We start from the raw sequence: 40,614 nt of genomic DNA, 5'->3' as shown, positions 1-40,614 counted from the left end.
GGCCAAAGCCTACAAAGAACTGGGCTTGATGGAATAAGCCTCCAAGACCAAGCGCCCGGGGCCCACGCCCCGGGCGTTTTTGATTTATCTATTTGAACCAGCAGACGGGCACCAAAAGCCCGCGCCGGAGGGACAAGATGACAGACCAAAAAGCCACCGTGGACCAGACCGCTGACGATCTGGTGGCCGAGGCCGATACCGGCGCGCGCAACCCCTCTGCCGCATGGCAGGCCAAGCTGATCATCGGCACCTGCATCGCATGGTCCCTGTTCCAGCTTTACATCGCCTCCAAAGTGCCGGGCATCGTGGCGCAGGCCACCGGAATGGGCATCTTCGCCAACATCGTGGCCCAAGCCCGTTTCGTCCACCTCGCCTTTGCCATCATGCTGGCAACGCTCGCTTTTCCCCTGTTCAAGACCTCCCCCAAGGACCGCATCCCGATGTACGATTGGGTACTGATCCTGCTGGGCGTCGGCTCCTGTCTCTACCTCGTGGTCTTCCGCTTCCAGATCGCGGACCGTCCGGGGCTGTGGAGTACATCTGACATCGTCATGTCCTCCATCGGCATGGTGGTCTTGCTGATCGCGGTCTACCGCTCGCTGGGCCTGCCACTGGTCATCATCGCCACCTCGTTCGTCGCCTTCGCCTTCTTCGGCGGATACTCCGAATGGGCGCGCGAAATCACGAACTACGGCGGCGCGTCCCTGTCCAAAGCCTTGGGCCACTACTGGATGCAGACCGAAGGCGTGTTCGGCGTCGCCCTGGGCGTCTCCACCTCCATGATCTTCCTGTTTGTGCTCTTCGGCGCCCTGCTCGACCGCGCAGGCGGCGGGTCGTGGTTCATCAAGGTCGCCATCGCCCTTCTGGGGGCCCTGCGCGGCGGCCCGGCCAAGGCGTCCGTCCTGTCATCCATGCTCACCGGCATGATCTCGGGCTCGTCGATCTCCAACACCGTGACCACGGGCACATTCACCATCCCCCTGATGAAGCGCATCGGCTTCCCCGCAGAAAAGGCCGGCGCGGTCGAGGTGGCGTCCTCCACCAACGGCCAGCTCACTCCGCCCGTGATGGGGGCCGCGGCCTTCCTCATGGTCGAATATGTCAACATTCCCTATATCGACGTGGTCAAACACGCCTTCCTGCCTGCCGTGATCAGCTACATCGCGCTGCTCTATATCGTGCACCTCGAAGCACTGAAAATGCAGATGCAGGGCCTGAAAAAGGCGGGCCGCCATATCGGCCCCGTCCTGATCCTGATCCTGTTCCTGTCGGGCTTCATTTTCCTCGGGGCCTGCACCTTCGTGATGATCGGCCTGCGCAGCGTACTCGACAATTTCATGACCGAAAGCGTGTATGGCGCGGTCGTGATTGTGGCACTGCTCTACCTCGTTCTGGTCTATTTCGCCTCCCGCTACCCGGATGTGGCGATGGACGACCCCGACGGCCCGCTCGAGGCGCCACGCCTCACCCCGACCCTGCTGGGCGGGGCTTATTTCGCCCTGCCGATCTTCATCCTCGTGTGGAACCTCATGGTCCGCACAGACAGCCTTGACCGACTGTCGCCGTCGCTCTCGGCCTTCTGGGCCACCATCTTCATGATCGTGGTCGCCCTCACCCATCGCCCGCTCAAGGCGATGTTCCGGGGTGAAGGCTTCGGCAGTTCCACCATCCAAGGCTGGCGCGATTTCATCGACGGTCTGATCCTTGGCGCACGCAACATGATCGGCATTGGCGTCGCCACCGGGGCCGCTGGCGTGATCGTCGGCACCATCAGCCTCACCGGCGCGCATCAGGTCATCGGTCAGGTGGTCGAGGTCATCGCAGGCGGCAACATCTGGATCCTCCTGATCCTCGTCGCGATCATGTCGCTGATCCTTGGCATGGGCCTGCCCACAACGGCCAATTACATCGTTGTGTCCTCGCTCATGGCACCGGTGATCCTGACGGTCGGCGCACAGGCGGGCTACATCTTCCCGCTGATCGCGGTGCACCTTTTTGTGTTTTACTTCGGTATCTTAGCTGATGATACGCCGCCCGTGGGGCTCGCGGCCTATGCGGCGGCGGCCATATCACGCGGTGACCCGATCAAGACCGGTGTCCAAGGCTTCGCCTACGATATCCGCACGGCCCTCCTGCCCTTCCTGTTCATCTTCAACACCGACCTGCTGTTGATCGACGTAGGCTTTGCCAAGGCGATCCTCGTCTTCTTCATCTCCCTAATTGCGATGCTCCTCTTCGCGGCCGCAACCCAAGGATATTTCATCGCCAAATCCCGCACATGGGAAACGGTCGCCTTGCTGGGCATCGCCTTCATGCTCTTCAGGCCGGACTTCCTGCTGGACCAAGTCAGCGAGAAATACCAATCCGCCTCTGGCCCCGCCGCCATCGAACTGATGGCCAGCGCAGACACCGACCGCGAATTGCGTGTGGTGATCGAAGGGCCAGACTTTGACACCGGGCGCATACGACCCACGACCATCACGCTCCCGGCGATCAGCGGCGATGCCGAAGGGGCGCTTGATGCCCAGGGGCTGACCGTGCTGCCCGACGGCGACGTTCTGGCCATGGACGAACCCTTCCCCGGCACGCCGTTCTTCGAAAGCCTCGGGAACGAATACGACTTCTACGGCGACACGCCCGTCCAGATCACGCAAGTGCAGATCGAAAACGAGCGGATGCCCAAAGAGCTTTTCTTCATCCCCGCCCTGCTGCTTCTGGGCGGGCTTGTCCTGATCCAGCGCCGCCGCGCCACGCAACCTGCATTCTAGGGAGAGATCACATGTTCAACACATTGCTTCTCGCCGTCGATGTGAACGCATCCGAAGGGGCCGTCCGCAGCGCGCAAGCCGCGATATCCATGGCACGCGCCGAAGGGGCCACGCTCCACCTGCTGAACGTGGTGCCCGACAACGGCATGGCGATTGTCAGCGCGTCGCTTGGTCCCGATCACGTCAAACAGGCGCTCGCAGCGGCAGAGGCCGCCCTGTCCGCATGGGCCAAGGCAACGATCCCGGATGATGTCACCTACAAGGCGCACATCGCCGAAGGCACCGTTTATGATCAGATCATCCGCGCCGCCAATGCGCTTGAGATCGACGCGATCATCGTCGGCGCGCACAGCCCGGAACTGAAAGACTACCTGATCGGCCCCAACGCGGCGCGCGTGGCCCGTCACGCCACACAATCCGTGTTTGTCGTTCGGTAACAGTCGCTTACAGGGTGCGTAACCGGTCAATGGCGGCGGACAAGGGCATGGCACGCAACCCGCCCTGCCCCGGCACCTCACGCTCGGCGGCATAGACCAGCAGCCGTTCGGCCACGTCCAACTCGTCCGATGCGATGTGAAAGCCCCGGCTGACCTTGGGCGACGTGGTGCGCTTGACCTCAACCGCCCACAGGCGCTGATCGGGCAATTTCAGGATCAGATCAATCTCCGCCCCGGCTGAGGACCGGTAAAAACTGGCCTCTGTCCCACGCGGGGCAGCGGCAATCAGGTTCTCGATGCAGAACCCTTCCCACGACCCGCCAACCACCGGGTGTCCCAACAGCGCCTCTTGCGTCTCAAGCCCCAAAAGCGCGTGTGTCAGACCCGCATCGCGGATGTAGACCTTGGGCGATTTCACCAGCCGCTTGCCCGCATTGGCGTGCCAGGGGGGCAGACGCCGCACCAGCATCAGATCCACCAGCACATCCAGATACCGCGCCACGCTTTGGCCCGAGACACCCAGTCCAGCGGCAATCTTGGCTGCATTGATTAGCCCGCCCTGCTCGTGCGCGAGCATCGTCCAGAACCGGCGCAACGTCTCTGCCGGAATGCGCAGGCCAAGGGCCGGAATGTCCCGCTCCAGATAGGTGCGGATGAAATCCTCGCGCCAGGTCAGGCTGTCCCGGTCCGAATTGCTCAGAAAACTGTCCGGAAATCCGCCCCGCAGCCACAGCCGCGCCAGCGCGCCCTGCCCCACCTCATCCAGCGTAAATGGCGTCAATTCATGGTAGCTGACCCGCCCGGCCAGCGACTCCGCGCTTTGTTGCAACAGCGTGTTGGACGCCGATCCCAGCAGCAGGAATTGCCCCGTCCGGTGCCCCGCCCTGCGCCGCCGGTCGATCTGTCCACGCAACGCGCCAAACAGGCCCGGCATCAGCTGCACCTCGTCAATGACGACCAGTTTGCCCACCTGTTCATCCAGATACAGGTCCGGCTCTTCGAGGATCTGCCGATCCGCCGCCCGCTCCATATCCAGATAGACAGCCTCCCGCGTCTCTGCGATGTCCTGGGCCAGCGTGGTCTTGCCCACCTGACGCGGCCCCAGCAGGACAACACCCGCTTGGCTGTCCAGCGCGCGTTCAAGTTTGGCAAGATGGGTTCGGCTAATCATACCTTGCATTTATTCCACCCCATGGAAGATTTGCAAGGTCTATGGCAGCCAATCATGCCGCCATCTCACTCAACCGACCAAAGAAACTCCGCTCCAGATGCAACTCCCCTGCCCCGGCTTTCTCGGCCATCCCGCGCAGATACCCACCCGGTGACGTCACCTCGCCGGTATGCACCTTCTCGAACACAAGCGCCAATGCCGCCGCCGCCGCGGGCCTGCCCATTTGCGCCTGCGCCAAGGCCCATGCCGGTTCCGAAACACCAATCATCGGTCTCAATTCACCCGCCACGCGCACAAAATCATGCCAATCGCGGATATACCCGCCGAGGTTCCGCCCCCAAGTGGCAAATTCGGGACAGGCCTGCAGGATCACCGGCAGATCAACACTCACTCCACCCTTGTTAGAGCCTGTTTTCGCGCCATCCACAGGCACCACCCGCTCCTGATCCGGCGCCACGGTCCCGGCTTCCTCATTTTCAGAGGAATTACAGGTTACAGAATGAAGTTGTTTTGTAATTGGTATGTGGGGGTCAGAATTGACCTCCCTGGGGGCCATATTCTCAGTCTTGATGTTCTCGATGCACATCTTTTCCACACGCGCCAGCAGTGCCCTGAACCGCAATGCCAGCGCCTCCAGCACCTCAGATCCCGTACGCGGACCCGGAAGACGGGCCAAGAGCGCCTCGAACGCATCCCAAAGCCCAGACAGCCCCCTGCCCTCCTGCACCGCCTCAAGGCGCGCACGAATGCTGCGGCGGGCAATGGTGATCTGGCGCTTCAAACGCTGACACAAGGCCCGCTCCTCGGCCAAGGCCGCAGCCAGCGCCTCGAATTCGGACACACGCGCACTCAACGGCGCCAGATCAAAGCCGTAGGCCTCCACAATCACACCGTCCGCATCCCGACGCCCCCAACGCTTGCCATTGGGACTGTCGCGAAAAGTCACCACACCCACCTCGACCAACCGCCGCGCGTGACGTTTGAGGGTCGACAGGGAAAACCCCGTCCGCTCCATCAAAAACGCATTCGACGCCCACACGATGGGCCGCCTGCCCGCCTCCCAGTCCTGCGGCTGGGTAAAGGCCACAAGCGTGTCTAACAAAAGCAAATCAGCCGCTTTCAGACCAATATGCACACCCACCCGCTTCACCGCGACACTGCACTGTGTCCGGGCACTAGAATTCTGTTCGCCGTCTCGGGCCAGCTGATCCGCGTGCCCAAGCGCCGGCGTCGGCTTGCGCCAACCGCTCTGTGTCATGCCTGTATTTCACCTCCGTGGTTATGAGAGGCAAAAGGGCTCCGTTCGCCAAAACGACGTCTTTTCGTTGACAGTGATTCGCGAGGGCGGTATCCAAAAGGTGTCTAATCTACGGATAAGCTCTCGGGCCGGATCGGCTTGGGGGCTTTTCTTTTGCCTCAGGTCATGTCGTCTATCTCTCCTTCGATCGAGACAGAAAATCCGCGTAAAGCCGGTCGAGGTTGTCGGATAGAAACTCCCCGAACGCTGCGGAATCCTTGGATGTGAGCGAGATGCTGTAGGCACGGCCAGACCGGCCCACCACACCCTTGATACGGCCCTGCCCCGCAGTCCACGTGCGCTTGGGCATCGTGCCCCGCGCCGCACTGCGCTTGGGCAATGTCCCCGCCTTCAACACCTGGCTGTGCAGCAGCTCGAACCGTGCATCGCTGTTGGCCCTGGCAAAGGCCTCGGTCTTGATCACGCGGTACGCAATGCCCTGATTGGCCTCGTCCGCCATCATCTTCTTGAACTCTTCCCACCGGTCACGGCCCACCTGCTTGGCCGGGCCAATGGCATCGATGACCAGCTCCGGCACCGTTTGCGACACCGACAGCAGCCGCGACAGCAAGGACGCATCAACGGTCAGCGCCTGCTGCACAACCTCCTTGTCCTGCCCGTGATCGACCAGGTTCTTGGCGAACTGCGCCTTTTCGATAAAGGACAGATCGGCGCGGGCGGTGTTCTCCTGCCCCTGCGCCAGCACGTGGGCCACATCGTCCATCTCCTTGACGACGGCACGGACAGGACGCCCGAGGGCATGGGCCACGCGCACCCGGCGATGCCCAAAGACAACCATATAGCGGCCCGGCTCATCCGGGTGCGGACGCAACAGCACAGGCGTGTCCTGACCACTCGCCGCAATCGACGCCTTCAACTCCTCAAACGCCTCGTCATCGCCGCTCAGACGATCACTGACAAATGACGCATCGACCAAGTTAGGGTCTAATTCGACAATGGTTTCGCCTTCCAGCAAGCGCTTGGAATTCTCGGCCAGACTGTCGATGGACACTTTCATCGACTTCGACGCACCCCGCATCGCATAGCTGGATCGCCCACTGCCCGCAGGCGTGTCCGCCGGTTGTCCGATCACGGATTTCAACAGGTCTTTTCGTGCCATGTCGCCCTCCTCTTTCTTGCGGTCAAACCCGCGCCTGCACGGCTGTCATACTCATGCGCTGTCCCGCCCCCACGCTTCGTGCACAAGGCCGGTAATCTCATCGTTCACGGCGTTCAGCGACGTGATCGCCCGGTCATAGGTGGACCGGACAAACTGGGACCGTTCCACCTCGTACAGGGTCTGTTTCGTGATCCCCGCATCCGAAATGGCGGTGGACTTCACCATCTGCGCTTCCAGCATCTGGTTCGGAAACATCGCCTGCAAGAACCCGACCATCTGCTTTTGCGGCCCGTCCGTGGGTTCAAACCGCGTCACCAGATAGCGGAACCATTGCAGCCGCATCTCGGCCCCCGCCTCGCGGATGGTTTGCAGGATGCCACCCAGCATCAACAGAAACTGGCTCATCGACATCACGTCCAGCATTTGCGGATGCACCGTGATCAGAACGGATGTGGAGGCCGTGAGCGCCGTCAACGTCAGATACCCAAGCTGCGGCGGGCAATCGATCACCACGATATCGTACTGATCCTCGACCTCTTCCAATGCCTTGGAAATCCGGGTGAAGAACGCGCGCCCTTCGGACGGGTCACTGCTGGTCAGCGCCACGGGCGTGTCATACTCGTATTCCTGCAGGTCCAGGCTTGCGGGCACGATATCGAGATTGGGAAAGTTCGTGGGCCGGATCACCGCGCTGATTGGCTGGCGCTCATCATCATAGCGCAACGTCTCGTACAGCGACAAAACAGAGTCTAACTCGGGCTGAATGCCGTGCAGCGCGGTCAGCGACGCCTGCGGGTCAAGATCCACGGCCAGCACACGATGCCCCTTGAGGGCGAGGTGCTGCGCCAGATGCGCCGCCGTCGTTGTCTTGCCCGAACCGCCCTTGAAGTTCACGACCGAGATGACATGCAGGTCCTCACCGTCCGTCCGGTGCGGCAGATACTGCCGTTTGCCCGGACGGCCATGCGCATCCAGATAGGCGCGCAGTTCCAGCATCTGTTCCGCTGAATAGGACCGGCGGCCAGAGGCAGAGGTTTCGGGCGCAGGCCCCTTCCCTTCCAGATGCAGCTTCTTGATCGTCGATTGCGTGACGCCCAGGTAATACGCAACCTCGGCCAGCGAAAATTGCCGTAGACCCTTTTGGGCATTCGGGGGATACTGTTCCTGACGCAAGATGTTGAGCCTGTCGGAAATCAGCTCTCCCTGTCGGAGAATGATCTCGTCAAAGGACATCTGCCCCGCGTCACCGCCAAACGGTGCTTCTCGCATTGTGTCGCCTCGCCTATTACCGCTTTTAACGCGGTTTCTATCTTTAAACTGTGACTACCCCGGAAGTGACTTATCCACAACGATTTTCTTTGCGGCAGGTCTCAGCATGGCATCGGTCTGCAAGACCACTAGAGGCAGCAGACTGGCCGTTTCAGGCTACAACATCTGGGAACACACCAGCATGACGGGTGAGCGTTCGTCAGCACCCAGTTTCACTGAAAATCACGCAACATACTGTAACTAAACGTTTATCCAGATTTGCACGGCTGTCAAAAACCTTTGCGACACCGTTCTGTCAAAGCGCGACACGCACAAAACCCAACCTTCCAGCCATCCCGGTCCTCGAAACTCACATAGCCCAGATCGTCGAGGGCAACGCGTATCGATGCGCCCTCGAAATACCCCCAGCAGGACGTCCGAACCACTCAGAATCACCACCGATTCTCTGAGACGGGGCAGGGCAGGGCGCACACGTCTCTCAGAACCAAAAAGGGCGCAAACAGCCCGAACCGACTGCTTGCGCCCAACCAAAAGGTCGCGGCGGTAAGGGGGAGGGGACCCTACACCTGACCCTCGGGTGAACCCATATTCGCCTCGCGCTGTTGCGGCGTGGTCGCGATGGCGCCCGTGCCGGTCCAAAGCGGTCATCTCAGCCCACATCTGCCAGCTCATACGTGACATCCCCGATGGTGGCGGGCGGCGTCTGCTCGCCAAAGAACCCTTGGGATTGCAGGAAGCTCAGGCCAACGCCCAGCAGCGGACCAAGGTCGCCGGACTCGATCGCTTCGCCGATCTTCGTGGCGTCTGCACCGCCCAGAAGCAGTTGGGTTGTGCCCTGATCGCTGACAGACGCCCCGAGCAGGAAGACCCCTTCGGCCACCTCGAAGGCAGAGCCGCTTTCGATCCCGTCGACCACCATGATCCCCGCCTCGACGGTGTTGGACAGCTTGGCAAATTCGATCGGCAACCCATCAAGGCCAAAGAGCCCTTCGGCCTGCGCGCCCGCTGCGGTCAGCACCACGTTCTGGGCGAAGTTCTCCCAGTCGCCATTGATGGCGGCAGCGCCACCCTGAAGGGCAGGGGCCACCCATTTGGGCGCAAGCGCCTGTCCGGCCCCGCCCGCGCTGCCAGCCGAGGCCACGGCGGCCCCGGTCATCAGCGCGTTGGTGAAGGACACATTGTCGTTGGCGACGTCATAGGCAAAGCGTGCTGCGGCCCCGGCAATCGCCGCCGGTGGGAACACCGCACCCACGGCCATCAGCACGGTCGAGAGCGTGCCCAGCCACGACAGTTTCACGCGCACTTCGGGCGGGATCTGTTGCAGCGCGGTGAACCCGCCCTGACCGTCCGAAGCAAAGATGCCTTCGATGTTTTCGGCGTCCCCGGTCAGGTTGATCTGCGCCAGAATGCTGCCATCGGTGTCGTAGGCGACCAGCTTGTCATCGTCGATCAATTGCCAGCCTTCGGACTGCATCCCCTCGAGCATACTGGGGTGACGCAGAACGACCGTGTCGTTCTCGAAAATCTCGTCTCCGTTCATCCACATCCACGACGAGGCGCTGTCTTCGAGGCCGAAATTGCCCCGGAATTCAGGGCCGATATCCACATAGTCATTGCCATCGCCGGTGCGGACGATGTTGCCGACATTCTGGCCGTTGAAGACAAGTGTGTCGTCATCGTCCCCTGCCCGGATAACGCTGTTGGTGACCTGCCCGTTGAAGATCAGCGTGTCGTCATCATCGCCTGCATGCAGGTGGAAACCGTCCACCAGACTGCCGGCTTGGGCGTTGAATTCCAGCTCGTTGTGGTCTTCGATATTGCCGTTGAGCAGGGCCGCACCCGCCTGCAATCCAAAGAACGTTTCGCCATCGGTTTCGGCATTGAGGTTCATCAGCGTGCCGTTGCCCACGATGATCGCGTTGATCCCTTCGTCGGTGATGATGTGGGCATTGGCGTTCTCGCCGCTGAAGGCGATGATGCTGTTCTTTTGACCCTGCACATCGACCGAGTTGCTGGACTGGTCATCCGTGTCCGTGATGGTCAGCCCGTCGGTGCCGTTCGCGGTGATGACGGAGCCGCCGGCACCGGTGGAAATGTCGGTGTTGTTGGTGTCGGACAAGGCGACCGTGGTGTCGCCGGACCGGGTCTGGACAGCGGCGCTGTCGCCGCCCACCACAATGACGTTGGTGTCGCTGATTTCCGTATCATCCACGACGCTTGCATGATCTGCATTGACCACGAATACGTCGCTGCCTGTGGTAAATTCGGGGTGCATCAGGTCCATTGCTTCGCGGAACATGGCGCCACCGTAGCCACCCGGATCCTTGCGGCTGTTGTCGTCGATATCAAAGCGGTTCATGCCACCCACATGCATGCCGCGGGCCGGGTGTTTTTCGTCCCAGCCAAAGACCCGACCCAGCACGTTGACACGGTCCTGAGCGTCGTGGTCCCTGAGCACGCGGGACATGGTTTCGAAGGTGATGGTCATGCTTTCCGACGACCGGACCTTCTTGCGACTGCGCCCTTTTCTGGACGTGTGCCCGGTGCCCTTGGCGTGGTCGCGACCGTCGCGGAAGTACTCAAGTTCGACGTATTTGTGGGCGTCGCCGTGCTTCAGCTTGGTTTCCATCCAATCAAGAAACGCGTTGCCATCGGCGTCGTCCTTGCTGCCGTCCACCTCAAAGAAAAACTCGCCCTTGCCGTCGTAGTAATCGAATTCGAGGGTCAGTTTGTCCTGGTGCTTGAGCGTCCAGTTCATCAACAGCTCGTAAAAGCCGGTGCTGTGGCCGAAGGATAGCAGATGCAGGGCCGCAAGCTGGTCGGCGGCTGGTCCGGTTTCGAGGGTGAACCCACGGGCCAGCGTGTCGACGATCTGGTCCTCGGTCTGGGCCAGAAGCTCTTCGAGGGCAAGTTTGCCCTGGCTTGAAAACTCGACCACACCGCCCCCGGCATCGACCATCTTTTGCAGGGCTGTCAGCAGCACCTCGTTGGCGGCATATTCCGCTTCTTGTTCTTCGGTGATCAGCCCGGCGACGACCCATTCGTTGAGCAGGGAAATGGCGCCTTCGGTGGCGCTGCTGACCTTTGTCACCGCTTCGCCGTTCAGGGTCACTTGGGCACCTGATGTGGTTTGGTGCGGCGTGGAGGCTGCGGCCCCCACGGTCAGGGGCCGTCCTTCGAAGCGGCCGATGTTGATGTAGTGCAGGGCAGCGGCCATCACGTCGGTCCCAAGCTCTTCCTGCAGGTCGGGATTGGCGGCCAGATACGCCTCGGCGGAGAAGGTGATGTCGCGCCCTTCGGTGTGCCCTTCGTTCTGGTAGTGCGCGTTGCCAGCCGCCACATTCCCGCCGAAGCTGTTTGCCAGGTCTTCGAAACTTGCGATGTATTCGAGCGAGTCAATCTCGCTCAGTCCGGGGTCGGGGGGGAGTGCAACATCTGTGGACATGGTCGGCCTCGCTCTCATGCAACTGGCCCTGAAGCAGGGTCAGGGCAGAGCGTGCAAGCTGGTCCTTTCGAGCACCTTACGTCCGATTTCTGCGCCGCGGTAAGTCTGGCGTAAGGCAGCGGGCCTAGTCCGGGGTCAGTACGCGGAATTTGTGTAAGGCGACCCGAGGCACATGGCAGCACATGACCCACATCGACGGCAGGGACGGACCAGCACCGCCCATGCCGTGCTGTGTCGATGTGATGCCCTGACCCGGGTCGATGCCAGTTCCGGCCCTCCTGTGTAACCCGAAGCGAAGGCCGGGACGGGATGGCGTAACTTCTCTCCATAGTTGCGCCATCCCGCGCCGTTCAGAGCTCCGTGAGCGTTTGGATGCACTGTCCAGCTTGTGGCAAGTCTTTCGCATTCGGCGGAGCTGTGCCCCAGCACAAATCCGGTATTATGTTAAATACCCATAATCATCCAAAGCGCTTCGGCAAGTTGCCGCCTGTATTTCAAATTCCTGCAAACGGCGGATTTTGGGAATGCAGGATTATCGGTCAGGTTGTGTTTTTACCGTTCCCACAAGAAGAGTGAGAGCCTTGATGACAGACCAGCTGCGTGCGCCCCAGATCAGGTTTGAAACAATCGAAGTGCATGCGCTGCCCGCACTTGCCCAAGCCGAGGCCCGTCTGCATGACGCCCTCAGGCACCGTCTGAACGACAAGATGGCCGTGCACACGATGGATGCCAGTGCGCAGCGTCTGACCCATACGCGGTTTCTGAACCTGCCCGGTCAAAAGGCCGAGCGCACCAACAAGAACGAGGCGTTGGATTACATTGCCGACGCGGAGGTGCGCCTTCGGGATGATCGCCCGGCGCGGGTCATGTGTTCTCCGGCGGCGAAGTGGCTGTCTGTGGATCATCTCTATTCCCGTCAGGACCGCGCCCAAAGCTTTATCCTGAACGAGTTCTTGCGCCCGCATATGGGATCGGACGAGTTCATGGTGTTTCGCAGTGAATTGCCCGGTGGTCGGTTGCTGGCGAATTACGTGTGCATGTCCCTGCGCGATCTGACCCCCGCCGTGCATGCGCAGATTGATAACTACCGCCGTGTCAGTGAAAGCGTGACCCTGCGCGAGGCCTTTGGGCTGACGCCGGGCGTTGTAAATGGTTGGCAGGACGATTCTGTGTATCTGAATGAAAATGTGGGCGTTGTGGCCTTTGACGACTGCGGAGCCGTAACCGAGATGAACGCAACCGCGTCGGCCATAGTCGCTGATACCCAGACCCTTGTGATCCGGTCGGGCCAGTTATGTGCCCGCGATCCGATCAGCGACCGTCACCTGCAGGCCGTTCTGGCGCTTTTGCATCGTGACGAGGGCATCGCCACCCCCAAAAGTGTTATTCTGCGGGACGCCTTTGGCCGGGAGCGTGTGCGCGTGGCCCTGGTGCAACTGACCTTTGAGACCGACGATCTGCGCCCGCAGCGGATGCCCGTGCTGTTGCTGCGTGATCTGGCCGATGTGGGCACCGCCGATGTCGATGCCTTGTCGCGGATGTTTGGTCTGACCGGGGCCGAGGTTCGCTTGGCGGGTCTGTTGGCCGGTGGTCTGACGATCCCCGAGATCATGCTGCGCACCGGCCTGAGTGCATCCACCTTGCGCGCGCATCAGCGTGCATTGGGCGAAAAGCTGTCGGTGCAGGCGCAGGCCGATTTGCCCCGCCTGTTGCGCGCGTTCTCGCGTTAGGTCGGGATGACCGGACACGGAAACGGGCGCATCGCCGACGCATCGGCCTTTCTGCTTGAAGTGTGGAACGGGTTTCGCACCTGGCCGGATGTGTCCAGCGTGCTGTTGCTGCGGTGGTTTCATGACAATCAGGTCAGCGACACGCAGGTGTTTGGCCGCATGTCCCCTGCCTTTGCGACGGAGGCGGCCGCCGTGCCCGGTCTTGAGGACGGGCGCAGTGTGCATGCGGGCGTGTTGCGCCAGCGTCAGTCCATCGCGCCCCCCATGGGCGGCGGTGTCGGGATCGTGGCGCAGGTGCGCGCGGGCCGCATCGACGCGGTCGAGGAGCGGTTTGGCACGTTGCTGGACGAGGTGCTGTTGTCCCTTGCCCAATCCCAGGAACGCCAGCTTGATATTGCCCTGAGCCAGTTTGACGGCACCTTTGCCATCTTTCCCGACAAGGCCCGGTTTCTGGCCACTGGTCCCGGTGTTGTCCTGTCCATCAATGACGAGGCCGAGGATGCGCTGCACCGTCTGGGCATAGAGATCGACGCGCAGAACCGGTTGCAGGCGGCGACCCCGCAGGCGCGGGATCTGGTGCGTGCCTGTGATCTGGCACGCGGGGCAGGGGGCCTTGATGTGGTGCGCGATGAGGATGCGCAGATCGTCGCCACCTACACGGTCAAGTCCGTGACGGGCCGTTGTGCGGTGTCGGGCGCACCCTTGCCGCTGGCCGTGCAGGTCGAGTTGCGGCTGATCTGAGCCCGGTCGTCAGGTTCCCGAAAGGTCGCCCCCGAACACTGGTTCCTGTCGCGGCCCCATTCCCGGTGTCCGCATTGGCAAGGACACAGCATCATGTCGTCAGACATTCCTGCAAGCATTCGGCCCGCCGACGCCGTTCAGAACGAGCGGCAGGACCCGGCCTTTGATCTGTCAGAGCTGGAGGACGGGCGCCGCCCCGCCGAGATCGCCCGCCAGAAGCGTTTGAAGCTGCAGGCCCGGCAGGCCCGCCGACGCAAGGCCGAAGCCGCGAAACAGAAGGGGCCCAGAGATGGGTCCTGATCTGCGGGCCGCGGTGGCTGCATTGTTGTTGAGCGCGGGCACGGCTCAGGCCGAGGACATCTGGGTCGCGATCTATGATCAACCCATCAAAGGTGTGCTGGCCAATGTCAGCGCTGCTTACGGCATTCCGGTTATGTATGATGACACGCTGAAGGGCAGGGTGCGCAATGTCACTGGCCGCTTCAGCGCCAAGGACCTGCTGACCCGCATCGCGGCGGAGGCGGGCCTTGTGTGGTTCGATGATGGCAATGGCGTGCATGTCACCAAGTCGTCCGATGTCAGATCTTTTGTCATCGACACGGCACAGGTGTCGCCCGACGCCTTGCAATCCTCGATGCAGCAATTGGGCTTTTACGATGCCCGGTTTCCCATCTTTCTGGATGTCAAGACCGGCATGGGGCTGGTGTCTGGCCCGCCCCGCTATCTGGAACTGGTGCGCAATTCCTACGCCATGCTGGCCAAGCGCACCGTGGACGTGGCCCGCCCCCAAAAGCGCCGCATCGCGGTGATGCGCGGCGGCAGCACCCAGATCTGGAACGGCATCGTGCCCAAGAAAGACCCGGCACCCGCGCCCGTTGTGGCACCCCCCATCCCCGACGAGGGCACCGCCCAGACAGAGAAACCTGTTGAGACGGACGGGGAAAATGGCTGAGCGCGCGTGTCGTCAGATAGCCGAAAGGCAAGTGGCCGACGCTGTCTGTGCAATCTCCGGAGAATCAATGCGCCGGACAGAAATACACAAGATGGAGAATGATCATGGCTGATGGACTTGAAGCAATTGATGCCGCGTTCAAAAGCATGGATGCGGCTCTGACTGCGGCGTCGGAACGGTTTGCGCCCGGCACCACACCCCAGGAGCTGGCCGATGCCGAGGTCGCGGGGCAGCTGACGGATCAGGATCAGATCAAGTCAGACCTCAATTCCGACTTCAGCGAGCTGGTGATGGAATACAACGAAGCCGGCGAAGCGCGCGGTGAGTTGCAGGAGGCCCGCGAGGAATACCAGGAAGCCCGCGATGATGTGCAGGATACACGGGGCCGGTACCGCGAGACCGTTGATGCGTACCGCAACGGCGATGCGTCCATCGATGATGTTCAGGCCGCAGCCGACATGTACCGCGACGCCCGCGAGGTCCGCAGCGATGCCCGTGAAAGCCGGGGCGAGGCGCAGGATGCGTTTGAAGAGGAGCGCGGCGAGTTTTTCGAGATGCGCGGTGAGTTCATGGGGGCGATCCGCGAGGCGGAGCGCAACGGCGTCGACACGTCCGAGCTGCGTGAACAGTTCGACCAGTTCACCCGCGACTTCGCACCTTTTGAGTTCGAGCCGATGCCCGGTGATGCCAATGGCGACTTGGTCGTCGATGGCAAGGACGCCGTGGGCGGTGTGGGCGATGCGTCGGAGCTGCCCCCCGGTGTCGAAACCGTGGCCGAGTGGATTTCGGACTTCATCGACGCCGCAAAGGAAGAGATGGCCGCCAAGGGCGATCAGTTCGACGGCAAGGAGTTCGCCGAGACTTACGACTTCTCCCAGTTCGCAGGCGAAGACCCGGTTCTGGTGCAGACCTTCCTTGATACGTTGCAATCGATGTCGGATCGCCCGCTTGATCTGCCCAGTGCGGCAGAGATCACCGGGCAGGACCCCACCGACTTTGTCCCGGCCACCACGGCTTCGACTGATACGGGCACGTCCGGCGGCAGCACGGATGGAGATAACAGCGCGTCATCGGTCGATGCGTCGACCGCAACGGATGGTGTGGACGACCCGCTGGCCGGTCTTGACCCCGACAGCCGGGCCATTGGCACCCTGCTTGAGATGCTGGTTGCCGCAGGCGGTGATCCCGCCGCGATGGACTTCAGCGCCATCCAGCAGATGATCGAAGACGGCACGCTGACCGAAGCGCAATACGAAAGCTTCCGCGGTGTGGTCGCACAGGCCAATCCCGACACCGCCGCCCAGCTGCCCTCCTTTGGCGCGATCGCCAGCGGGTCGGTCGCTGATGCCTCGACCACCGAAACACTGGAGCCGGCAGATGGATGAGATGGACGTCACCAATGACACCGAAACAACTGGCATTTCCTACGATGACCTCGACCCGGATTCCCAGAAAGCGGTCGGCATGATGGCCCTGAATCTGGGCATGACCATGCTGGGCGACATCAAGGATTTTCAACAGGAGATGGACGAATACCTCGACGAAATTGGCAGCTGAATTACCGCCGCAGACAGATGATAGGAGAGATCACATGACAGATATCGGCATCAATACGGGCGACGCGAATACCGTCGGCTGGGTCCCGGAAAGCAATCAGGACAGGCAATATATCTTTGGCAAGTCCACGGCCCAGCAGATCGGTACGCTGATCGAACAGATCGAAACAGCTGCCACTGCCGACGGAGGTGTCGTGCGCGTGGATTCGGCGGCCTACAACAAGCTCAAGGAGCTGAAGCTGCTGGTCACAGAGTTGACCATGAGTTCGACTGTCGGGTCCTCGAACCCCGGTCAGATCAATGTGAACGGCCGCAATGTCGTCGCCGAGGCACAGGAAGTTATTGGCAAGATACTGGGTGATGTGGAGGATGGCCACAACGTGTCCCTTGGCCAGATGACTGACCTGTTCGGCATTCAATGGAGCCTCGACACCGGTCTGTTTGCCAATGGCAGCCAGATCACCAACAGCAACCTCAGAATGCGCGACACCACGGGCGACACAACCGCCCCCGGCACGACGCCCGAGGTGACGACGCCCCCAACCGTCGAGATGCCGGAACAGTCACCTGTGGGCGACAGCCTGATTGACCGGGCCCAGGCCCTGTTGCGTGATGCCATTGCAGCAGACAGCTTTGACGTCAAGACCGCGCTGTTCGATCAGGCCATGGCGCTGCTTGAGCAGGACGTGGCCGTCGGTCAACCGGCGCCTGTCCCTGATCCGGTACCCGCCCCGGCCCCATCGCCTGACATTGGCACCGTGCCTGACGCGGGCATTCCGAACGCCACGTGGGACAACCTGCAGTCGCTGGAATACATCGCCAGCCATCCTGACCTGATGGATGCCTATGGCACCGATGTCGGGCAGGCCGAGGTGCACTACAACGCGACCGGCAATGACGAAGGTCGCCGCATCACATTCTCGGCTGCCGACTATCTGGCGGCGAACCCCGATCTGCAGGCCGCCTTTGGCGGTGATGTGGGTGCCGCCGCGCGACACTACATCGAGACCGGACGCAATGAAGACCGCGTTTTGTCCCCCGATGATGTGGGCGTGCCCGATCAGAACTGGACCAATGTGCAGGCCCTTGAATACATCGCCAGCCATCCGGATCTGATGGACGCCTATGGCACTGACGCGGGGCAGGCCGAAATCCACTATGGTGCCGCCGGTGAAGACGAAGGGCGTTTGATCACCTTTTCGGCCTCGGATTACCTCGCCGCGAACGCGGACCTGCAAGAGGCCTTTGGCGACGATCTGGCAGCGGCCGCGCAGCACTATATCCAGACAGGCCGCTATGAGGGTCGCGTGTTGGCGCCGGGTCAGGCCCCTGATCCAGAAACCGAAATGGTGTCCGTGGGCGAGTTCTTTAGCCGCGACAAGTTGATGGGTGCGCTGTCCACGGAAGATGACCGTGGTCTGACCATCGGCCGCGGTGAAGACACGCCCGACAACTGGGGCATCGGCTTTACCGACACGGGCGAGATCGACAACACCGCCGTTGTGACCTTCGACTCTGGCGAGAGCTATGAGAACGGTGTCGTGACGTTGGCCAATCTGGAGGCTGACAGCGACGGCGTGCAGGAAACCGCAACCGTGCGTGCCTACAAAGATGGCGTGATGGTCTGGGAGAAGGAGGTCCGTGGCGACAATGACGGCGTACAGACCTTTGCCGTGGATGCCGCGTTCGACAAGCTGACCTTCACAACCGAAAACGCGTCCGACACGTCCGACTTCTCGATCCTCGAGGTGCAGGGCTACAATTCCGAAGTGCAGCAAGTGGCCCCGGCCCCAAGCCCAGATGAGCCACCCGTGGTCGAGACGCCCGACGAGGAGCCGGACACCACGCCCCCCGACAACAGCGACGGCGACACCGATCTGGTCCTGTCCGAAGAGATGACGCGGTTCCTGGCCGAGCTTGATATCCTCGAGGACATCACGCGGCAAAGCGGGTCGTCGGGGCTGCTCAACCAGGTTCTCGATCTGGTGTCCCAGTCCATCGAGACCAGCCGCGAGACCAGCGATGGCGGGCAGGGCACCAGCTTTGCCGAGTACCAGCAACTGCGCGCATCAGTCGACGCGCTTTACGCCGACATAGTCGGCATGAGCGGCGAACTGAGCGATCCGAGTGCGGCAGTCGACGCAATCGCGCAGGCCCTTATCCAACTGACCAACCTGATGGCGGGCGACGAATAGTCGGCCGTCGTTGAACACGAAACCACCAACCTCAACGATGGAGAGAAACTATGTCAGCAACTGATGTCCCACAACTTGGCGATCAAGCCGCAGCAGACGAAGTCCCGAACACCACCGGGTCTGCCGTCGGTGACAGCGGCACGGCCGGTGTCGGATCCGGCGACTTTGATGCCGCCGTTCAGAAGATGATCGAAGCCTTCAACCTCGCGACGGAACGCAACATCTATCTGCGGACCCTCACGACCGAGTTGGGCACGATCCTCAACGCGGCCAAAAAAGACGTCAACCCGAAGTAATCGGTCTTGGCAGACGCGATGCCGGTGGGTTCCGGCATCGCGCTTTTCTGTTCTGCACAATTCGGAGGATTGGCCGTGGCCCGACATCGTCGCAAAGACAAGGACACCCATGTCACGCTACGCGTCGAAACCGGGCGTCATGCGGGGGCCGAACTGGTTCTGGACCCCGGCCGCCACAGCCTTGGCAATTCGGTCGACACGGATATTGTCCTGACCGATCCCGGCATCGCCAAATCCCATGCCCGCCTTGATCTGGGCCCCGAGGGGTTGCGGATCGTGGCCGTTGAAAGCCCCGTGACCCTTGTGGATCAGGGTGTGATCGAACCCGGCTATGGCACCGGTGTGTATGGTCAGAACGAGATACTTCTGGGCGATGTGAGGCTGCGCATTGCAGCACCTGACCGCCCACCGCCACGTATGTTTTCAGGCCGCACCCGCGCCGCTGTTCTGACCGCCTTTGTGCTGGTCCCGGCGCTGCTGCTTCTGGCCTCTCAAATCTACACCATCGAGGATGTGTGGGCTGCGACCCGCACCGGGCCTGCACCTGCGCCCGTGATCCGGGCCGAGCCTGCGCCCGTGGACCGCGTGGTGCCCAATGCCGGGGCCCGCATCGGCGTGGAGGTTCTGCGCGCGCGGCTGGACGGCGCGGGGTTCGAGGATGTGACATTGCGCGAAACCGGCGGCTCCATCGCGCTGAGCGGGCGGCTGCCCCAAAAGCGCAAGGGCGCGTGGACCCGTTTCCGCAATGAACTTGACACCGCCTTCACCGGGGCCGTGCTGAGCACCAGTGGCCTTGTGTTCTACTCCGACCGTACGGATGTGCCCAAACCCCCTGTAATAGACTCTGTTTGGGTCACCGACACGCCCTTTGTCGTCATCGCGGGGCGCAAGCATATCGCCGGATCCTCTGTCGGCAAAACGTGGCGCGTGACGGACATCGCGCCGGGCGCTGTCACATTCCTGAACGGCACTCGCAAGGTTGTCGTAAGGCTGCGCGGCTCAACTGAGCAGACACAGGGGGTTCAGGATGGTTCGGGTCAATCCAAATAGCCGCGATGCGCAACGCTTATCAACGGATCGGTCCGCCACGGATCGCCCCATCGACCGCGTCAGCGAAGCGGATTTCTTCGAGGTCGGCCGCGCGCCCATTGCCCGCGATATTGACGAGACCCCCAAGCCGAACCTGACCCCCGGTCTGACCGCGCTGCCCGGTGGCAACGCCAATCTGGCCTTGCTGGCCGCCAAGCTGATGGCCGCCGAACCGCGCGATGATGCGCAATTTGCCATTTCAGAGATGCGTGTGGCCCTTGATGGCGTCATCGCCACCATTGATGCGCTGCCCAACCCCTCGCGCGCGGACCGTTATGGCCGCTGGGTCGTGGCCGGAGAGTTGCGCAAGCTGGCGCATCTCGAATCCTTCCTGAACGGGTTTTTGAAAGGATGAGCGGCCTGAGCGAAGCACAACGCGCCCTTCTGACCCTGCTGGCCGAGGTCTATTATGATGTGGACCGCCCCAAGCGCGCCCTTGCGCTGGCCAGCCTTGCCGCCACGGGCCTTGACCCCCGCCCCGTGCGCCTGACCCGCCTGATCCTCAAGGCGCGCATGCAGATCGGGGACTACAACCACGTTCTGGACGACATCGACACGCTGCTGGAGCATGAATACGACGCGACCGAGCTGGCCTTTGCCCTGTCGGTGCAATCCACGCTGCTGCGCCGCCGGTCAGAAGCCCGCGCCGCGCGCGAGGTGTGGGCCCAGCTTTTGTCCTTGTGCAAAGTGTCCGGCCTGTCGGTCGAGGATGTGATCCAATGATGTCGCTGCTGGCCCGTTTGCCCCGCTCTGCGGATGTGTCGGTGGGGCTGCTGCTGTTTCTGGTTGTTCTGCTGATGATCCTGCCCATGCCGACCTTGCTGGTCGATGGGCTGATCGGGTTGAACTTTGGCGTGGCAATCCTGCTGCTGATGACGGGTATCTATGTGACCAGCCCGCTGTCGCTGTCCTCCTTGCCGGGGATCATCCTGATTTCAACCGTGTTCCGGCTTTCCCTGTCGGTGACGACGACGCGCCTGATCCTGGCCGAAGGCAATGCGGGTGCCATCGTCGACACTTTTGGCAGCATCGTTGTGGCGGGCAATGTGATTGTGGGTCTGGTTGTGTTCCTGATCATCACCATCGTGCAGTTCATCGTGGTATCGAAAGGTGCCGAACGGATTGCAGAAGTGGGCGCGCGCTTCACGCTGGATGCGTTGCCGGGCAAGCAGATGGCCATCGATGCCGAGCTGCGCAATGGCGACATCGACAACGATCAGGCCCGCGCAAAACGTCTGACCCTGGAACGGGAAAGCCAGTTCTACGGGTCGATGGACGGGGCCATGAAATTCGTCAAGGGCGACGCCATTGCCGGTCTGATCATCATCGTCATCAACATGGTCGGTGGCCTGATGATCGGGATGGCGCAGTTCGACCTGAGCTTTGGCGATGCGCTGTTGAAATACACCTTGTTGACGGTGGGCGACGCGCTGATCACACAGATCCCGGCGCTTTTGATGTCGATCACGGCCGCCGTCATCGTCACCCGCGTGAAGTCCGACAAGCAGCGCAATGTGGGGGCCGATATCAGCGCGCAGATCCTGTCGGACCCGCGTGCCATTTCGCTGGCCGCCTTCGCCGTCTTTGTCATGGGTGTGCTGCCCGGCTTTCCCACCACCATCCTGCTGAGCATTTCCGCCAGCTTTGTCGTGCTGGCCTATTTCGTGGCGCTGCGGCAGGGAAGGGAGGCCGAGGAAGAGGCCGCCGAGGCGGCGCTGGACTTGGCCCCGGATACGGTGGGGGCGGTCGGTGATCCCGTTGTCGATCCCGGATCGCCCATTGGCGATGCGGCCCTGTCCCATGTGGTGTTCGAGATGGCGGCGGACCTGACCAAAGCCTTTTCCCCGGACGAGCAACGGCGCATCGTGGCCGAGATTTCAGCGCGCGTGCGGCAGGAGACGGGCCTGACCTGTTGTTCCATCGCCGTGCGCGAAGACACGCGCGCCGAGCCGTCGACCTACAAGCTGGTCATTGACCATGCGACCTATCTTTGGGCGTCCGTCAATATCGGTGCGGTGTTCGTGAACCACGGCGAGGAAGCGCTGCGCATTCACGAGATCCCCTTTGACGTCACGCGTGCATCCCCCTGGAAGACCCGACTGGCCGTCGAGCGCAGCCATGAAAACGCGGTGCGCGACACCGGCCTGACCGTGCTGAGCCCGCTGGCCGTGGTGATCGAGGATCTGGGCGACGCGCTTGTGCGCAATTATGGCCGCTGTGTCGGCATTCAGGAGACCAAGGAAATCCTGACGCTGGTCGAGGAACGTTCGCCCATGCTGGTGGGCGAAGTGCTGCGCGGCATTCCCATCCAGACCGTCACCGAAGTGTTCCGCCGCCTGCTGGATGAACGCGTGTCCCTCGACAACATGCGCACCATTCTTGAGACGCTGGTGGCGTGGACCGGCAAGGAGGACAACCCGCTGGCGCTGGTCGAATATTGCCGCGTGGCCCTGCGCCAGCAGATCTGCGAACGCTTTGCCAATGCCCGCCGTGTGCTGCCCGCCATCGTGCTGGAACGCGACACCGAGGAGTCCTTGCGCGAAAATATCCGTGAGACGGCGATGGGGTCATTCCTTGTGCTGAACGAAAACATGTCGGCCAGCCTTGTCACGGCCCTGCGCAAGCAGATGGACAACCTTGAGAACTCGCGCCGGCAGCCGGTGCTGATGTCCTCCATGGATATCCGCCGGCATCTGAAGACCTTTTTGAACCGCAACGCGATGGACCTTGCAGTTATGTCGTTTCAGGAGGTGAGCGACGACTTCACGATCGTGCCCACCAACACGCTGCGCTACAACGCCCGCAAGAAATCCATTGCGCTGACCCAAAGCAGTCACGGCAAGGCCGATCCGGTCACGCCCGCCCCTGTTCCGCAGTCTGTCGTTTAATGGAGAGAATGACATGAAACCCACCCCCCTGACCCGCGCGGCATTTGGTGCCGTATTGTCCTGCCTCATAGCGGCCCCGCTGCCCTTGGGTGCCGAAAACCCCGATTTTGTCTCTATGATCGAAAGCGACGGGCAGATGATGTATATCGACTTTACCCCCACATCCGTTCTGGTCGCGAACCCGGCTGTGGCCGATGTGCAGATCGTCAGCGACAGCTCCATCTTTGTGTTCGGCAAGGCACCGGGCCGCACCAAGCTGATCATCCTGGATCAGGCGGGGCAGGTGGCGCTGAGCCGGGTGATCATCATCAACCGGTCGCTGTCACGCATGGCGGGCATCAATTCGGGCACCTGAGGCAACGCGGCCGGGACATCTTCTCATTGCACCGCCCCCGTCGCGCCAAGCGGCGTGCGCTTGTGCAGTTCGGTCAATGTCAGACGCCGGAAATACCTTGCACACAGACCCGTCTTTGTAAGCTGGTCAAAAGGTTGGGCCCTTAGACTTTTGCGTAACAGCAACAGAGGACCAAGCCATGAACGACAACGTCACAACGAACGACACGAACAATTTGCCGACGTGGGACACAACAGACCTCACGTCTGGCGAAAGCTCATCCTTTGACGCTGAGCTGGGGGCATTAGGGTTGAATGACCGGCCCGAAGGCGAGCTGGTAGCCTTCAACCCGCTTGGGTTTCTTGGCGGCAAGGAGGTCAACGCACAGACCACATCATTCTTTGACGGGCTTGTGCCCTCCGCCAACGCGACCGGCTTGTTTTACGAAGCGGGCGATCTGCCCCCCAACCCAGAAGAGCTTGACGCGGGCGTGTATGGCCTGACGGGGGTCGAAGACAATGGCGGCGCGTTCCGCCGCTTCTTTACACACCCCACATTGCAGCGCGGTGAAGAAATCATTCCGATCGCGAAAGAAGGGGACACTGTCGAAGTCGGAGACCCCCTGTACCGCGTCGTCAACGTCGGGGCAGAGAACGATCTGGTGGCTGCGAAAGATAACCTTGAGGATGCAAAGGATGCCTTGCCGTCCATCATCACGGAAGAAAAACGCCGCCTGACGGGTGACGCTGGCCGGCTGGATCGCGAGATCAGTTCGCTGGGTGTCCAGATCAACGGATTGGACAGCCGTGTCGCGGGGCTTGATCGGCGGATCCAGAACCAGAAGCAAAACGTCGAGTCCGCAAACCAACGGGTCATCGACAATCAAAAGCTGGTGGACCGCATCGACAGCACCACCGTTCTTGAGGAAGGTGGCCTGTCTCTGGATGGATATGTTGATCGCACCGATGATCTGAACACTGCCATCGAAGACCTCAAGGTCGCCGAAAACGAGCTGGTCGTGCTTGAGACCGAACGCGAAACTATCCTGGGAGAACAGGAAGGGCTGGAGAACGCACGCGATAGCCTGACAAAGGAACGTCTGCTGATCGACACGATCGAGACGCTGACACCGGAGCAGGCCATCGCCCTGGTCAAGGACAACAACGCCGCCAACCTGCCCGCATCCGTTGTCACAGCCGCCAACCGCATCATCAGCGCCGAGAACTCGGTCGCAGGCGCGGAAAAGGCGTTGGCGGGATACACCGTCAAGTCCGTGGCCGCCGGCGAGTTTTCGCAGCAGCTTCCCGAAGGCTTCGTGCTCAACACGCTTGACGGGACGGCTGCACTCAACAACTCCACTTCCGGATCTCTTGGCGAAGTGCCGGATGACCCGGAACGCATCCGCGATGGGTCGATCAATGACGGTTCAACACCTTCGGTCATCCCCGATCCGGATACACAGGCCATCATTTCGATCCAGGGTGTCAACCAGACCCAGGCCGAAAAGTTTGCCGTCGGTGAAACCGTCAAATTCCGCACGTCAGACGGGCGAACCGGCCTCGCTCAGGTCTATTTCAACAAGCACGACTCGGACAATGGCGGCTTCAAGATCAAGCTGGAGAACCCGCGCTTTCTTGACGGGACACCCCTGAAGACCGAGGAAAAGCGCCCCATCCAGGTCTATTCCGACAGCACGCCCGACATCACGCGCACAGACGGGTCAACCGAAACGGTCACCCTCGAACCGCCCACAAAATTCATCGAAGCGCCCAACGAATTGCCCGAGGTTGAACAGACCTTCAATGTCCGCGTGCCGATCTATGCCAAGCCGGAAACGGGCGGCGACGAGGTTTTGCTGGGCCATATGAACGTGACAGGCACCACCCGCAGCAACACCCGTGAAACCAACGTGATCGAGCAGAAAGCCTGGATTACGGCGGCGGATTCAAATGTGAGTGTGCCGGTGAATGTGGACGTCGCGGTATCGGAGGTGTCCAACGGGTCGAACTCGGCCGGTGGGGTACGCAAGGACAGCGGTGTGAAGCTGCAGGTGTCCGTGCCCTTTATCGGTCAGAACGGTACAATCTCGACCGACAGGACAGATGGGCAAAGCTACAACATTGATCTGAAACCGCAGGGCGGTGACGGCGACAGCACCGAAAGCAAAAAAGACGATGGTTCAGGCATTGTGCCAGATTGGGTCAAGAAAATCGCAGACAACATCCCCACAGTTTCGGGGTTTGGCCGGACCGGCACTGGATCGGATTCCTTTACAGTGACCGAATTGCCGAAAAGCCAGCAGCTTAACATGCCGATCTACATCGCCCCTTCCGGCGACGTGAACGGTAACGAAAGCATTGTCGTTCAATCGCCAGCAGCACTTCAAACAAACGTGGCCAGCGGTGATTTGCCCGATCCCAAAGACCTGAGATAATTGCAATCCGGCATCCATCCTCCCTTGGATGCGGAGAAACAGTGGGCTTGCAGGCGACCGTCCTGCAAGCCCAATTTGCATGAAGCAACTGACCGAAAGGTCGGCACGGGCCGACGCCAAAGAGGAGCGGAATGGGGAAGCGTGGCGGATTGGAAGGTGGCGTGGGGCGTCAGCCGGTGATCACGAAACCAGTGGCATCGCTTGCATTCACGGCAAGGTCCGGCGAGATGCCCGCCCGTTCAAAAATGCTCAGCCGGATCGCATTGTCCAGATCAAAGGGGATTTCACCAACTGCATCCGCGATCACACGGCCCGCGTTGGGATTGTATTCGGCATCAAGCAAGAGGGGATCGACCGTCAACACACCGCTGACGCCATTGATTGCGAATGGCGCGGCGTCGTCACTGATCGTCAGGTCAAATGTTTCGTTGTCCGTTGCGTCGCCCCGGTCATAGGCGACAGCGTCGACCCCCACCTCGAACGACTTGGAGCCTTGCTGGCTGATCGTGCCCTGGATCGACACATCACCGAACGATCCGTCCAGCACTGCCAGCGGATCATCGTCGCGGGGCAGGCTCACGTTCGAAAGCCCCGTGCCGTCCTGCACCAGCGTTTCGAATTGGGATGACGGGACAGTGGTCGCACCAAGGTCGGTGCCAAGGGTTGCCCTGACACTCACCCCGCCGGTGGTCTTGTCGTTCGGGAAGACGGGCGCTTTCTTGTCCGGCTCGACCGTGAGCCGCCCGCCAAGCGTCGCGGTGTCGTGCGAAAACTCTGCTGTGCTCATGGCATGTTCCCTCGTGTCTGCCCCCGACAATCGCGCGGCTAACTGTCCTGAGCCTTACGACCCTCGGCCCGACATTCCGTGATCGCTGTAAGGTGGTCGAAAGTCTGGGATCGCAGGATGCCTTCAACAAAAGGAGACACGACCATGTCAGGTTCAGACTTCAACACATCCTTTGACTTCAACGGAGACACGTCCAGTTTCGACTTCGCGGACAGCTCCTTCAGCATTGACGACTCGGTGTCGTTTGATACCGATGTCGACTTTTCACTGGCCTCTGACTTTTCCTTCGACACGCCAGAGTTCGACTTTGCCGATGTCACGCTGCCGACATTCGATGCAGAGACGACCTTTGATTTCGACAGTTTCGAGGATGCGACCATTTTCACGACACCGTCCAAGGCGCTTGAGGACATTTCGTTCTCATCCGAGAACACCGACCTTTTTGCCGAGGGCCTGAGCGCATTTGGCGGACTGGACACGGACGCCAAGAAACCCGTGGTCAACAACGCGCCGCTCTACGGGTCCATCGCAGTGTCAGCGATTGCCGCCGTGGCCGAACTGATCGCGGGTGATTTTGAGGCCGATGACATCGCCCGCATCGTGTCGCAGGGCGCGCAAAGCTATGCCGCGTTCAAGGCTGATCCCGACCTGTTGGGCACAACCGAAGGCCAGATCCAGGCAGCAACGCAGGTGCTTGCCAACACAAACCTGCTTGGGCCCGAGTTCAACGCGGTGTTGCTGGGCGTCAGCAAGGGGATCGAACAGGACTGGAAAGAGGTGGACGAGATCGTGCTGAACGGCGTCAACGTCTTGCGCGCCAGCGGGGTTCTCGGGACCGAGGCTGATCCGATCCTGAAAGGCATCGCGGCCGTTGCCGCAGATGGCAACACCGACACGATCGAGACCGCGATCAAAAGCCTTGTTCTGGCCGGGACCGAAGGCGGCATCTTGCCCAATCAGGTCCCCGGTCTGCTGAACCTTGCGCTCGACTCCAACGTGTTGGAACGTCTGTTCGGGGCGGATGACACACCGGACGAGACCCTTGGCATCAGCGACGGCAACGTGCAGTTCAACACGAACCAGACCTTCACGCTCGATCCGGCGGCCGGGGCGAATTTTGCATTGGATGAGGACGCAAATATCACGTTCACCAACGGTGCGGACCTTTCCGACCCAGACAAATAACAGCACAAAGGAACACTGGACGGACGGCACCCGGCGCTTCATGGTGAACGGGTGGGTGATCTTCTGTCGGCGTGTTTTCTGTCCATGGTACGTATTCCAAAACAAACCGATGGTGCCTCGTTTGGCAGGTCCTTGTCTGTCGAAGACGAGGACCCGGACGACGCATTCATCAATGCAATCAAGGACGTGCAGGCCGAGAAAGAGGCCTCTGTCGATGTTGGCGGTGCTCGGGCCGAAACCGATCTGGTGCGCGGCTCCGGCGGGGCGGACAATGCTGATCTGACGGATACGCTGGTGCAGATCTATGAAGCGTCAGGACGGGATGCCGGGGACGCACGCGATCTGGTCGAAGCCACCTTGGACGAACGCGGCAGTGCAGCCCTGGCCGATCAGATACAGATCCTTGTCCGCGATGAACGGCCCGCAGAGGTCACGGCGGAAAGCTTCCGGAATTTGGGTGTGCCGGACGGGATCGCCGAAGATGCCGTGCGCCTGTTTGGTGCGCTTGAGGAGCAGACGGACAACGCCTCGGTCGCTTGGCAGGGCGTGTGGTCCCTGATCGTGGACGGGGCCGAAGGGCAGCCCAATTCGGGGCTGGTCAACGCAGGGTTCGATGGGGTGGACGCAGCCATGGCCGCTGTGCTGGAGGCTTACGGCCTCGACCCCGCCGAATAGGCCCCGGTCACGCAAGCGGCAGGTGCAGTCGAAACACGGCCCCGCCACCTTTTCTGGACATGTAGCCAACCGTCCCATGGCTCAGATCGGCAATCCGTTTGACGAGGTAAAGGCCAAGCCCCGATCCTTCGTCATCTGCCGCGTTCCGCCCGCGCACAAATGGGTTGAACACCCGTGTCGCATCCTTGCCCGACAAACCTGTGCCGCGGTCCAGCACGTAAATGTCGCCACCCCCCATCGTCACCAGATCAATGCGGCTGTTTCTGGGCGCGTATTTGATGGCATTGCCGATCAGGTTGGCAATGGCTTCGGACACAAGGGTCGCCTTGCCCAGTGCCAGCCTGTCATGCGATGCGACGTCCCTCAATTGCAGCGATTGCCCGCGTGCCAAGGCCAGCGGGGTCAGCATCGCCGCTGCGTTGCGGGTCAGGGTGCGCAGGTTGAACGGCTCTGGCGAGGCCGCCGCATCAGAGGTACATGACCCGCTGACCTGAAGCTGATCGATCAGCCGCAACATGCGGCGCACATCCGGTGTCACGTCTTCGGTCGCGATGGTCTGTCCCGGCGTCAGCTTTTGGGTCAGCGCAGCCAAGGGCGCGCGCAGCTGATGCGCGACCAGCGCTTCCCACGTGCAGCCCGCCTCGGCCGAGATCATGGCAATTTCCGGCAGCATGATCAGGCCTGTCCCGCGCTGAGGATGTAGCCGATGCCGCGCAACGTGTGCACCTGACCGGTGCTGCCCGCCTTCTTCAACTGGCTGCGCAGCCGGTGCATCGACACGTCGATCGCATTGGCCGAGGCCGCATCATCAAAGCCATAGGCGCTTTCCTCGATATGCTGGCGGCGCACGACGCGGTTGGCAGCGCGCACCAGACATTCCAGCACGCTCAACTCGCGCGCGGCCAGCGGCAGATGCAGGCCATCGACCATGGCCTGTCGCTGGTCCAGATCAAAGGCGAGGTTCCCGATCTCGACCATGTTGGTCTGCAATTTTCGGGGCCGGCGCAGGATACATTTCAACCGCATCGACAGCTCGTCCAGCGACATCGGCTTTGACAGATAGTCGTCAGCCCCCGACCGCAAACCAAAGATCCGGTCATCGGTTTTGGGCCGCGCGGCAGACATCAAAAGCACGGGCGTCGGGTCAGCCGATTCGCGCATCTGGCGCAGCAATTCAAGGCCATCCCCGTCCGGCAAATGCCGATCCAGCAGCACCGCATCATAGGCATAAACATCCGTCGCCGCATAGGCTTCCTCGAGGTTGAAAACCTTGTCGGTCACATAGCCCTGGACGCGTAAAACCTTGTCTAATGAACTGCTTAGTGCCGCATCGTCATCGACGATCAGAACCTTCATGATGCACCCCTCCCTGTCGAACAGCGCACGCTGTTCTGGCAATTTTGGACGTGCGAATCCGGGGGAGAGAAAGAAGACCGGCGCACCCCATATCGATGCCAACGATTCGCGATTCGGGCAACAACCATGCCGTGAATGAGCGGGAATCTGTTCACCGCCTTCCCAAGCCCGGACGCCGGGTGCCTCGGTAAGGTTGTCGTAAGCTGTGACCCGGACGGTCGAGATATTCGTGATGGGTTACACGGAAGGAACACCAGATGGGTGACACCACGACAGCCGCCATTGACGCTGTTCAACCAGAGGGGCAATCGCCGTCCTTGCAAGCGCAAGAGGCCGATCTGCAAGCTCTGGAAGTCCAGCAAGCCGACTACACCGAACCATCGCCCAAAGCGGCGCTGATGGAGCGGCTGGATTCGATCACCTCCCGCCCCGTCGCAGGCACCGAAGCATTTGAGCCCGCTGCCGAGCCGGGTGTGCGCATGTTGTCACCGGAAACGGTGGGAACAGACGGCGCGGCCGTGTTGGAAAGCGAGGGAGAGACGCTTTCCAACACGGTGCGCGAGTCGGTGCGCAACCTCAGTGGCGCCTTCAGCCACGCGGTCGAGGTCGAGATCGTGGCCAAGACCGGCACATCGATGACCAGTTCGATGAACAAGCTGATGTCGGGCAATTGAGATGGCACAGCACACAATTCGAACGATCCGCAGCCGCGTGGCGCTGCCCCTTGTGCTGGCCGTTGGTCTGACCGCCTGCAAGACGGACCTCTATACCGGCCTGTCCGAACGCGACGCCAACGAAATCCTGTCCGTGCTGATCCAGTCCGGTCTGGATGCCCAACGCACCGAAGTGCAGCCCGGTCAGATCACCGTGCGGATCGAGGATGCGCAATTCGCGCAGGCCGTGGACGTGTTGCAGGCCCAGGGGCTGCCGCGTCGCGACTTCGTCAATCTGGGCGACGTGTTTCAGGGCAACGGCTTTGTCGTCTCCGAAATGGAGGAGCGCGCCCGCTTCGTCTATGCCATGAGCGAGGAACTGTCGCGCACCATCACCCAGATCGACGGTGTGATATCGGCCCGCACCCATGTCGTTCTGCCCACGACCAAACCGCTGTCGCGGGACACGACGCCATCGTCGGCTTCGGTCTTCATCCGCCATGCCGGGTGGCTGGAGCCCGCCAATCTGGTGCCACAGATCAAGTCCCTTGTCGCCAACAGCATCGAAGAGCTCGCTTATGAAAACGTGTCTGTCGTGCTGTTGCCCGTGCCCGAACACCGTCCGCTGCCGCGCCTGATACCGACGCCTGACGTCGCGACGCTGGGCTTTGCGTCGCCCCTCGTTCTGATTGCTGGCGCTTGTGTTGGTCTGGTGGTGCTTCTTGCCACGCTTCTTGGCGTCTGGCTGTTCCGTCGGCGCAAGCCCCCTGCGCAGGTCGAAACCTTTGCCATCGAACCGGCGGAGTAGGGCATGTCAGAGCTTGCAGACACCCCCGCCACCTTGTCGCTGTCCCATGATCTTTTGCAGATCGCACAGGACGTCCAACAGCGAACCTTGGGCACTATTGTGCCGCACTGGCTGGCCGACACGCTCCGGTCCGCCCCGGCGACGCAGGCCGCACTTGTCCAACGTGTCGCCGACGCGCTTGGCCTGGCACCCGACGTTTCGGCCCCCGCATCCCGCGCCTTTCTGACCTATGTGCAGGCCAGCCGGACCGGGCGTCGCCGCATGGCAACCCGCGCCGTGCTGCATTTGCTGGGGCGGGAGGTCGGCTCAGCCATCGGTGCCCGTCAGGTGCGCGACATCCAGTCCGTGCTTGGGGCCGAGAATTACGCCGCCGCCCTGCTGATGGCCGATGCCCCGGACAGCCCGTGGCGTTTGCCCGGCACGGCTGACGGGTTCGAGACGCTCGTGCAGACCTGCCACGGCCAGTGGTTGCGACGTGAAGCGGGGCAGGGGCCCGTCCTGCGGGTGTTTCTGACCGATGCCGAAGTGGCGCTGATGAACGCAGCAGAAAACGCGCAGGACCCGGACCGCCTGACAAACGCTTTTTCCTTTGTTGCACAGGGGCTTGGGTCCGATGGGTGAGGCACAGGAACGCGGATTTTCCCTGACGCAGGAAATGGCGGTGATGCCCCTGCGCCCCGGCATTTACGGCAAGGCGGCGCTGGCCGAAATTGGTGTGGCCACCGACCGCAGCGAAGCGATCCTGGCCGAGGCCGAGCGCTGGCGCGCCATTGCGCGGGCCACCTTTCGCAAGGCGCGCGAAGATGGCTTTGCCTCGGGTCTGGCGGACGGTCTGGACACCGCGCAGGGTGTCGTCGCACAGCTGCGCACCGCCGCCCAGGACGAGGCGCAGGCCCGCACCACCATGGCCCGCGACATGGCCGAAACGGTGCTGCGCCAGATCATTGACGACATGGACCCCGGCACCCGGGTGGAGGCGGCGCTGCGCCGTGTCCAGAAAAGCTTTGAGGGTGCGCAGTTCTTCAGTCTGACCGTCAATCCGGCGGAAATAGAAGCCTTGCGCGCGCTTGACGCAGGCTCGCCCGTGGCTGGGCTGACGCTGACTGCCGATCCCACGGTGCGCGCGGGCCATGCGGTCCTGAAAACCAATATGGGCCAGATCGATCTGTCCCTTGAACGGTCTCTGGAGCGGGTCATCGGCGCGCTCGACACAGCATTGGGGCAGGGCACATGACCCGCAAAGCGCTGGACAGCCTGCTCGACCTGCCCGTCTACGAGGCGGCGGGCAGCATCGTGGATGCCAACGCCGCCGTGATCCGCGCGGACCTGCAAACCGCGCGCATCGGTGACATCTGCACGGTCCGCTCGCCGGACATGGCGGTCGAGATCGAGGCCGAAGTGGTGGGCTTTCAGAACCGCAAGGCCGTGCTGATCCCGCTGGGCAGCCTGCAACATCTGCCCCTGTCCTCAGAGGTCATTTCCCGAGGGGGCGAGCGCCGGATTGATCTGTCCGAGGGGCTGCTGGGCCGCGTTGTCGATGCCGCTGCACGCCCGATTGACGGTCAGGGCCCGGTGGCCGGTCCCGCAATCTCCGTTCCCTTGCATCAGGACCCACCGGCCGCCATGCGCCGCCCGCCCGTCCGCATGATGTTCCGCACCGGACTGCGTGTCATCGATGGTTTGCTGACCTGCGGGCGGGGCCAGCGCATGGGCATCTTTGGCGAAGCGGGCGGCGGGAAATCCACCTTGCTGGCCGCCCTCGCAAACGGGTGTGAGGCCGATGTCTGCGTGATCGCGATGATTGGCGAACGTGGCCGTGAAGTGCGCGAATTTGTCGAGGACACATTGGGACCCACCGGATTGGCCAAGTCGGTTCTGGTGGTCTCCACCTCTGACCGGCCTGCCATCGAACGGGCCGAAGCAGCCTTTGCCGCGACGCGGGTGGCCGAGTATTTCCGCGATCAGGGCAAGTCGGTCCTGTTGCTGGTCGACAGCCTGACCCGCTATGCCCGCGCCCAACGCGACCTCGCGCTGGCGGCAGGCGAGTTGCCCGCGCGACGCGGCTTTCCGGTGTCCGTCTTTTCGCGCCTGCCTGCTCTGCTGGAACGGGCAGGGAATTCGGAAACAGGCTCTATCACGGCATTTTACACCGTTCTGGTCGAGGGCGATGGCGACAATGATCCCCTTGCCGAAGAGGTGCGCAGCATTGTCGACGGGCACATTCACCTGTCGCAGGCACTGGCCGCCGAACGGCACTATCCGGCGATTGATCCGCTCACCAGCAAAAGCCGCCTCATGGACAAGGTCGCCACCGAACCGCATTGCGCCGCCGCGCGGCAGGTGGCGCGGCACATCGCCAAATACAAGGAAATCTCGTTTCTCGTGCAGGTCGGCGAATATGCCGAAGGCAGCGATACGGACGCGGATGCGGCCCTGCAATTGCGCCCCGCCATCAACGCGTTTCTAAGGCAGGACATGCACGAAACCGCAGACCTGCGCGCGGTGCTGAACGGGTTGGAGGCGCTGGTGCAATGACCGATACCCTGACCCAATTGGCCCACTTGCGCGAGATCCGGCGCCGCCGCTCCGAACGGGCGCTGGCCGACGCGCAACGGGCGCATAATGACGCCAAGCGCGCGCACGACATCAGCAGCAACCTTCTGACGATCCGCCGGGCGTCCAAGGCCGCAGCCGAACGCGAAACCTATGGCAAACTGGTCGAGACGGGCGCAGATGGTCAGGCCCTGACCGCGCTATTGACCAATCTCGACGCGCAAGCCGATGCGCTGGCCGAGGCTGATCGCAAGCACCTTGAACGGTGGGACCGGGTCGAACGGGCCGACAGGACGCGGGCGAAACAGGCCCGAGCGCTGGCGCGCGAACACTCCAAGGATGACGCATGGGATGACCTGATGACCCAGGTCCGCCAAAGCGCCGAACACCGGCAAGGCATCCGCACAGAGGACGAACAGGACGACCTGTGCACGTCGCGCCGCGGGTCAAGCGACGGGGGGGCAGGGCAATGACGGAACATCTGCGTAGCTTGCGCCTTGCCCCCGACGGGTTGCCCACGTTCATGGCCCGGCGCGAAGCGGCACCGGCGTGGAATGCGCTGCTGCGCCCCTGCCATCCCGCGCGGATCGCGCTTGGCGGCAAACCCTTTGACATCTGCATGATCCCCAGCCCGGCGGCCGTGCGCGTGTGGACCATCAGCCTGGAGCTGGCGGGTACGTCCCTTTGGCTGGATGTCGTACCCGAAGACCTGTGGCAGCTCTTGTGCCGCCTGTTCCCCCGGCTTGAAGGCGACAGGCCCGACGCCGGACTGGCGCAAATCCTTCTGAGCCTGCTGGCCGAACCGGGCCTCGCGGCATTGGGGCTGAGGGTGGGACAGGACGTGACCCTGTCCCTGAACGACGGCCCGACATCACCGGATGTGCCCTGCTGGGACCAGGGCTTTGCGCTCAGATCAGAGGCGGCGCAGCTGTCGCTCAGGGCGCGGGCCGCCAAACATCCCAACGCGCTCGGGTTCGCGCAGCGGCTGATGCAGGCCCTGTTCCCGCCTGCACGGGCCAAAACCCTGTCGCGCCGGGCGCTGCACATCCGCGTGCCGGTGTGCATCAGCCTTGGGCACCTGAATGTCAGCCAGACCGAACTGACCCAGATCGAAGGCGGCGGCGCGGTTGTCCCCTACGGTCTGCACCTTGGTCAACAAACAGGCGTTGTGCTGGTTGGTCGCAGACCACTGGCTGCGGTGGTCCTGACCGGCAACCGCGCGACGGTCACAGAGATGGAGAGCGAGATGACCGAACAGATGATGAAAGGGGTCGGCCCGGACGGTGTTCTGGAAGACCTGCCCATAAAACTGACCTTCGAGGTCGGGCACCAGACGGTCGAGTTGGGCCAGCTGTGCGAAACGGCCAACGGGACGGTGTTCCTGATGGATGATGCCGTGCGGGATTGCCCTGTCACGATCAAGGCGAACGGATTGCCCTATGCCATCGGCCATCTGGCAACGGTGGGGGCGAGCCTTGCGGTGCAGGTGGATCGCCTCATCGACGACGATGTTTGAATCGAACGGCAACCTGCTGCCGATCATGATGATCAGCCTCAGTCTGGGGCTGTTCACGTTCTTCATCGTCACCACAACCTCGTTCCTGAAGATCGCCGTGGTGCTGTTCATCGTGCGCAACGCGGTGGGCATTCAGCAGACGCCGCCGAACCTTGTGCTTTACGGCATCGCCCTTGCCCTGACCGCCTTTGTCGCCGCCCCCATCGCCGAAGCAACCTATGCGGCCGTGTTTCTGGACGGGGCCGAGTTCGAGCAGTTTTCCGAATGGATCGCGGCCCTGCAACGCGGGATCGAGCCCACGCGCGAATTTCTGGCCCGCTTCACCCTGATGGAAAGTCGCGAGTTCTTCATGCTGGCCGCACAGGACCTGTGGCAGGACACGACGGACCAACAATTCGGCGCAGCCGACATGAGCATCCTGATCCCGTCCTTTCTGGTATCCGAATTGCAACGCGCGTTCGAGATCGGGCTGCTGCTTTATCTGCCATTCATCATCATCGATCTGGTCGTGACCACCATCCTGATGGCCATGGGCATGAGCCAGGTCGCCCCCAACATCATCTCCACCCCGATGAAGCTGTTTCTGTTCGTCACGGTGGATGGCTGGAACAAGCTGGTCGAGGGGCTGATCCTCACCTACGCCGCCTAAGGAGGGCACGCCATGGACTACGGAGCAACCACCCTGATCATGGAGGCGCTGCTGATCTTCGTCGCCATCGTCGTGCCCATCCTGCTGGCGGCCAGCGGCGTGGGCTTTGTCGTGTCGCTGTTGCAAGCCGCCACCCAAATTCAGGAACAGACACTGCCCCAGACACTCAAACTGCTGGCCGTGGTCGGGGTCATTGCCATTATGGCCAGCAGCTTCACCGCGCCTTTGGTCCGCTACACCGAAAAGGTCTTTGTCGGATTTCAAAGCGTCGGACGCTGATGGAGCTGGCACCGGAATATGCGTCGGACCTGTTCCCGACCATGCAGGTGCTCAAGCGCTGGATCATCGAACTGGCGCTGGCAGCGGCGCGGATGATCGGCGTGGTCGCCATCGTCCCCGTCTTTCGCCGGGCCGAGATGGGGCCGTTGGTGCAGGGCAGCCTCGCCATCGGATTTGCCCTGCCCATCTTTGCCACCTCCAGCGCCGTCATCGGTGATCTCGCGGATATGGAGGCCATCTCGCTTTGGCTGGTCATCGCCAAGGAAGTGCTGGTGGGTCTGGTCATTGGCCTGTTCATCGCGCTGCCCTTCTGGGCGTTTCAGGCCGTGGGCGACATCGTGGATGCGCAGCGATCTATCGGGGACGCGGGCATTCAGGACCCCGTCATGCGCGGGCAGGTGTCGGCCAGCGGACAGCTTCTGACCTTTGTGGGGATTGTGCTGTATGTCAGCGCGGGCGGGCTGCACCTGCTGTGTCAGGCGATCTATGACAGCTACCTGATCTGGCCGATGCCCGCGATGCGCCCGGTCTGGGATGGCGGGGCGCTTGATGAAATCGCCGCACTGCTGACGCGGCTCTTGTTCTTTGCGGTCGCGTTGGCGGGCCCGTTTGTGCTGACGTTCCTGTTGTCCGATCTGGCCGTGTCCGGCATTTCGCGCATGCTGGGGCGGCTGTCGTTCTCCAGCATGCTGCCCATGGTCAAGAACATCCTCTTCTGCATCATGCTGGTCGCGTTTTGGGACCCGATGATGAAGCTGATGATGGCGGCACTGCCCACCGATGCGGTCGCCCTCGACTTCCTGCGCGCGGTGGCCCCGCGATGAGCGACAGCGAAGAAAAGACCATCCAGCCCTCCGCCCGCAAGATGCGCGAAGCGACCAAACGCGGGCAAGTGGCACATTTCGTCGACATGTTCGTGGCGCTCAGCCTCGCCACCGGCTGCGTGTTCCTGTTCCTGTCCTTCGGCGGCCTCGTGGCCTTCCTGCGCGGCCAGATCGAGGCGAGCCTTGCCGCCATGGGCACCGCCACCAATCAACAGGTCACGTCGCTGCTCGAAGGGGGGTTGAGCAAAGCCATCGAAGTGGTGCTGGCCCTGTCGGGGATCACATCGCTGGTGCTTCTGATCGCAGCCATCGCGCTGCGCGGCAGCTTCATCTTTTCGACGTACCCGCTGTCCCCCAAGCTCAGCAATATAGACCCTATTCAGGGGCTCAAGCGTATCTTCGGCGTGCGTGGCATGATCGAACTGGCAAAAAGCCTGCTCAAGGCCGCGATCACGCTGGCGTTCCTTTATGTGGTGTTCCGCATCGGCATGCGCAGCTTTCTCGAAGCGGCGCGGATGGGACTTGAGGACCTGCTGTCCGTCGGGTTCTGGATCGTGTTCATCCTGTTTTTCGGGCTGATCCTGATCGCCATCATCTTTGCGCTGCCCGACATCCTGATCCAGCGCTGGATTCACCAACGCGATCTGAAAATGACCCATTCCGAGATGAAACAGGAACAAAAGGACATGTTCGGCAGCCCCGAAATCCGCCGCGCCCGCAAACGGATCCAGAACGAAATGGCGCGCGAAACCACACCTCTGGGCATTCAAAAGGCCAGCGTCGTGATTGTCGGGCAAAGCGTGGCTGTCGGCATCCGCTATGTGCCGACCGAAAATCAGGCTCCGGTGACAGTGGCCAAGGTGCAGCCCTCGGGGCTGGAGGTCAAATTGACCATCGCCAACCTTGCACGGGTGCCATTCTATTCCGAACCGGAGCTTGCCATGCGCCTGATGAAAGAGGCACCGCTGGGGCGCCCCTTGCCACAAGAGTTCTACAAAGAGGCCGTGATGGCACTGCACGGCGCAGGTGTATTGTCGTGAAGGTGAACAATTTCACATAATGATCATTACAAGATCGTCAAACGCGGCCTCTAATCAAACGTCACCCGCATCGCATGTTCTAACGTGTCGACCAGTTCCTGCACGTGACTGTCCTCAAGCACAAAGGGCGGTGCCAGCAGCACATGATCGCCGCGCGTGCCATCCAACGTGCCCCCCATCGGATAGCAGATCAGCCCCGCCTCGAACGCCGCCGCCTTGAACCTTGCATGCACCTTGTCGGCAGGATCAAACGGCGCTTTCGTCTCACGGTCTTTCACAAACTCGATGGCCCGGAACAGACCCACGCCCCGTATGTCACCCACATGAGCGTGCTGGCCGAACCGCTCTGTCAGCGCGTCATGCAGCGCTTCGCCCAAGGGGCGCACGCGGGCCAGCACATTGTCATCCAGCAACCGTTCCAACACGGCCAGCGCCGCAGCACACGCCACCGGATGCCCCAGATAGGTATGCCCATGCTGAAAAAAGCCCGAGCCGTCGCGAATGGTGTCGTGGATGGCGGCACTGCACAGCATTGCGCCGATGGGTTGATACCCGGCCCCCAACCCCTTGGCGATGGCGCAGATATCCGGGGCCACACCGTATTGTTCACATGCAAACAGGGTGCCCGTGCGCCCCATCCCGCACATCACCTCGTCAAAGATCAACAGAATGCCATGCGCATCACACAATGCGCGCACCCGTTCGAAATAGGCGCCCACAGGCGGCACCGCCCCCAAGGTCGCGCCGACCACAGGTTCGGCCACAAAGGCCATGACAGTCTCTGGCCCCAGCGCCTCAATCTCCGCCTCCAGCTCCGCGATCAGACGGTCGACATATTGGGCTTCCGTCTCCCCCGCCTCTCGGCCCCGATAGGCATAGCAGGGCGACACGTGGCTCACATCCATCAGCAGCGGTGAAAACGGCGCACGCCTCGCGGCATTCCCGCCAGTGGCCAGCGCGCCCAGCGTGTTGCCGTGATAGCTTTGGCGCCGCGCAATCACGTGGTGACGTTCAGGCTGGCCGATCTCGATACAGTACTGCCGGGCCAGCTTCAGCGCCGCCTCCATCGCCTCGGACCCGCCGGATACGAAATAGACACGCTCCAACCCGCCCGGGGCCACCGACACCAACTTGTCCGCCAACCGCTCTGCCGGTTGGGACGTGAAATAGCCGGTATGGGCAAAGGCCACCTTGTCCAGCTGATCCTTGATGGCGGCGGTCACATGGGGATCGCCATGGCCCAGACAGGACACCGCCGCATCGCCGCAATTCAGATAAGACGTGCCATCCACATCCGTCAGGTACGGCCCCTGCCCGTGCGACACCATCGGCGGCGGCGATTTCGAATTGCGCGGATACACATGGCTCATGGGACTGGTCCTTGGTCAGGTCACATAAAGATGTCCGCAAACGCACACGCTGAAAAGCCCTCTTGGGAATGGCCCAAACATGCGCGCAAAGGTTGACCTTCCCGCAGCTTTCCGCAGGGTAGAGAAACCAAACCACGCGTCCGGAACATACCGGGCCGAATGACACATAACAAAGGGAGACATTTGTCATGTTTGCGAAACTCAAATTGGGTGCCGCCGTTGTGGCAGGCGCGCTGATGACAGCGCCCATTGCAACAGCACAGGAATTCATCTCGATCGGCACCGGGGGCGTCACGGGCGTCTATTATCCAACGGGCGGCGCGATCTGCCGTCTGGTGAACAAGTCCCGCAAGGAACACGGCATCCGCTGCGCCGTGGAATCGACCGGTGGGTCGGTCTACAACATCAACACGATCAAGGGCGGTGAGCTTGAGTTCGGCGTGGCCCAATCCGACTGGCAGTACCACGCCTATAACGGTACATCGAAGTTCGAAGGGGACGCAGCATTTCCGGACATCCGCGCCGTGATGTCGGTGCACCCCGAACCCTTCACCCTGATCGTGCGGGGCGACAGCGGCATTTCGGGCTTTGAAGACCTCAAAGGCAAGCGCGTGAACGTCGGCAACCCCGGCTCCGGTCAGCGCGCCACCATGGAAGTGGTCATGGACGCCTTCGGGATCGGCATGGGCGATCTTGCTCTGGCGACCGAATACAAGGGCTCCGAGATGGCCAAGCAGCTGTGCGACGGCAACATCGACGCGATGATCTACACCATCGGTCACCCGGCGGCGGCGATCAAGGAAGCGACCACAACCTGTGACGCGCAACTTGTGTCCGTAACGGGCGAGGCCATCGACAAGCTGGTCGCAGACAACCCGTTCTACCGCGTGGCGACCATCCCGGGCGGCATGTACAAGGGCACAGACGGTGACACGACCACCTTCGGCGTCGGTGCGACCTTCGTGACATCGGCCAGCGTGCCCGAAGAAACGGTGTATGTGGTGGCCAAGGCCGTCATGGAAAACATCGACGACTTCCGCGGCCTGCACCCGGCCTTTGCCAACCTCGACCCGGCTGAAATGGTGCAGGACGGCCTGTCCGCACCCCTGCACCCCGGGGCGGCCAAAGCCTACAAAGAACTGGGCTTGATGGAATAAGCCTCCAAGACCAAGCGCCCGGGGCCCACGCCCCGGGCGT

At 61.9% G+C, this 40,614-nt stretch carries 39 protein-coding genes; 30 read left to right on the top strand and 9 right to left on the bottom strand.

What is annotated here, in order from left to right; genetic code table 11:
• The first annotated feature begins 137 nt into the window (after window positions 1-137).
• Window positions 138-2,768 (top strand): TRAP transporter permease, encoded by a 2,631-nt coding sequence (locus Q1A32_RS23510; protein WP_299658316.1) that lies wholly within the window; start codon window positions 138-140, stop codon window positions 2,766-2,768.
• 11 nt (window positions 2,769-2,779) lie between these two features.
• Window positions 2,780-3,205: a universal stress protein gene (locus tag Q1A32_RS23505; protein ID WP_299658314.1), complete on the top strand. Its 426-nt coding sequence runs from the start codon at window positions 2,780-2,782 to the stop codon at window positions 3,203-3,205.
• Window positions 3,206-3,212: 7 nt separating this feature from the next.
• On the opposite strand, the gene Q1A32_RS23500 is transcribed toward Q1A32_RS23505, so the two are convergent.
• The 5 genes from Q1A32_RS23500 to Q1A32_RS23480 form a co-directional block, all read right to left on the bottom strand.
• Complete coding sequence (locus Q1A32_RS23500) at window positions 3,213-4,385, bottom strand: ATP-binding protein (protein WP_299658312.1); 1,173 nt, start codon at window positions 4,383-4,385, stop codon at window positions 3,213-3,215.
• A 43-nt stretch (window positions 4,386-4,428) separates the two neighbouring features.
• Window positions 4,429-5,634 (bottom strand): plasmid replication protein RepC, encoded by a 1,206-nt coding sequence (gene repC / locus Q1A32_RS23495; RefSeq protein ID WP_299658310.1) that lies wholly within the window; start codon window positions 5,632-5,634, stop codon window positions 4,429-4,431.
• A gap of 172 nt (window positions 5,635-5,806) precedes the next feature.
• A complete protein-coding gene (gene repB, locus Q1A32_RS23490) occupies window positions 5,807-6,793 on the bottom strand; it encodes a plasmid partitioning protein RepB (protein ID WP_299658309.1) in 987 nt (328 codons plus the stop codon).
• 51 nt (window positions 6,794-6,844) lie between these two features.
• Window positions 6,845-8,062, bottom strand: coding sequence for a plasmid partitioning protein RepA (gene repA / locus Q1A32_RS23485; RefSeq protein WP_299658308.1), 1,218 nt, complete (start codon window positions 8,060-8,062; stop codon window positions 6,845-6,847).
• 649 nt (window positions 8,063-8,711) lie between these two features.
• Window positions 8,712-11,507, bottom strand: a complete 2,796-nt coding sequence (locus Q1A32_RS23480) for a hypothetical protein (protein WP_299658307.1) — start codon at window positions 11,505-11,507, stop codon at window positions 8,712-8,714.
• Window positions 11,508-12,091: 584 nt separating this feature from the next.
• Here Q1A32_RS23480 and Q1A32_RS23475 point away from each other — a divergent pair.
• The 14 genes from Q1A32_RS23475 (at window position 12,092) to Q1A32_RS23410 (ending at window position 25,722) form a co-directional block, all read left to right on the top strand.
• Window positions 12,092-13,237 (top strand): hypothetical protein, encoded by a 1,146-nt coding sequence (locus tag Q1A32_RS23475; protein ID WP_299658306.1) that lies wholly within the window; start codon window positions 12,092-12,094, stop codon window positions 13,235-13,237.
• A 6-nt stretch (window positions 13,238-13,243) separates the two neighbouring features.
• Window positions 13,244-13,978, top strand: a complete 735-nt coding sequence (locus tag Q1A32_RS23470; RefSeq protein ID WP_299658305.1) for a hypothetical protein — start codon at window positions 13,244-13,246, stop codon at window positions 13,976-13,978.
• Between the two features lie 93 nt (window positions 13,979-14,071).
• Window positions 14,072-14,278 carry a hypothetical protein gene (locus Q1A32_RS23465; RefSeq protein WP_299616175.1) on the top strand — a complete coding sequence of 69 codons (207 nt, stop codon included), beginning with the start codon at window positions 14,072-14,074 and terminating at the stop codon, window positions 14,276-14,278.
• Complete coding sequence (locus Q1A32_RS23460) at window positions 14,268-14,930, top strand: hypothetical protein (protein WP_299658304.1); 663 nt, start codon at window positions 14,268-14,270, stop codon at window positions 14,928-14,930. Before Q1A32_RS23465 ends, Q1A32_RS23460 begins: the two co-directional genes overlap by 11 nt.
• Before the next feature lie 104 nt (window positions 14,931-15,034).
• Window positions 15,035-16,315: a hypothetical protein gene (locus Q1A32_RS23455; protein WP_299658302.1), complete on the top strand. Its 1,281-nt coding sequence runs from the start codon at window positions 15,035-15,037 to the stop codon at window positions 16,313-16,315.
• A complete protein-coding gene (locus Q1A32_RS23450; RefSeq protein ID WP_299616169.1) occupies window positions 16,308-16,487 on the top strand; it encodes a hypothetical protein in 180 nt (59 codons plus the stop codon). The genes Q1A32_RS23455 and Q1A32_RS23450 overlap by 8 nt, the downstream gene beginning before the upstream one ends.
• A 34-nt stretch (window positions 16,488-16,521) precedes the next feature.
• Window positions 16,522-18,681, top strand: a complete 2,160-nt coding sequence (locus Q1A32_RS23445) for a hypothetical protein (protein ID WP_299658300.1) — start codon at window positions 16,522-16,524, stop codon at window positions 18,679-18,681.
• A 50-nt stretch (window positions 18,682-18,731) separates the two neighbouring features.
• Window positions 18,732-18,977: a hypothetical protein gene (locus Q1A32_RS23440; protein WP_299616165.1), complete on the top strand. Its 246-nt coding sequence runs from the start codon at window positions 18,732-18,734 to the stop codon at window positions 18,975-18,977.
• A gap of 75 nt (window positions 18,978-19,052) precedes the next feature.
• Window positions 19,053-20,027, top strand: a complete 975-nt coding sequence (locus Q1A32_RS23435; RefSeq protein WP_299658298.1) for an FHA domain-containing protein — start codon at window positions 19,053-19,055, stop codon at window positions 20,025-20,027.
• Window positions 20,005-20,421 carry a hypothetical protein gene (locus Q1A32_RS23430; RefSeq protein WP_299658296.1) on the top strand — a complete coding sequence of 139 codons (417 nt, stop codon included), beginning with the start codon at window positions 20,005-20,007 and terminating at the stop codon, window positions 20,419-20,421. Before Q1A32_RS23435 ends, Q1A32_RS23430 begins: the two co-directional genes overlap by 23 nt.
• Window positions 20,418-20,789 carry a hypothetical protein gene (locus Q1A32_RS23425; RefSeq protein WP_299658294.1) on the top strand — a complete coding sequence of 124 codons (372 nt, stop codon included), beginning with the start codon at window positions 20,418-20,420 and terminating at the stop codon, window positions 20,787-20,789. Before Q1A32_RS23430 ends, Q1A32_RS23425 begins: the two co-directional genes overlap by 4 nt.
• On the top strand, window positions 20,786-22,954 hold the full coding sequence (sctV, locus tag Q1A32_RS23420) for a type III secretion system export apparatus subunit SctV (protein WP_299658292.1): 2,169 nt from the start codon (window positions 20,786-20,788) through the stop codon (window positions 22,952-22,954). Before Q1A32_RS23425 ends, sctV begins: the two co-directional genes overlap by 4 nt.
• A 13-nt stretch (window positions 22,955-22,967) precedes the next feature.
• Entirely contained in the window at window positions 22,968-23,309 is a 342-nt protein-coding gene (locus Q1A32_RS23415; protein ID WP_299658290.1) for a pilus assembly protein N-terminal domain-containing protein, read from the top strand.
• Window positions 23,310-23,487: 178 nt separating this feature from the next.
• Window positions 23,488-25,722 carry a hypothetical protein gene (locus Q1A32_RS23410; RefSeq protein WP_299658289.1) on the top strand — a complete coding sequence of 745 codons (2,235 nt, stop codon included), beginning with the start codon at window positions 23,488-23,490 and terminating at the stop codon, window positions 25,720-25,722.
• A 169-nt stretch (window positions 25,723-25,891) separates the two neighbouring features.
• Here the strand turns inward: Q1A32_RS23410 and Q1A32_RS23405 are convergent, their stop codons facing one another.
• Entirely contained in the window at window positions 25,892-26,509 is a 618-nt protein-coding gene (locus Q1A32_RS23405) for a hypothetical protein (protein WP_299658287.1), read from the bottom strand.
• A 144-nt stretch (window positions 26,510-26,653) separates the two neighbouring features.
• Between Q1A32_RS23405 and Q1A32_RS23400 the strand changes: the two genes are divergently transcribed.
• The gene (locus Q1A32_RS23400) at window positions 26,654-27,694 is read left to right on the top strand and encodes a hypothetical protein (protein ID WP_299658285.1); all 1,041 of its coding nucleotides are present in this window, start codon (window positions 26,654-26,656) and stop codon (window positions 27,692-27,694) included.
• 51 nt (window positions 27,695-27,745) lie between these two features.
• Entirely contained in the window at window positions 27,746-28,369 is a 624-nt protein-coding gene (locus tag Q1A32_RS23395; protein WP_299658284.1) for a hypothetical protein, read from the top strand.
• A 7-nt stretch (window positions 28,370-28,376) separates the two neighbouring features.
• Here Q1A32_RS23395 and Q1A32_RS23390 read toward each other — a convergent pair whose 3' ends face one another.
• Together Q1A32_RS23390 and Q1A32_RS23385 are read right to left on the bottom strand one after the other, a co-directional pair.
• Window positions 28,377-29,042, bottom strand: a complete 666-nt coding sequence (locus tag Q1A32_RS23390) for a sensor histidine kinase KdpD (RefSeq protein WP_299658282.1) — start codon at window positions 29,040-29,042, stop codon at window positions 28,377-28,379.
• Between the two features lie 2 nt (window positions 29,043-29,044).
• On the bottom strand, window positions 29,045-29,725 hold the full coding sequence (locus tag Q1A32_RS23385) for a response regulator transcription factor (RefSeq protein ID WP_299616223.1): 681 nt from the start codon (window positions 29,723-29,725) through the stop codon (window positions 29,045-29,047).
• 257 nt (window positions 29,726-29,982) lie between these two features.
• On the opposite strand from Q1A32_RS23385, the gene Q1A32_RS23380 reads away from it, so the two are divergent.
• Genes Q1A32_RS23380 through Q1A32_RS23330 form a run of 11 tightly spaced genes read left to right on the top strand, consistent with a single transcriptional unit; the run spans window position 29,983 to window position 38,047 of the window.
• Window positions 29,983-30,399: a hypothetical protein gene (locus Q1A32_RS23380; protein ID WP_299658281.1), complete on the top strand. Its 417-nt coding sequence runs from the start codon at window positions 29,983-29,985 to the stop codon at window positions 30,397-30,399.
• 1 nt (window position 30,400) lies between these two features.
• Window positions 30,401-31,186 carry a type III secretion system inner membrane ring lipoprotein SctJ gene (sctJ, locus tag Q1A32_RS23375; RefSeq protein ID WP_299658279.1) on the top strand — a complete coding sequence of 262 codons (786 nt, stop codon included), beginning with the start codon at window positions 30,401-30,403 and terminating at the stop codon, window positions 31,184-31,186.
• A gap of 3 nt (window positions 31,187-31,189) precedes the next feature.
• A complete protein-coding gene (locus Q1A32_RS23370; RefSeq protein WP_299658277.1) occupies window positions 31,190-31,807 on the top strand; it encodes a hypothetical protein in 618 nt (205 codons plus the stop codon).
• A complete protein-coding gene (locus tag Q1A32_RS23365) occupies window positions 31,800-32,420 on the top strand; it encodes a FliH/SctL family protein (protein WP_299658276.1) in 621 nt (206 codons plus the stop codon). The genes Q1A32_RS23370 and Q1A32_RS23365 overlap by 8 nt, the downstream gene beginning before the upstream one ends.
• Entirely contained in the window at window positions 32,417-33,721 is a 1,305-nt protein-coding gene (locus tag Q1A32_RS23360; protein WP_299658275.1) for a FliI/YscN family ATPase, read from the top strand. The genes Q1A32_RS23365 and Q1A32_RS23360 overlap by 4 nt, the downstream gene beginning before the upstream one ends.
• Window positions 33,718-34,212 (top strand): hypothetical protein, encoded by a 495-nt coding sequence (locus Q1A32_RS23355; RefSeq protein WP_299658273.1) that lies wholly within the window; start codon window positions 33,718-33,720, stop codon window positions 34,210-34,212. The genes Q1A32_RS23360 and Q1A32_RS23355 overlap by 4 nt, the downstream gene beginning before the upstream one ends.
• Complete coding sequence (locus tag Q1A32_RS23350; RefSeq protein WP_299658271.1) at window positions 34,209-35,255, top strand: FliM/FliN family flagellar motor switch protein; 1,047 nt, start codon at window positions 34,209-34,211, stop codon at window positions 35,253-35,255. Before Q1A32_RS23355 ends, Q1A32_RS23350 begins: the two co-directional genes overlap by 4 nt.
• Window positions 35,248-35,904: a type III secretion system export apparatus subunit SctR gene (gene sctR, locus Q1A32_RS23345; RefSeq protein WP_299616207.1), complete on the top strand. Its 657-nt coding sequence runs from the start codon at window positions 35,248-35,250 to the stop codon at window positions 35,902-35,904. Before Q1A32_RS23350 ends, sctR begins: the two co-directional genes overlap by 8 nt.
• A gap of 12 nt (window positions 35,905-35,916) precedes the next feature.
• Window positions 35,917-36,183, top strand: a complete 267-nt coding sequence (locus Q1A32_RS23340; RefSeq protein ID WP_299616204.1) for an EscS/YscS/HrcS family type III secretion system export apparatus protein — start codon at window positions 35,917-35,919, stop codon at window positions 36,181-36,183.
• Complete coding sequence (locus Q1A32_RS23335) at window positions 36,183-37,007, top strand: EscT/YscT/HrcT family type III secretion system export apparatus protein (protein ID WP_299658270.1); 825 nt, start codon at window positions 36,183-36,185, stop codon at window positions 37,005-37,007. The genes Q1A32_RS23340 and Q1A32_RS23335 overlap by 1 nt, the downstream gene beginning before the upstream one ends.
• Window positions 37,004-38,047, top strand: a complete 1,044-nt coding sequence (locus Q1A32_RS23330; protein ID WP_299616200.1) for a flagellar biosynthesis protein FlhB — start codon at window positions 37,004-37,006, stop codon at window positions 38,045-38,047. Before Q1A32_RS23335 ends, Q1A32_RS23330 begins: the two co-directional genes overlap by 4 nt.
• Window positions 38,048-38,097: 50 nt before the next feature.
• Here Q1A32_RS23330 and Q1A32_RS23325 read toward each other — a convergent pair whose 3' ends face one another.
• Window positions 38,098-39,417, bottom strand: coding sequence for an aspartate aminotransferase family protein (locus Q1A32_RS23325; protein WP_299658268.1), 1,320 nt, complete (start codon window positions 39,415-39,417; stop codon window positions 38,098-38,100).
• A gap of 188 nt (window positions 39,418-39,605) precedes the next feature.
• Here Q1A32_RS23325 and Q1A32_RS23320 point away from each other — a divergent pair, with 188 nt between their 5' ends.
• Complete coding sequence (locus Q1A32_RS23320) at window positions 39,606-40,574, top strand: TAXI family TRAP transporter solute-binding subunit (RefSeq protein WP_299658266.1); 969 nt, start codon at window positions 39,606-39,608, stop codon at window positions 40,572-40,574.
• The last annotated feature ends 40 nt before the right edge of the window (window positions 40,575-40,614 follow it).

Origin of the sequence: uncultured Tateyamaria sp. (assembly GCF_947503415.1) — a bacterium.
GTDB lineage: Bacteria > Pseudomonadota > Alphaproteobacteria > Rhodobacterales > Rhodobacteraceae > Tateyamaria.
Note: the sequence above shows the minus strand (reverse complement) of the source record. Positions and strands in the feature narration are given on the sequence as shown.

What these genes read in the sequence shown, in the direction of transcription:
- Q1A32_RS23510 (WP_299658316.1), top strand. Translation starts at nt 138, where the DNA reads ATGACAGACCAAAAAGCCACCGTGGACCAGACCGCTGACGATCTGGTG.
- Q1A32_RS23505 (WP_299658314.1), top strand. Translation starts at nt 2,780, where the DNA reads ATGTTCAACACATTGCTTCTCGCCGTCGATGTGAACGCATCCGAAGGG.
- Q1A32_RS23500 (WP_299658312.1), bottom strand. Translation starts at nt 4,385, where the DNA reads ATGCAAGGTATGATTAGCCGAACCCATCTTGCCAAACTTGAACGCGCG.
- repC (WP_299658310.1), bottom strand. Translation starts at nt 5,634, where the DNA reads ATGACACAGAGCGGTTGGCGCAAGCCGACGCCGGCGCTTGGGCACGCG.
- repB (WP_299658309.1), bottom strand. Translation starts at nt 6,793, where the DNA reads ATGGCACGAAAAGACCTGTTGAAATCCGTGATCGGACAACCGGCGGAC.
- repA (WP_299658308.1), bottom strand. Translation starts at nt 8,062, where the DNA reads ATGCGAGAAGCACCGTTTGGCGGTGACGCGGGGCAGATGTCCTTTGAC.
- Q1A32_RS23480 (WP_299658307.1), bottom strand. Translation starts at nt 11,507, where the DNA reads ATGTCCACAGATGTTGCACTCCCCCCCGACCCCGGACTGAGCGAGATT.
- Q1A32_RS23475 (WP_299658306.1), top strand. Translation starts at nt 12,092, where the DNA reads ATGACAGACCAGCTGCGTGCGCCCCAGATCAGGTTTGAAACAATCGAA.
- Q1A32_RS23470 (WP_299658305.1), top strand. Translation starts at nt 13,244, where the DNA reads ATGACCGGACACGGAAACGGGCGCATCGCCGACGCATCGGCCTTTCTG.
- Q1A32_RS23465 (WP_299616175.1), top strand. Translation starts at nt 14,072, where the DNA reads ATGTCGTCAGACATTCCTGCAAGCATTCGGCCCGCCGACGCCGTTCAG.
- Q1A32_RS23460 (WP_299658304.1), top strand. Translation starts at nt 14,268, where the DNA reads ATGGGTCCTGATCTGCGGGCCGCGGTGGCTGCATTGTTGTTGAGCGCG.
- Q1A32_RS23455 (WP_299658302.1), top strand. Translation starts at nt 15,035, where the DNA reads ATGGCTGATGGACTTGAAGCAATTGATGCCGCGTTCAAAAGCATGGAT.
- Q1A32_RS23450 (WP_299616169.1), top strand. Translation starts at nt 16,308, where the DNA reads ATGGATGAGATGGACGTCACCAATGACACCGAAACAACTGGCATTTCC.
- Q1A32_RS23445 (WP_299658300.1), top strand. Translation starts at nt 16,522, where the DNA reads ATGACAGATATCGGCATCAATACGGGCGACGCGAATACCGTCGGCTGG.
- Q1A32_RS23440 (WP_299616165.1), top strand. Translation starts at nt 18,732, where the DNA reads ATGTCAGCAACTGATGTCCCACAACTTGGCGATCAAGCCGCAGCAGAC.
- Q1A32_RS23430 (WP_299658296.1), top strand. Translation starts at nt 20,005, where the DNA reads ATGGTTCGGGTCAATCCAAATAGCCGCGATGCGCAACGCTTATCAACG.
- Q1A32_RS23425 (WP_299658294.1), top strand. Translation starts at nt 20,418, where the DNA reads ATGAGCGGCCTGAGCGAAGCACAACGCGCCCTTCTGACCCTGCTGGCC.
- sctV (WP_299658292.1), top strand. Translation starts at nt 20,786, where the DNA reads ATGATGTCGCTGCTGGCCCGTTTGCCCCGCTCTGCGGATGTGTCGGTG.
- Q1A32_RS23415 (WP_299658290.1), top strand. Translation starts at nt 22,968, where the DNA reads ATGAAACCCACCCCCCTGACCCGCGCGGCATTTGGTGCCGTATTGTCC.
- Q1A32_RS23410 (WP_299658289.1), top strand. Translation starts at nt 23,488, where the DNA reads ATGAACGACAACGTCACAACGAACGACACGAACAATTTGCCGACGTGG.
- Q1A32_RS23405 (WP_299658287.1), bottom strand. Translation starts at nt 26,509, where the DNA reads ATGAGCACAGCAGAGTTTTCGCACGACACCGCGACGCTTGGCGGGCGG.
- Q1A32_RS23400 (WP_299658285.1), top strand. Translation starts at nt 26,654, where the DNA reads ATGTCAGGTTCAGACTTCAACACATCCTTTGACTTCAACGGAGACACG.
- Q1A32_RS23390 (WP_299658282.1), bottom strand. Translation starts at nt 29,042, where the DNA reads ATGCTGCCGGAAATTGCCATGATCTCGGCCGAGGCGGGCTGCACGTGG.
- Q1A32_RS23385 (WP_299616223.1), bottom strand. Translation starts at nt 29,725, where the DNA reads ATGAAGGTTCTGATCGTCGATGACGATGCGGCACTAAGCAGTTCATTA.
- Q1A32_RS23380 (WP_299658281.1), top strand. Translation starts at nt 29,983, where the DNA reads ATGGGTGACACCACGACAGCCGCCATTGACGCTGTTCAACCAGAGGGG.
- sctJ (WP_299658279.1), top strand. Translation starts at nt 30,401, where the DNA reads ATGGCACAGCACACAATTCGAACGATCCGCAGCCGCGTGGCGCTGCCC.
- Q1A32_RS23370 (WP_299658277.1), top strand. Translation starts at nt 31,190, where the DNA reads ATGTCAGAGCTTGCAGACACCCCCGCCACCTTGTCGCTGTCCCATGAT.
- Q1A32_RS23365 (WP_299658276.1), top strand. Translation starts at nt 31,800, where the DNA reads ATGGGTGAGGCACAGGAACGCGGATTTTCCCTGACGCAGGAAATGGCG.
- Q1A32_RS23360 (WP_299658275.1), top strand. Translation starts at nt 32,417, where the DNA reads ATGACCCGCAAAGCGCTGGACAGCCTGCTCGACCTGCCCGTCTACGAG.
- Q1A32_RS23355 (WP_299658273.1), top strand. Translation starts at nt 33,718, where the DNA reads ATGACCGATACCCTGACCCAATTGGCCCACTTGCGCGAGATCCGGCGC.
- Q1A32_RS23350 (WP_299658271.1), top strand. Translation starts at nt 34,209, where the DNA reads ATGACGGAACATCTGCGTAGCTTGCGCCTTGCCCCCGACGGGTTGCCC.
- sctR (WP_299616207.1), top strand. Translation starts at nt 35,248, where the DNA reads ATGTTTGAATCGAACGGCAACCTGCTGCCGATCATGATGATCAGCCTC.
- Q1A32_RS23340 (WP_299616204.1), top strand. Translation starts at nt 35,917, where the DNA reads ATGGACTACGGAGCAACCACCCTGATCATGGAGGCGCTGCTGATCTTC.
- Q1A32_RS23335 (WP_299658270.1), top strand. Translation starts at nt 36,183, where the DNA reads ATGGAGCTGGCACCGGAATATGCGTCGGACCTGTTCCCGACCATGCAG.
- Q1A32_RS23330 (WP_299616200.1), top strand. Translation starts at nt 37,004, where the DNA reads ATGAGCGACAGCGAAGAAAAGACCATCCAGCCCTCCGCCCGCAAGATG.
- Q1A32_RS23325 (WP_299658268.1), bottom strand. Translation starts at nt 39,417, where the DNA reads ATGAGCCATGTGTATCCGCGCAATTCGAAATCGCCGCCGCCGATGGTG.
- Q1A32_RS23320 (WP_299658266.1), top strand. Translation starts at nt 39,606, where the DNA reads ATGTTTGCGAAACTCAAATTGGGTGCCGCCGTTGTGGCAGGCGCGCTG.